Below are 57671 nucleotides of genomic sequence, written 5' to 3' on the forward strand. Positions count from 1 at the left end.
AGTTTACTTTGACGCATTCATTGACCTTGCTACAATTCATATCTGGATTAACAAAATATTATTAGTGGGATAGGTTCTTGTAGAATTACCTGTTGACCCTCAGCACCCCGCGCCGCCTGACCCCAAACCCCATCAAAGTAGTAGCGTCCCCGCTTGAAAAACTCAGGGTTATTGATAACTGCTTCCACGTCTTCTACTGTGAAAACTGGGTCACGCGATCGCCCTTGCTCAAAAACAAAGTCATTGTAGCGCCGCAGTTCATGCTTGTGACAAATAATTAGTTAATGTACAACATGCAAGAGGTCTAGTCTTGGCATTACTGAAAACATCAAATTCCATGACTTTTACCGATTACCCAATTACGCCGGAAAAACCGGGCTAAAGCTGATTCTTCTAAAGATAAATAAATTGGCCGTCCGTGGGGACAGGTGCGAGGGTTGCGAGTGCGTTGCCAATTATCTAAAAGTGTCTGCATTTCTTGTTGATTCATCGGTGTACCGTTACGAATGGCACTGCGACAGGCGACAGCTACTTGGGCTGTTTGTAAATCGCCTCCCCAACTAAGTTCTAAAATTGCTTCTGCACAGTCGTCTCGCTGCTGCAAAGGTGCGGGGATATTACGGACAGCCCAAAGTTGTTCGCCAAAAGGTTCTATTTCTAAACCGATGCGTTGCAATTGCAATACTTGCGCTGGCGATAATTGATAAAGAATTATTGGCGGTTCGACGGGTAGAAGTTGCCAATCATCGCATAATTGCTCATATAAAACTCGCTCATGGGCAATGTGCTGTTCTACTAACCACATCCCACCTGAATGTTCCGCCACAATATAAGTGTTGCTAACTTGAGCGACAGCTTTTAAAGAGTTAGGAGAGACGCGATTAATCGCGTCTGTACAAGGTTTGGGATTTTGAGGATTGAAATTGTAACCACCTTTAGCTTCTGCGGCTTTGAGTAATTTACTAACTCGTGTTGTATGGACAGCTTCTTTGAGATTGTTAGAAGAAATGCTGAGTGCTTGGTTAATAGCTTGGGTAATTTGCTCTTGCCAATAAATGATTTCGTTGAGATAAATTTCTGTTTTTGCTGGATTGCGATTCCAGTTAATTTGATCGGGGGAAATGGCAAGATGTAAGAAACAAATTGGATAGCGATCGCGTGGTAATGTTCTATGAAATGCTGATAATATCGTTTGTTCTAGTTCCGGGGTCTTCACCATCCTGCCGTTAATTGCTACACGTACCCAATCTGGACGATGACGATGACAGCGATCGGGTAATCCTACCACTAAATTGAGTGAGGAGTGAGGAGAGACGCGATTCATCGCGTCTGTACAAGAGTTGGCAGGGTTGGGTATTTCGAGTTTGACTTCTTGCAAGTCACCTTGTCGCACTTGGGGTAAAATCTGCGGTAGTAGTTGCCCAGTTGTTCTAGCCGGAGAGATGGTGAACCATTGACGGTCATTTTGCCAAATCTGCCAGGTGACTTGGGGATGACACAGGGCGACTTGGTGAATTGTGGCTTGCACGGCTTTCATTTGCTGTGCTGTTGTGGGTAATCCCTGACGACGAGATGAGCAATTACCAAAAAGATGAGAAACTGTAACTACTGTACCAGGTGCGATCGCAGTTGCTTCAACTTGTACAACTTTCCCACCATCGCCATAAATTATCCGCCATCCTAAATTTCCCCCCAGAGGACGACTCAAAATTTCCAACTCTGCCAGAGTCGTTAAACTGTGCAACGCCTCACCACGAAACCCTAAACTGTTAATTTTCCACAAATCGGCACTAGAGCGAATTTTACTAGTGCTGTGGGCTGTAGCTGCTTGTTGCAAATCATCTAGGTTCATTCCACAACCATTATCTGCCACACGAATTCGCCATTGCTGTGGCCACAGAGAAATTACAATTCGCGTTGCACCTGCGTCTAGGGAATTTTCTACCAATTCCCGCACCACAGAAGCTAAAGAGTCGATTACCTCACCAGCTGTAATGAGATATACGACTTCTGTTGGTAGAGCTTGAATAGTAGATGCCATAAATTATAGTTTATAGCTTCTGGGGGCACGCTATATACGACTTATAGCAAGAATCCTTTCTCAGCAACAAAATAACCACAAATAAACACTGATAAATTATCTGTGTGCATCTGTGGTTTAATTTATAAAACATTAATTTTGCAGGATATCTATTGTGTATTACAACTTTTTCTCTCGCATCAGAAAAAATTAGTAATTGCAACATTAATTAACATTAAATCACCTTACTTTATGAATATCTTTAGGCGATTCGTTAATTAGTATCTCTCATAGACAAAATTTTCGGTGGTTCAGGTTTGAGTAAACCGTTCAACAGTGATGCAGGACGTTGACTGTAAGGCCAAGCAAAAGCATGACGGAAAGCTGCATCTTGACAAGCTTGTAGTTGTTCAAAACTAATAATGTTGTAAGTCAAGAGATTCTCATACTCAAACGGTAGACGCACATTGTGCAATCCAGCATTATCAGTACAGATAGCGATATCAACTCCAGCATCAAGACAACGGTCAAAAACTAATTTGAGTTGACGTATATCTTGCAAGGTTCCAGTTTTTAGGTAAGTTGTTGGGCAAACCTCCAAACATTGTCCGCGTCTAGCCACATCATTAAGTAGCTCTGGATATAGTAGGGGAATTTGAATGCCGTGACCAATCCGCATCAAATATGGTAACAGTTCTGGATAACAACCAGCGGTGGTTTCATATAGATGTCCCGTGGTGTTAACACCCTGCGATCGCGCATAATCATATAAGCTAATCCATTCTTCTAAGCGATCGGCGTAATAACTATCACCTCCTGCTACATCTACTGCACAGACATACTGTTTATTTTGCGCCGCCAAATCCACAATCGCCTTGTTCACCTCATAAGGTAGGCGTGTGTGCATACAGAGAATTTGGCTAGTAACAATCGGATATTCGGGCTGGTGGCTGGCAAGCCCTACTACTCGCACAATTTCTGCCATCTTATCAATTCTTTCGGATTGACTCAGATATTCAGGTGTCCGCAAATAAGGAGTGTAGCGCAGTTCCAGGTAAGCCAAATTTTCAAATATGTAAGCACCCCGCACCAAGCGATAGATAAAGTAAGGCAAAGTCTCCACAGTTTGCACGCTTTCTACCAAGGTGTGTAATTCTAGATACTCATCTAGAGTGTTACGTGGGCGGGTATAAAAATCTTCAAAATCTGAATAGTCAGCAAAGCGGGAAATTAACTCCGAAGAATGTCGCTCGAAATATCGCCATAAAACTCGTGGTACGACCGAGCCGCCTAGATGTCTATGTAATTCAGCGTATAAAGCCATAGTGGTATTTTTAGGTAAAAATTTCAATGATTGTAACAAAAACATCGCGAGAAAAATCTGTCATCAAAAAAATTTAGCTCCAACTTCTTTGGAGTAGAGGTTTCCCTCCATCTGAATTTCAACAAATACTCCGACCAAGAAACTGGGCAAACGATTTGGTGGCTTGCAATTAGATAGGGTTGAGAGCAACAGATAAATTTCTGTCTCCTACCTTTTGCACTAGTATTTGCAGTATGAATAAACTTGACATTACCAATATTAAATTGATAGCATTGATATCCTTAATTTTTGTGCTACACTAAAAGAACATTGCTATTGTCAAACGAGTCATATATAGCAATATATTTTTCCTTTAACAAAGCAAATTCCTGGCAAGGTTGGTATTAATTGAAAATTCAAGCGTTGGAAGTCAAGGCTGGCGATCGGATTATTGCTTACTGCAACAATAAAATGCAAACCTGCAAGGTAAAACGCATTTTAGATCCAGGTCAAGCTAATATCACACTATCAGTATTTACCTCTGAGAATTATCGCGGTTGCTCAGTTTCATCTATAGTCCGCTTCCAAAGCAACGCTTTAGTTGATTTGGTAAGTTAAAAATCAAGTAAATATTCAATCTCAAAAATATTCCTAGCTATTGTCCAGCCTCCAACTGGACAAAATTTTTGTTAAAGGTGTGATGCCTACGCACATACAAATCTGTTAATTATGGCTGGATGATTTTCGCAACCTTACACTACCTAGTGGCTTGTCCCATTAAATATAATGAGTTTGTACTAAGCACTTCAGTACTTAAAAATCCAGGACTAAATAAAGTCCTTACTACAAACTCATTCACCCATCATAACTAATAGGACAGACCACTAGCATAGAGAACAGTAATTGATAAAATTCTGAGATAAAAATCTAATTTATGGCTTTTGTTAGTTCTTTTTCACATCACGAGCCATGTTTAGGTAGTAGTCGTCAAGTTTGGCATTAGAACGACGGCGGTTAGTGGCAGGAATTTTAGCAATGTTATCCCGATTCGTTTCAATTGGCTGTTTAGCTGAAGCTTGTTTTACGTCTTGCGCCCCATCGGATTCCAAGAAATAACCAGACTGAGAGAATCCGAAAAGCTTGCCAAAAAAACCAAATAAATTTCCGAAAAAATTAGAAATACTTTGGAATAAAATACCAAACAAGCCTTCAATACGAAGGAACAAGTTCCGAATAATTTGGGTTAGACGAAGCATAACAGCACCTTTAATGATTGCCTATTACCATTGTGACTCAATTCGGATTCGGGAATTGCTGATATGGCAAAAATCTACCAGTAGGTAGGTATAGCTCAACTAGGAATTACTCTTGATATGGCAATTTCCGATCGCTGTGTCCGATCAATTCCCACAACCCCTACTTTTCCTGAACCAGCAAAACCGACTTCACAGGACGCTTGATAGAATTTCCCTCCAAATCAACCTTCCCGTAAAAGGTTTTCCCATTGTAATAAAGCGAAGATGAACTTCCCCCATCCAGATTCATCGCTTGATCGGCACCAAGAGTTTTCATCAAGTCAGCTAATACTGGCAAAGATATTCCAGAGTTTGCCGAAGCTGAGGGTTTTTGAGCCACCATAACTAAAATAACGCTGCCATCACGGGTGATACCTACAGCAGTTCTGGCATTGGGTTGATTGCTGCCAAGGGCATCTCGTTTATTAGCGTTGTCCACAAAACCCTCTTTTTCCAAGGTGAGTTCCGGTAATAGGCGTGGGCCAGCACCTATAGCATCAACTAACTGACAACCTGCTGGTGGTGACTGACTGTGTAGAGCAATGGAATAGCGGGTAGTTTGCCCACATGAGTAGCGACGGAATTCTGTGCGATTGAATATTTGACCCAAATAAGATTTTAAGTTGGGATTGTTCACCAGGCGCTCGTTTTCCTTGGGATCGGCTATCAACTTTCCTTGTCGGACAACATAAGATGTAGTTTTTTGGTTGGCTGGGTCAAAAAAGCCTGCGTTCAAAATAGCCACAGCTTGATGCTTTTGGGCAAATTCCTCTACAGTGCCTACCTTCTGTGATAGTGCAGGAGTCACCAAAAATTTGCTATTAGCTGGAATCAACACGATGTGAGCGATGCTTTGGGGCAAAGTGCGCTCTAAGTAGCGGATAGTTTTTGGTGGTGAAGCCGCAATAGTAGGTATTGAAGGTGTTGAAAAACGCAAATTCAACCACAACACCATTGCCAAACTAATTAATATCAAAGCCAGTAGTTTGATTTTTCTCACATTTAAACTCACTTGCGGTTAGATCAAAACAGTTGATTTAGTCGATTTAATTAAAATACTTTAAGCTGAAAAATAAGCAATTAACTTTAATTATTCCCGATTAGCCCATTTTTTAGGGATTTATGAAAAGTAGATAGTCAAAAGTATACCAAAGGGCATATTCCCAAAAAGACTCAATTAGGTATACGTTCGCAATTATGGCTACTGAACCCATAATTACAAACGAAGGAGTCGATGATATACCTATACTTCTAACTCAAATAGAGCGTATGGACGTACAACTGAATTGCAAATTAGCAAACCAGTATCTTGCAATTGTCCACAGAGGTATCTGCGGCTTTGATAGTTGCTTAAGTTCGAATAAATTTAAATTTTTAACTGCTTATGCGTCCTCGTCAAAAAATTATCGAGATGTTCTCAACCTTCGTTGAGTTGGAAGGAGACAGATTCAGCAAATGGTTGATTGATATCAAACTGCATCGAAATATTCAAAATTGCTTGGAGTCTTCACCATTCGTCCCTAACTCAGAAAATTTTTGGGCGTTACATTGGTACAAGTGCTGGCGAGAGCAATCTAATAGCCTTGCTAGAATGCATTTATCTGCTTATTTACAGGAACCAAATTATTGGGCTGCTAAAAAAACAATTGCCAAGTTTACAAATAGTCAACATAGCCTCGCAGATTATTTTCAAATGGCAAATGCTGAAATTGAAACAATTCTCAAAAATTTTAATCTAGAAAAATGCTCTAGCTTAAAAACCTATGCTAGTATGGCAGTTCCCAGTCGGCTAAAAGATATTTTACGCCAACGCAAAGAAGCTGATATTTGCACAAATTGGGCATTGTTACGCAAAGTAAGCAAAAAGCAGTTATTAGAAGCTCTTGCTCAAGCTGGATTATCACCGATTCTAATTGCCCAATATCGACTCGCCTGGACTTGTTTCAAAGAACTGTATGTTCAAAACCAACCAGGTGGCACAAAGTCATTACCAGAACCAGAACCCCAACTTTGGGAAGCTATTGTCAACCTCTACAACCGCGAACGCCAAAATCAGTTAACTCAACCTACTCCACAATGCACGAGAGAGAAAATGGAACAGTGGCTAACCCAGACATCTGTGTACGTGCGTGGTTATCTGTATCCACCTGTTAGTTCTCTAAATGCAGTGATATCAGAAGATGACTCCACAACAACTTTTGATTTGCCAGATCCATCTTCTGACTCATTAATTGCAGAGATGATAGCCCAAGAGGATGTTCAAAACCAACAAAATCAACAATCTCAGATTGAAGGTTTTTTGTTACAAAAATTACAAACTCTTGAGGTAAAAACTCAGGAAATACTTAAACTTTACTACCAACAGGGGTTAACTCAGCCACAGATTGTAGAACACCTACAAATTAGTCAGCCTACTGTTTCTCGCCGACTGCTCAAAGCCAGAAAATCAATGCTTTCAGCATTGATCCAATGGAGTCAAGATACGCTTAATATTTCTGTTACTTCCAACCTAGTTAATGATATGAGTACCGCTTTGGAAGAATGGTTGAAAGTTAAGTATGGGGAATCTCGCTGAGATTATGAAGGATGAGGTAGTAAAAATGACTTCCGCTTTTACAGATCCGCAAGAACTATTGTTAGAAATATCACCATCATTACAAATAAGTTCTTGGCAAGAAAGCCAAATGTACGCCACACCTAGCAGTCGCTGGCGTGCTTACATAAATCAAATTTGCCTTCATGGGTTTTTGAATTGGGTAAAAGCTGAATATGTTCCAGAAGCAAGTATCTGGCACAGTTCCCCTGGTATTCCTGCTTTTTGGGAATTTGTCAATGGCACAGCAATTTTGTTAAACCAAAAGCGAGTCGTTTTAATTCCCAGCGAGGCAATTGATGATAGTGAGTTAGAAGTTCCTCAAGAATGGGTAGACATTCCTAGTTGGGCAGCAGACTATTATTTAGCAGTGCAAGTCACACCAGATGGCGAGTGGGTAAGAATTTGGGGCTACATAACCCATCAAAAACTTAAATTACTAGCAGACTATGATCGAGTAGATAGGACTTATTGTATAGATGCAGGGCACTTAATTAAAGACCTTAATGCTTTTTGGATGACCTACCAATTTTGTGGAACAGAGGAGATGAAAGCTGCGATCGCTCCACTACCAGAATTATCGAGTGTTGAAGCAGAAAATCTTGTGCAACGGTTAGGTAATCCCTCTGTAACATTTTCTAGACTTGCAGTGCCATTTACAACTTGGGGAGTGCTACTAGAGAATGAGCAGTGGCGACAGCGTTTGTACCAAGAAAGGCTACAATTTCTACAACAGGCTGCGCCTACGCAATTTTCACAAGTACAAGTGAATCTCAGTCGTTGGCTGGAGAAGATTTACGATGCTTCTTGGCAAGCTATAGAGACTTTTTTTGAGCCAAACTCCAGTAGCCTAGCTTTTAATTTCCGCACTTCTTCCGGGTTAAATGCTACCGCTATCAAACGCGCCAAACTGATTGACTGGGGAATAGAAATAGAGGCTCAAAAAGTTGTTTTATTAGTTGCCTTAATACCAGAAGCTAACCAACAAGTTAGGATTCGCGTGCAGCTACATCCAGCTTGTAATCAACCTTCCCTACCTGCTAATATCAAGCTAGTTTTACTTTCAGATCGAGGGGAAATACTTCAACAAGTACAAGCAAGAACTCAAGATATTTATGTGCAGTTGAAACTCTTTGATGGGGAAGTGGGAGAATGTTTCAGCATCCAGATCGATCTGAATAATTATCAAATAACAGAAAACTTCATAATTTAGTTATTAGGAGCCAGCAGTGTCAAATTGGTGTTGATTGGGAGCATCCTTAACTGAACTGTACTGAGATATAAGTAGTCCGTCCTTTGCTTTTACCCGTAGTTTATTCGATAAAAAAAGGCGATTTGAGGGCTGAAATGCTTAAGCAAAGAGCGCTGCCTACGGCGGTAAACTACGCACTATTTTTTCGATACCTTCAAAAGTTTTTAATGCCTCTGGTGATGTATTTTTATACAAGATTGATGCGATCTCTTTTGCGGCGGCTGTATAATGACTACACTTTCCTTTGGAATTTTTGCATAAGTAGAATGCTCTTTGTTGATTAGTCATTAGTTAATCACGAATGGCAAAGTCCACTTAACTTATGAGTAAGCTAGTTGTCTTCAGCTTCTTGGGAGGAGATTTAAATCAAGGATTTCCTGTTGTCACGGCTCAACTTTGGTGTCATAACCAATTTGTACCCGTGAAATTAACAGGGAGTCTACCGCCAGCCCCAGAACTAAGCGAACTTTACCGCAGATGGCAGTTACTCTACGCAGCAGTTCATCAACGCCTGGATCGTAACAATCAACGGATAAAAGTACATTCGCAAGACATAACCAATATTTCTGTCAATGACTTCGATGAAGTGTGTCAACAGCTACAAGCCAATATCAATGCTTGGTTAAAATTTGAATCATTTCAGAATATTGAACGGCAGTTACGAACTCTACTCAGTCGTAATGATGAAATTAGAGTAATTATTGAAACAAATATAGTTCTACTGCATCGCTTGCCTTGGCATCTGTGGCTTTTTTTTGAAGATTACCCGAAAGCGGAATTAGCTTTGAGCAATCATGAGTATGAATCTCCTCAGCTATTACAAAAATCTCCTACAGGTCAAGTCAAAATTTTAGCAATTTTAGGCAATAGAGTTGGTATTGATATTGAAAAAGACGCCTCTTTGTTACAAGGTTTAACAGATGCCAAAACCACATTTCTTATAGAACCAACACGGCAAACACTTGATGAGTATTTATGGAAACAGGATTGGGATATTCTATTTTTTGCCGGACATAGCAATAGTCTTGCTGACGGAGAGATTGGGGAAATCTGCATCAATCAAACAGAAAGTTTAACAATTTTGCAGTTGAAAAATGGACTTAAGGCAGCAATTAGACGCGGTTTGAAACTAGCAATTTTCAATTCTTGTGACGGAATTGGTTTAGGACGAAATTTAGCTGATTTAAACATTCCCCAAATGATTGTCATGCGGGAAGGAGTGCCAGATTTAATCGCACAGGAATTTTTAAAAAACTTCCTTACTGCCTTTGCAGATAGCAAACCATTTTACTTGGCTGTGCGAGAAGCGCGAGAAAGACTTCAAGGACTGGAAAATGAATTTCCTTGTGCCAGTTGGTTGCCAGTTATCTGTCAAAATCCTATAACTGTTCCTACTACGTGGCAAGAACTGCGTGGCAATTTTGATAATACTAAATTTGTGAGTAAAGTTTCGAAAAAAGGTAAAATTGCGACATCAAAATCTAAATTTTGGAATGTACTACTTAGTACTTTTCTGGTGGCTGTTTCAACGGTAGGTTTGAGATACTTGGGAGTCTTTGAGAAAATCGAACTGCAAACTTTCGATCGAATGCTACGGCTGGGACTCAAGGAAGATCCAGATCCAAGGTTGATAATTGTAGAAATTACTGAAAAAGATATTCAATCACGACAAGACATGACCAAAGGACTAAAATCCATTTCGGATAGTACGTTAGCTAAATTGCTCGACAAATTACAAAAGTATCAACCGCGAGTTGTTGGACTGGATATTTATAGAGACTTCGCTGACCCCCCAAACAAATCAAATCTAATACAACTTCCGACTGAACTTAATAAAGAGAACGTTGTTGTTGTCTGCAAAAGCCGCGATAGTAAATACGATCCCCAAGGTGTTAAACCTCCGAAAGACGTACCTGTAGAACGTCAGGGTTTTACTGATGCAATTAAAGACCCAGATGGTATCGTCCGTCGGCAAATTTTGATGATGGCACAAGAGCCTTCTTCGACTTGTACAACGCCTTATTCGCTCTCGTTGCAATTAGTTACTCGTTACTTATCTTATGAAAATATTAAACCTAAATTCAATGAAGATTATGTACAGTTTGGCTCTAAAGTATTTAAACGCTTAAAACCTAGTCGCAGTGGTGCCTATCAACAAGGAGTTGATTTAGGCGGAAATCAAATACTTGTCAATTACCGTAATACAGATTATCAGAGAGTTTCCCTTGATGATGTATTGAGTAATAAATTCGATCGTAAATCATTTAAAGATAAGGTAGTTATCGTTGGAGTGACAGCTAATACAGTCAGCGATACTTGGTCAACTCCCTACAGTACTGCACAACAAGATTACCAAGAAATATCAGGGGTATTTATACAAGCACAAATGGTTAGCCAAGTTTTGAGTGCAGTTTTAGACAAACGTCCAATTCTTTGGGTTTTGCCTTACTGGGGCGATATTCTTTGGATATGCGGTTGGTCTGTAGCTGGGAGTCTGATTATTTGGTGGGTGCGATCGCTCTTAGATAAGAGATGCGCTATCTTTGTGACAGTTGTCATATTATATGGAGTTTGTGCGATCGCTCTTTTAAAACAAGGGCTATGGTTGCCATTTATTCCTTCTGCCTTTGCCGTGGTTGCAGGCGGTGTTGTTGTAGTGTTGATTCAACGCCGTCAGGAATTTTTCACTATTTCACAACCCTTAGTTGAATAAAATTTTCCTTTATAACTGAAAAACAACGTCAATTTGGCGATTGACGATCTCAAAAATCTGTCATTAACCTCGCCTTGCGAAGCACAAATTGTAGTACAGTTTCTTCGCGGGTAATAATATCAACTCTGCCATCCATACCCAATTGAATTTGACATTTCTTTGTACTGCGACCTAAAGCAAGGTTCTCTGGTTCAATTGTGACTTCGTAAAAAGCACCTACAGCAGTTGCTTTTGGAATAGAGTTCGTATCAGCATCAGCATCGTTTTTTTGCGACCTAACAGCATCCGGGGAAATCGCTTTGACAACGCCATTGAGAGTACCGTAATCAGGATAAGGACAAGCACTAACTCGCATTTGCACCTTTTGACCGACTTTTATCTTACCTTTTTCCTCAGAACCGACAGCTGCTTTGATAACTAAAGGTGCATGACTAGGAACAATTTGGACAACTTCCTCCCCAGCCCGGAGAGTTTGACCGGGGTTTCTCAAATTGAGCTTGGAAATAATCCCGTCTGCTGTAGCGGTAATAGTAGTTTGCTTTAGGTCAATTTCAGCTTGCTTGAATTCGCTAGTATCGCGCTCTAATTGTTTTTCCGTTTCAATTTTCTGTTTGAGAAGTACTTGAAGTTCTCTTTCTAAGGATGCTTTATTCACTTCCCCAGAGGCTTTTTCTTGAGCAATAAGCTCAGTCGCCATTGCTACCTCTGCATTGCTGGGATTGAGAACTGCTTGAGCGCGATCGCTTTCAGATCGAATTTGACTATCTATTGCATTAATTTGCGGAACGGTTTGAATTAGTTGTAACCTAGCTTGTTGAATATTGGTTTGCAACTCGTTTTTTTAGTTTGCAGTCAAGAGTAATCAATAGTGGCAATTGTATCTCCTTTTTAAGGTCTCATTACTTGCTGCGGACTTTAATCAGAAGCGCTTCCAAACTAGCAAGTTGAATGTCTCCGTTTAGAGGTTCTCCATTCATCGCAAGCATAGGAGTACTATCAACTCCAATCTGTTGTGCCAATTCAATATCTTTCTTAATAGCAGCAATAGCAGCACTGCTGTTACGATCCTGGTTAAACCGCTTCAGATCCAATTTCAGGGTTTTGGCAGTTGTAACATAGAGAGATTCGCTTAACTTGTCTTGGTTTTGAAAAAGCGCATCATGGAACTCCCAGAATTTTCCTTGTTGACTCGCTGCCCAAGACGCTTTTGCAGCGGACATGGCTTCTGGGTGAATTGAGGTCAAAGGCAGATGCTTGTACACCAACGTGACTTTATCTTGATGTATTGCCATAAATTGCTTAACTGTTTGATGCGCCTTTACACAATAAGGACATTGAAAGTCAGAGAAATTTATCAGCACAATTTTTTGCTCATGAGCACCAGTAGCTGGGGATTCGCCAATCACTGATTTAGGATTAGCTTTCATTTTTTGTAAAAAAGCCATTTGTATTTTCTGTTGTTGTTCCTGTTTTTTCAGTTGGTATGCAGAAACAGACTCCAAAACCACTTCTGGATGCTTGCGAATGACTTGCAAAACCTTGGCTTCCAATTGTGAATCTACTGGTTGATAACTTTCAGATGGCGTAGGCATTGAATAGTTCTTCCATCCTAAACCTAACAGAATTAACCCAACAACAGAAACTAGAAAAATCAATGACAACGCTCCTGAAAATCGCGATGATTGATGTTTTAAATCCTTGATGAAATTCATTAACATAATTTTCCCTTTGAATATTTGAGTAAAGTTGAAGAGTGTATTTTTTGAGTCGATTGCTTAAAAAAATCCATAACCGCCCCAAGCGGGTGGTTATGGATTTATCAGAGGTTAGGAAGTATTCTCAACTACCTCAATAGTGCAATGTTAGCTAAAACACTTTTGGGTTAAAGCTTTACTTACTTACACAACTACAAACAGAATTTTTGCCTGGGACGTTTGTATACCAGTTCCCGTCCCATTTCAAACCGACTGAACTACAAACTTGAGGGCATACTTGTTTTGCGTGTTCATTGCTCCAGATAGGGCCCGCACTAACATCTCCAGCTAAAGCCAGGTTAGCAAAGCCAAAAATAGCAGAACCACCAATAACTGTTGCGCTGAGTGTTAGTAAGAATTTCTTTTTCATGAGGGAACTAGAAGTATTAGACATGACTTTCTCCTTGAAACTGTTAAATGATATTCAGAGGTTTTTTAGCTTTGCCTCCTGATTCTTAATTGGTAGCAGTGAGTTAATTTTATTCACTGTTAGGAATCAGAGGTTTTTTAGCTTTTCCTCCTGATTCTTAATTGGTAGCAGTGAGTTGATTTTATTCACTGTTAGGAATCAGAGGTTTTTTAGCTTTTCCTCCTGATTCTTAATTGGTAGCAGTGAGTTGATTTTATTCACTGTTAGGAATCAGAGGTTTTTTAGCTTTTCCTCCTGATTCTTAATTGGTAGCAGTGAGTTGATTTTATTCACGGCTGAGAATCAGAAATTTTTTAGCTTTGCCTCCTGATTCTTAATTGGTAGCAGTGAGTTGATTTTATTCACGGCTGAGAATCAGAAATTTTTTAGCTTTGCCTCCTGATTCTTAATTGGTAGCAGTGAGTTGATTTTATTCACGGCTGAGAATCAGAAATTTTTTAGCTTTGCCTCCTGATTCTTAATTGGTAGCAGTGAGTTGATTTTATTCACGGCTGAGAATCAGAGGTTTTTCGCTTTGCCTTCTGATTCTTAATTGGTAGCAGTGAGTTAATTTTATTCACGGCTGAGAATCAGAAGTTTTTTCGCTTTGCCTTCTGATTTTTAATTGGTAGCAGTGAGATTGGTTTATTCATCAGGGCAAACGCGCGTAATTTGTGAAAGCCTTGCTGCATAGGGATCTTGTTGAAAAAATAGCCTCAACTATCAAACGCTCAAACCCTTGCTATTGAAGGATTCTTATACTTTAAATGCGTTTGATCTAGTTTATTTACTTGATTTAGTAACGCCAAATTGCTAATATCCTCTCTTATGCATAAGTTGATTAACCTGATACTTACACTCTGGATTGAGGCTTCCAAGCTAAATTTTCTTTTCTATAGGAGAGTGCAATGTCTGCTAGAAGTGCGCCTTTGGACTGGTTACAAGGTCTAGGAATTGCCATTGGAAGTGGGTTCATCGCCTTTTATGCAAATATCTCAGTTGCCCAAATCACCCCAGACGGCACTCTGCCAAATAATTCCAATGTGAAATTAGAGGGCAATACCAGGATTATTGAGGGTGGAACCACAAGAGGGGATAATCTGTTTCACAGCTTTGGGGAGTTCTCTGTTCCTAATGGCAGTACTGCTTTCTTCAATAATGCACTGGATATTCAGAACATCCTGACACGAGTAACAGGTAAGTTAAATTCTAATATTGATGGTTTCATCAAATCTAACGGCAGAGCCAATCTGTTTCTAATTAATCCCAATGGGATTATTTTTGGTAAAAATGCTAGTTTGAAGATCGGGGGTTCGTTTGTCGCCACAACAGCCAATGCCATTGGGTTTGGCAATTTGGGATTTTTCAGCGCCTCGAATCCAGAAGCACCTTCACCCTTGTTAACAGTAAATCCAAATGCCTTATTATTCAATCAAATTGCGGCTTCCCCGATTCAAAATAGTTCAATTGGTTTACGAGTTCCAGATGGAAAGAGTTTGCTGCTAGTAGGCGGCAATGTCAACATGGATGGTGGGATACTGAATGCTTATGGTGGTCGAGTCGAGTTGGGAGGATTGACATCAAGCGGAACTGTAGCGCTTCAGATAGATGATAACAACTTTCGCTTGGGCTTTCCTGCTGAAAGTACGCGATCGGATGTTTCTTTAGCTAATAATTCTGGTGTACATGTAGAAGCTGATGGTGGGAGTATTGCAGTTAACGCCCGAAATTTAGAGATGACGGGAAGGAGTTTTTTTCAGGCTGGTATAGGGCAAGGTTTGGGGTCAGCTAGCAGTCAGGCGGGAGATATTACAATTAACGCTACTGAGTCAATTAACCTGAGGAGTGGAAGCCAAATTGGAAATTTAGTGCAACCTCAAGCAGTAGGTAAGGGTGGTAATATCAACATCACCACTAGGTCGCTTTCTTTAATAAATGGCGCTCGACTCGATGCTAGCACCTTAAGTAAAGCGGATGCAGGTAATGTGAATATCGATGCCCATGATACCGTCTCCTTTAATGGAGTAAGTAAGGATGGTATTACCAGTGGAGTCTTCAGCCTAGTCAATGAAGGCGCTTCTGGCAAGGGTGGTGATATAAAAATCACTACTGGGTCGCTTTCTTTGACAAATGGCGCTCGACTCAATAATAGCACCTTTGGTAAAGGGGATGCAGGTAATATGAATATCAATGCCCGCGATCTCGTGTTGCTTGATGGTTTTGCTAGAGAAAAAATCAGTGCCATAGTGAGCAGTGCGGGAACGGAAGAAGCTCAGGGCAATGCAGGTGATATCAACATCACCACTAGGACACTTTCTCTAACAAATGGGGCACAAATTCTTGACATCAGTACGGGTAAGGGAAATGCTGGCAATGTCATGATTCAAGCAAGAGATGCCGTCTCCTTAAATGGTAGTTTTAAGGATCAGAGCAGCGCTATATTTACTGATGTATTGAGCCAAGGCGCTTCTGGCAAGGGTGGTGATATCAACATCACGACTGCATCCCTTTCTCTTCAGAATGGTACTCAACTAGTTACCACCACCGCAGGAATAGGAAATGCAGGTAATGTGAAAATAAATGCTCACGATAATGTCTTTATCAATGGGGTAGGTAGTAATGGACTGTCCAGTGCTATCTTTAGCAATGTGCTAATGCCTGAGGCAAAAGGCAATGGTGGCAACATCGACATCAGCACTAGGGCGCTGTTAGTAACAAATGGTGCTGTTATGTCTACTAGCACCAGAGGAAAAGGCGATGGAGGTAACATCATCGTTAATGCCAATACTTTAGAAGCATTTAACGGTGGACAATTGATTACTTACAGCACAAGCAATGGTAAGGCTGGTAACATAACCTTGAATGTGACTGACCAAATCATCTTTTCTGGCAGCGATCCCAAATATAATAGTCGTCTTGCCCAATTCAGTAAGGATAAATTTGAGCTTCCAGAGCCTGCAAGTGGTGCGTTTGCCAGTACGGTAGAGAATTCCACTGGTCAGGGGGGAAAGATTACGATTACTACTGGGCAGTTGAATGTCCAAGATAGTGGTAAAGTAACTGTAAACAGTGCAGGAAGTGGCAATGCTGGTAATGTAAATATCTTTGCTCGCTCCATCCGTTTGGACAATGGCATCGTAAGCGCTAACACGCGCAGCATCAACACTGACCCCAATCAACTACAGGCAACTATCACCCTGCAAGTGAAAGATTTATTATTACTAGGTCGTGGCAGCAATATCACGACTAACGCCATAGGAGAAAATGTCATCGGTGGCGATATTAACATCAATACCAATATTCTTGCCGCCTTTGAAAACAGCGATATCACTGCCAACTCTGATGACTTTCATGGCGGTAATGTCAGAATCAATACTAAAGGTATCTTTGGCATTCAGTTTCGGGATATAGCTTCCCTAAACACAAATGACATCACCGCTACCGGAGCAACTCGCGAGTTGAGCGGTAATGTGCAAATCACTACACCTGATGTAGACCCCACTCGCGGCTTAGTCGAACTCCCAGTTAATCTAGTTGATGCTTCTAGGCAAATTTCCAATGCCTGCACACCTGGAACTCGGCAATTCCAAAATACATTTGTGGCAACAGGACGCGGCGGACTACCCATGAGTCCCACTGAACTATTACAAGATTCAAGTACTGTGTCTGCGTGGGTGAGATTAAGGCCAAACGCAGAAAAGGCAAACACAACGCCTGTGCCACAACCAACAGCAGTTTCAACTACTCCCATTGCTGCTACAACTCCAATTGTGGAAGCTTCTGGCTGGGTAATCGATCGCAATGGAAACATAGAACTAGTAGCACAAGTTCCTCAACTCAACCCCCACAGCCCTTGGCAAACACCTGCTTCCTGTCCTGTATCTCAGGGAGGTGTGAAATATGGCAAAACTTCAGCTGCCAAAGCGAGTAATTAGATTTGCGGTAACTCCCGTAGTCCTATTTACCCTTGCTGTTTTCCTGACTATTATCCCTAGTACATTTGCTAAACAAATCCAGACAAATTCACCAAACGGGTTTCACATTCAAACCAATAAACCCCCAGCCACAACACCACAGCAACTTCTTGAGCAAGGAGAAGCACTTTATCAAACTGGGCGCTTTACTGAAGCAGTAAATGTTCTACAACAAGCTGTCCGTATCTATCAACGAGAAAGCAATAACCTCGCACAAGCCGCAGCGCTGACTAACCTCTGCCTTGTATACCAGCAACTCGGCTCCTGGAAAGAAGCTTATGCAACTATTGACAATAGCTTAAATTTGCTTGGCTGGGATGAGATAAATCAAAAGTTAAATGTCAATAATCCCAAATCTGAATTGTTAGAAATTCTGGCACAAACTCTAAATATTCAGGGCGAATTGCAATTAGCAGATGGACAAACTGATGCATCTGTGAAAACATCACAACAAGCAGAGCAAATCTGGAAGAAATTAGATGACAATGCTGGAGTAACACGCAGCCGGATTAACCAAGCACAAGCCCTACGAGTTGCTGGTTTTTACCGCCGTAGCTTAGATATATTGAATGAAGTATCCCAACAATTAATTTCCCAACCTGACTCACCTGTAAAAGTAACAGCTTTGCGATCGCTTGGCAATGTCTTACAACAATTAGGCGAACTTGAGTTATCCCAGAAAAACTTACAACAAAGCTTAGAAATCGCTCAACGTCTGCAACTGCCTCTAGAAATTAGTTTGACGGAATTTAGCCTCGGTAATACTGCTAGGTCGCTAAGTAATATTAAAGATGCGATCGCTCATTATGAAAATGCTGCCAAAATTGGACCAAACCCTCTCACCAAGGTTCAAGCCCTGATTAATCAGCTGAGTTTGCTTGTCGAAAACGAACGCATCACTGAAGCAAAATCATTAATACCCACAATCCAATCTCAAGTCCCGAATCTGCCTACCAATCAAGCTGGTATTTATGCACGGATCAATTTTGCTCAGACTTTGGCCACAATTGGTAACAAAAAAGATATTGCAGAGATTCTGGCAACTAGCGTTCAGCAAGCCAAAATAATCGGCGATGAACGTGCCCAATCTTATGCACTGGGCAGCTTGGGAGAAGTTTACGAGCAGAACCAACAATTGCAAGAAGCACAGGATTTGACGCAGCAAGCCTTATTTATGGCTGAAAAAATTAATGCCTCAGATATAGCTTATCGCCTTGAGTGGCAGTTAGGACGTTTGCTCAAAGCACAGGGAAATATCCCAGCAGCCATATCTGCTTATGATGCCGCTGTAACAACTCTTCAGTCTCTTCGCAGCGATTTAGTTGGAGTTAATCGAGACGTGCAGTTGAATTTCCGCGATCGCATAGAACCCCTTTATCGGCAGTCTGTAGAGTTGATTTTACAAGAGAAAGGACAAGAAAAACCAGATTTAGATAAAGCACGTCAGCGAATAGAAGCCTTGCAAATCGCAGAACTAGACAATTTTTTTCGAGAAGCTTGCTTGAGCAACCAATTTGTGGTTTTGGACAAAGTAGTAGACCGCGACAACCCGAATACTGCTATTTTTTACCCGATTATCCTAGATAACTATTTAGAAATTATCATCAAACTTCCCAAACAACCGTTGATTCATAAAACTTTTCAAGTCAACCGTCAGCAAGTAGAACAAGTTATTACAAAAATACGAAAGACAATAGTCCAACCCGATGCCGATCATAAATTTAAAGCAGTTTCTCAACAGCTTTATAACTGGTTAATTAAACCAGTTGAAACAGACCTTAAAAATAGTAAAGTTAATACTCTAGTCTTTATTCCAGACGGGTTATTGCGAAATATACCGATGTCTGCATTATATGATGGCAGAGGGTATTTAGTCCAAAAATACTCTGTAGTTATTAGCCCCGGACTGCAACTATTTACTCCCAAACCTCTAGGACAGAAAAAATTAAATGCCCTTGCTGGAGGACTATCGCAACCACCCAAAAATGAAAAGTTTGCACCACTTCCCAACGTTAAAGTTGAACTGAAATTAATTCAGGAAGCAGGCGTATCGACAACTACATTATTAGATAAAAATTTTACTAGTACAAATTTAGCAAAAACTATCAACGCTCAAGCTTTTAGAGTTGTTCACTTGGCAACTCACGGGCAATTTAGCTCTAAAGCAAAAGACACTTTTATCTTAGCAGCTGATGGACGCATCAATGTGAGCGAATTAGATAGCTTGCTCAAAAGTAGAGAGCAAAAACGAACAGAGCCAGTTGAATTACTTGTTTTGAGTGCTTGCGAAACAGCCGCAGGAGATAACCGAGCTGCCTTGGGATTAGCAGGAGTTGCCCTGCGTGCTGGTGCGCGGAGTACTTTAGCCTCTTTATGGCAAATTGGCGATGACTCTACAGCTTTATTTATTGAGGAATTTTACCGCCAGTTAATGAGTGATAAAACTACGGCAGAAGCTTTACGCTTTGCTCAATTAAAATTACTTGAAGCTCCTGAATATAACCGTCCGATGTACTGGGCACCCTACGTTATAGTTGGTAATTGGTTGTAGAAATCTAGGCTTATAGATACTTTACCGGATATGAAATTATTAGCGGGTTGGTAATTTTATTAGAGGCATCGTAGAAATATTATCCAAATAGATGGATTGCAATAAACTTTGCCAATCTTTTTCAATATATGCATCATTAGAATTATAAATGCGTATTTGGGCTAGCATATTTAAAGCGTCAAACCAAATTCCTTTTTCAGCATAGATTATAATTTTTTCCCGAGGCTCATTTGCGGCTTCTAATTGTTGCATAACACGCTCATCTAAATTGATTCTTTTAATGTCCCCTTCTACATATACAGGAATGCTTGCTGTATCTTGGCTACAACGTACTTTTAAATACCATCGATATGTCTTATCTACTTCTAATGAAGCAGTACTAGGGAGAGAAATACCAATTATACTTGGCTTCGAAGGTAGGGCGATCGCATTTCTATAAACATCATTTTCGGCGCTATCCTGTAAGCTAAATTCAGCGCTTGAGTTAGACAAATCCTTAGTGTAGGGGATGTAAAACCAAAACGTAGGTCGTTCTAAAGTGGTTAGTCCCTCTACAGTCCCGACAATTGAATTGTTTGTCTGTTTGCCAACCTTTTGTTTCTCTTGAAATGGTACTAAAGCAGTGAGTGGGGTTGAAACCGCAGGGCAATTATCTCGACTACCCATTCCTGCTCTACGCCCAGATACAGGACTTAATGGAGCAGGTGCTTTTGGCAAAATAAAAACTGGTCGAGAAGTAGGTTGTTGAGGTGAAACAGGTGTTTTAACTGGTTGTGCAGGCTGTTTATTAGTAACTGGTTGTTTAGTTTGATCTATTACTTGTGGTGAATATTGGGTAGTGCTGCTCAAAATCAGAGCAGTTGTTAAGATCCATTTCATTGACTTAACAGGTACGATTTTTGCTTGTTGCTATCGTCATCATAAAGGTTAACGTAGCAATTGGTTAAATCGATCGTTACTATTTTTGAGTGAATTGCCAGATTTCGACTTAATTACTTCTGGTTCGCCCATTTTTTAGGGAGTTAGAAAAAATAGATAGTCAAAAGTATACCAAAAGGCATATTCTTAAAAAGACTCGATTAGGTATATGTTCGCGATTATGGCTACTGAACCCATAATTACAAACGAACGAGTCGATGATATAAACTGTTAAGCATATAAGAAAGCACATTGAGATCGCAGGGGGCAGGGAGCAAGGGAGAGGGTTTGCAGCTTTTAGTTACCATGAAAATGATGCAATTTAAATGACGATTATCTTATCTAAACTTCTAACTTAAATAGAGCGTTAATCCAACTGCGATCGCACCTTAAATTAAACCTCTGTATGAAAACTTGTATACAAATTTTCTGGTAGATATATTTAGCCATCTTTTATAACTGATTCCAATTGTTGAGGCAGCGAATGTGTGTCTCTAGATGTTGAGGCAGGCAAGTAGACTGTAAATTGAGTACCTCTGCCTATTTGACTGTAAACATTGGCAAAACCACCGTGATTTTTAATGATACCCAACGCCGTAGAAAGTCCTAAACCTGTACCTTTGCCTACCTCTTTGGTGGTGAAAAATGGTTCAAAAATCCGTTGCTGGACTTCTGACGACATCCCCATACCAGTATCCGTCACCACGATCGCAATATAAGAACCAACTTTCGCATCAATATTTATCTGGGCAGAATGTTCGCCAATCACCAGATTTTCCGCCGCAATCCTGAGAATACCGCCATTGGGCATAGCGTCGCGGGCGTTGATTACCAAGTTTATCAATACCTGATGTAGTTGAGTTATGTCTCCACGAACGTACCAGAGATTTTTAGGGATATCTATCTGGCAACTAATGGATTTGGGGAATGTTTGAGCGATAATTTGCTCAATCTCTGCCATCAAAGGCTGAATTTGTACAATTGTCCGTTTGCTTTCAATACCCCGTGCAAAAGATAACACTTGTTTAAGCAAATTAGCGCCGCATTTGACATTATTTTCTAAAGTTTGCAGTATTTGCTGACTCTGGGAATCGGGCAATTTCTTCTGCAACAGTTGAACTGACATTAAAATTGGCGATAGTATGTTGTTGAGGTCGTGAGCAATACCGCCAGCTAGAGTGCCGATACTCTCCAAACGTTGCGATCGCAGAAGTTGAGCTTCTAGTTGTTTCTGCTGAGTAATCTCAGTGTTCACACTCAAAATGGATTTGGGTTGTTCATTATCATCTCGGATCAGTGTCCACCGACTTTCAACAATAATTACTTTGCCTTCCCTTGTCAGTTGATGCAACTCACCCCGCCACTCACCTGTATTCACCACCCTTAAGTAAGCATCTTCTAGCTGTGGTGAAATCTCTTTATATAAAAGTTGTAAAACATTCTTACCCACAGCTTCCTCAGCCTTCCAGCCGTATAAACTCTGGGCACCTTTATTCCAAAATAGGATTTGGTTGTGGATATTTCGCACCAGAATTGCATCAGTTGACACATCCAATAGCGCCGCTTGTTCACGAATTTTCTGTTCTGCCTGTTTTTGCTGGGTTATATCTCGCGTCACTGCTAAATGGATGAACGTGCCATCAGATTCGTTACGTAGTGGTACAGCATGAGTTTCTATGTAGCGGCGAGTGCCTTTAAATCCCACTATTTCAAACTCCAAAGTACCCTTGTTACCTTGGCAGACACTTTCATGCAAGTCGGCAAAGGCTGCTTTGTAGTCTGGCGCAACCACAGTATCAACTGGTTTACCAATCAAAATATCAGCACTTTCCACTTCCATCATTGCCACCCCTTCTGCATTAATTTCTAAAAGGGTGCCATCCCTGGCAATTAACTGGATGCATTCTGGTTCTGCATCTATCATGGCTCGTAAACGATTTTCGCTTTGGCGTAGGGCCAATTCTGTCTGCTGAAGTTGCCTGATATAACGCCACAACAAATCATACAGCAGCGCCACCAGCACCAAATCCACAATCGCAGCGATAAAAAATGTCACCATTGCCTTTTGGGAATTTGCTTGTGACTGCTGCATTTCCTGCTGTAATAAATTTTTCCTCGCTTTCAAAGAGTCGTTAATCAGTTGTTGAATCTCTTTGCCAACTTGCTTGTCATTATCAGATAAGATTTGCTGCCGAACTGCTTCTAATCCCTGGTTTCTTCTGAGGTAAATTCCTTGTTGGAGAATATTGAGTCTCTTGATAATTTTCGGCTCTAGTAAAGCAATCCACTGCTGCTTTTGACAGTTATTAACAGTTAAATTCTTGAAAATCTGAATATTGCTATTTGTTTGTTGATAAGCTGCAAGATAAGTTTGTAAATCATCTGCATCTGCTGTAATTAAATAACTACGTTGTGCAGTTTCAGTATCTTTGAGTCTAGATTGGATATTTTCAATTTGGGTAATAACTTTATAGGAGTATGTTAGCCATTGCTGGTTGTGAATCAGCTTCACAGTGTTGCTATACGAAACTACAGCATTAGTAAATACAACTGCCAATGCTAGGACGAATATTGCTTTCAGCTTTTGGACTCGATACCATTTTTTGCTCATGCGATCGCCCCTTCTGCCGCAGATACCCTCCATCAGTTAAGATTAAGGATTAAAAACAAATACTGAGAATATTTTAAGGATTTTGATAACACGGGTAGCAAAATACAATCTGTTATAGTTGTAAATATCTGGATTTTTAAGGATGATGATTTATACATGATACTCACAAAGAAATCCGCTAAATTTTAATATAAATTCATTTTGAGCCGTAGTATCGCCAATACAATTCGGATCGGGTAATTTGCCTATCCATAATATTTGCAGAGACGTTGCAATGCAACGTCTCTGATTTGGAATTTTAATTAACCCCACACTATCCGTAAATCCAAAACAAAACCAGGTAATATATCTTCTCCAGACAGGCTAGTGGGAGACTCTAATACTTCTTTTGGTTGTCCTTGTCTATAAATTTCGACGCAACGTGTTTTTCGATCGATTAGCCAACCAAGTCGCACTTTTGCATCCATATATTCGCCCATCTTGGCTTGCGTCTCGCTCAAGCTATCAGATGGAGACATTAGCTCTAAAACAAAATCAGGAGCTATGGGAGGAAATTTATCGCGCTGTTCGCTGCTGAGTGCATTCCATCTTTCTAACTGTATCCAGGATACATCGGGGGAACGGTCTGGGCCGTTGGGAAGTTTAAAGCAAGTGGAAGAGTCGAATACTTCTCCAAGTTGGGTTTGTTCATTCCACAAGACAAATCGAGTAGTAAGTTTGGCATTGCATTTTCCAGTTTCTCCCCCTGTTGGTGGCATTACAATTAATTCTCCCTTGGCGTTGCGCTCAAATTTGACATCAGGATTATCCCGACACAATTGGTAAAATTGGTCACTGGTAAGTTTGATAACGTTATTAAAGTTGATGGTAATCGCTGTCATAACAGGGTGACATCATAGATCCACAATGGAATTTGCTGTTGAGGCGCACGTCTGTACGCTCTTACTACAATTATCTTGACATGATTCAAGCTATATGTTAATAATAATAGTTTGTGGAAACTTTACTTCTTAATATAAGCTCTTGGCTAACGTCATTGTCATAGGTGCCCAATGGGGCGATGAAGGAAAAGGTAAAATAACTGACTTACTCAGCCGTTCCGCAGATGTTGTGGTGCGTTACCAAGGGGGTGTCAATGCTGGACACACGATTGTAGTTAAAGGTCAGACCTTTAAACTGCACTTGATTCCCTCTGGGATTTTGTATCCAAATACCGATTGCATTATCGGCTGTGGAACAGTCATCGATCCACAGATTTTGATCGCAGAACTCGACCAACTAAAAGAGTTAAATATTTCCACTGACCACCTGCTGATATCTGAGACAGCCCACGTAACAATGCCTTATCATCGATTGATTGACCAGGCATCTGAAGAACGACGGGGAAGCCATAAGATCGGCACAACAGGTCGGGGCATTGGGCCGACTTATGCTGACAAATCTGAACGTACAGGTATTCGGGTTTTAGACTTGATGGACCCGGATGGGCTGCGCGAGCAGCTGGAGTGGACGATTAATTATAAAAACGTCATTTTAGAAAAGCTTTACAACTTGCCGCCTCTAGATCCACAAGAGGTGATTGAGCAGTATTTGGGGTATGCAGAACGCTTGCGGCCTCACGTTGTTGATACATCGTTGAAAATATCCGATGCGATTCAACGACGGCGTAATATTTTGTTTGAAGGCGCACAAGGTACGCTCCTAGACTTAGATCACGGAACTTATCCTTATGTTACCTCCTCTAACCCTGTTGCGGGTGGAGCTTGTGTTGGTACTGGGGTAGGGCCGACAATGATTGACCGGGTAATTGGGGTGTCAAAAGCCTATACAACCCGTGTCGGAGAGGGGCCATTTCCCACCGAATTAGATGGCGAGTTGGGAGAATTATTGTGCGATCGCGGTGCCGAATTTGGCACAACCACCGGACGCAAACGGCGCTGTGGCTGGTTTGATGCCGTCATCGGTCGCTATGCCGTGAGGATTAACGGCATGGATTGTATGGCGCTCACCAAACTGGATGTTCTTGATGAATTAGAGGAAATCCAAGTTTGTGTTGCTTATGACATAGATGGTCAACGCAGCGAACACTTCCCCACAAGTTCTCGTCTATTTGCTAGATGTCGCCCCATCTACAAAACCTTACCAGGGTGGCAAGTGTCAACAACTCACTGCCGCACCCTAGAAGACTTGCCACAACGAGCATTGGATTATCTCAAATTCTTAGCCGAATTGATGGAAGTCCCGATCGCGATCGTCTCATTAGGAGCCAGCCGCGATCAAACCATAATCGTAGAAGACCCAATCCACGGGCCCAAACGCGCTTTATTGCACCCTGACGGGACACCTGCTACCCTACTTAGTGCGTAAATTTAGTCATTAGTCATTTGTCATTGGTCATTAGCAAATGATTAATGACAAAGGACAAAGGACAACTGACAACTGACAAAGGACAACTTTTATGGCTATTACAGTCGAATCTCAAAAACGTCCAGAAGGCAGCAAGCCAAGAGCTTTGCGCCGCGCTGGATTGATACCTGCCAATTTGTATGGTCATAAGGGTACAGAATCCATTTCTTTGACCATTGAAGCCAAAACTGTTGAGCGTTTGCTCAAAAGAGCTTCCGTCAACAACACCTTGATTGAGTTGAATATTGCTGATGCACCTTGGCGCGGTAAAACCTTGCTGCGGGAACTTCAGATCCATCCAGCCAAAGGTACGCCTTATCACCTCAGCTTTTTCGCGGTTGCTGGCCACGGAGACACCACTGTAGAAGTACGGCTGCGTTTTGTCGGAACTGCTGTTGGTGTTAAACAAGAGGGTGGCGTGTTAGACACTGTAATCTCGGAATTACAAGTGAGTTGTGCGCCAGAAAACATCCCAGATGTGATCGAAATCGATGTTTCTAATCTGCAAATTGGAGACAGCTTGAGTATTAGTGATATAGCCTTTCCTGAAGGTGTAACACCTCTAGCTGAATCAGAACGACTTGTTGTGAGCGTTTTGCCACCACAAATTAGCGCTGAAGATGCTGGGATAGAAACTGAAACTGAAGCAGCTCCCTAGGCTAGGTAAACTGTGTAATAATTTTTGATGATATCCAGGGGGGAACTCCTGGTTTTTTTGTATTTGAACCGCAGAGGCGCAGAGAGCGCAGAGGACAGAGATGACAGAAGCGACTCTTCCAGCTTTAATTCAGCAAATGTTGCAGCCGGGATTTTATCCCCATCCGGTAACAGAACCTATTCAACTAATTCAAACTCACGTTTCTTATGTGCTGTTAACTGGGGATTACGCTTATAAGCTGAAAAAACCTGTGAATTTTGGCTTTTTGGACTTTTCTACCTTAGATAAGCGGCAGCATTTTTGTCAGGAAGAGTTACGGTTAAATCAGCGGGGTGCTGGTGAATTGTATTTAGAAGTTTTGCCCATAACTCTGGTGGGAGAGCAATACCAGTTAGGGGAAACGGCCGAGGCTGTAGAATATGTGCTGAAGATGCGTCAATTTCCTCAAGAGTCGCTATTAAGCACACTTTTTGAAGCAGGTAAGTTAAATGAGACGCGTCTAGATGAGTTAGGACGGGTTGTGGCTCAATACCATGCCAAAGCACAGACGAATGATTACATTCGCACTTTTGGCGAAGTGCCAAATGTTCGGGCTGCTTTTGATGAGAATTCTCAGCAAACTGAGAAGTATATTGGTGGCCCTCAGACTCAGGCGCAATTTACAGAAACCAAGCAATATACAGATAACTTTTTTGCTGAACGTCCAGAATTATTTGCTAGCAGAATTGACAACGACTATATTCGTGAATGTCACGGGGATTTACACCTAAGAAATATTGCCCTGTGGCACGATAAAATCTTATTGTTCGATTGCATTGAATTTAATGAGCCGTTTCGCTTTGTCGATGTGATGTACGATGTGGCGTTTACGGTGATGGATTTGGAAGCTCGTCAGCGTAAAGACTTAGGTAATGCATTTTTGAATGCCTATATAGAGCAAACTGGAGACTGGGAAGGCTTACAGGTGTTGCCCTTGTATTTAAGTCGTCAGGCTTATGTTCGGGCGAAGGTGACATCATTTTTGCTAGACGATCCGAGTGTACCTGCGACGGTAAAGGAAGAAGCGACAAAAACCGCCGCTGATTATTACAAACAGGCTTGGGAATACACTAAACCAAACTTGGGACAACTAATTTTGATGTCGGGGTTGTCGGGTTCTGGTAAAAGTACCACAGCCAGGTCTTTAGCCCGTCAACACGGAGCGATTCACCTGCGTTCAGATGCAGTGCGGAAGCATTTAGGGGGAATTTCTTTGTGGGAACGGGGTGGCGATGATTTGTATACTCCTGAGATGACCGAGAAAACTTACACACGGCTGTTGGAATTGGGAATTATCCTGGCTAAACAAGGTTTTTCGGTGATTTTGGATGCCAAGTATGATAAACAACAGTTACGGCAAGAAGCGATCGCCCAAGCTACAAAACATCAACTTCCCCTTCAGATTATCCAATGCACAGCACCGTTGGAAGTTCTAAAAGAGCGTTTGAACAATCGCACTGGTGATATTGCTGATGCCACCGCCGATTTATTAGCCTCACAAATCAAACATGCTGAACCTTTTACTGAAGAGGAACAACCTTATGTAAAGATTTGGGATACAACTCAGCCACAACAGGCACAATTAAAATAATTCGTAATTCGTAATTCGTAATTCGTAATTCGTAATTGAGTTGAAAATTAACAATTACGAATTAGTAATTAGTAATTAGTTAAATAAGTTTTTTATTTTATGGCAGACAAAAAGAACGACCTTTTCAGTATTTCTCCCAGCTTCTTGTCTCAACTATTATTTGGGGCATTTTTAACATTTATATTAATAATGACTGGCTCCGCACCAGCCCTGAGTATCTTCTTAGGAATCATGGGCGGTTTCATCTTAAGCTGGATCACCAATGTAACTGATAATAGCCCCCAGGCTTCATCTGTCGCCTCATCTGATGGTGTCGATACAGGATTGAAATACTGGTTATTTTTCATGCTGGGCTTTGTATATTTGGGCTATCCCGCACCCACGAGTATCTTACTAGGTGGATTAGGGGCTTTAGCTGGAGGCTGGATTACTGCTTGGTGGGGAAGTAAGGAAGAAACTAGAACTCAGTTGCAAGTTGAAGAATCAGAAGAGACGGAAGTTGAACCAACGAATGAAAGGATCAACAAACGGCAAATCAGAAAAGCCGGTCGCCGTTACCGTCGCGCTCCTGGAAGTAGTTTCAATTTCAAGTTTTGGGAAAGGTAGTAATTTGGGAATAGCGCATTGGGCATTGGGCATTGGGCATTGAAAAGAGGCAGAGGTGCGGGGGGCAGGGGGGAAAAACTTACTGCAACTTCTCCTCTGCTCCCTGCTTCCATGATTCTTCCCCACTCCCTCATCTCCTATTTCCCATGCCCCATGCGCTATTCTCCATGCCCTAATAAATATGTTTTTATATCTATCCAAATTACTGCCATTATTTTTTTATCCACTAGGATTAGCCTGTGTAAGCTTGGTAGTAGCATTAGTGACTTTGTGGAAACGACCCCGGATTGCTGCGATCGCAATTGCTTTTTCCCTAACTTTATTGCTATTTTGTAGCAATGCTTGGATCGCTAAATCATTAGTGCGATCGCTAGAATGGCAAAATCTTCCACCCGCTCAAATACCTAATGCAGAAGCGATTGTGGTTTTGGGTGGCGCAACAAAATCAGCTTTTCCTCCCAGACCTACCGTCGATTTAAGTGAAGCAGGCGATCGCGTCATCTACGCCGCACAACTCTATCGCCAGAAAAAAGCGCCTATAATCATTCTGAGCGGGGGGCGCATTGATTGGCGTGGAAGTGGTTCTCCAGAATCAGCAGATATGGCCACAATACTCACATCTATTGGTATTCCGGCTGAGGCGATTGTTCAAGAACCTGACTCTCTCAATACTTATCAAAATGCTGTAAATGTCCGCAAAATTTTGGAGTCTCGTGGCATTCGTCAGGTATTATTAGTAACTTCGGCAATGCATATACCGCGATCGCTTCAAATTTTCCAGCGTCAAGGAATCAATGCTATTCCTGCACCCACAGACTTTCTAGTTAGTGAGGGTGAGTTGCAAGAACTCGGTAGTACTCCCAAAGCTGCTATACTAAATTTATTACCTGATACTGAAAACTTACACCAATTTACCATCGCTTTAAAAGAGTATATTGGTTCTTTAGTTTATCACTTACGTGGTTGGCTTTAATCAAGTTAGCAGTTGTTAGAAAGTTAAGGTTATGAGTTATGAGTTATTAATTAGGAAGTGCGGTAATTACCTGAATTCAAAACAGACGCGATCAATCACGTCTCTACTACTCTGAATTTTATGTCAAAAAATTTACCTTATATTATTCCAGTTGCTCAACCCCAAGTTGAGGAAACTTTTGCCTCTTACCAAACAACCCATCAGTTTTACTACGAAGTTCGGTCACGGTCAGAGTTTCAGCGTTATTGTGATTGGTATTATACAACCGCAGAACAAAACCGCCAAGAGCTTAAAAGAATGCGCGGCGAACTGAATATTTTTCAGTGGTTTCGCCGCCGATAAGTGATTTAGATGATTTCTAACTCATTTTCACGTAAATGGGCTTTAAACTTTTTACTAAACTGCACTACAATCGGCAGATTAGCGCTTACTGGTCTGTCTCGCCATTGGGTGGCAATAGCTACTACATCGCCTTCTGTGCCTTTGATGTCAAAAGGCTGATTCCGATGTTCAGGATGATGATACACCACTACCGAATCTTTAACGCGGACGCGATCGCCAACTTTCATAACAACATTTACACCTAGCATTTTCTTTTCCACAAGTATCTGCTACAAAATATATGATTAAATCGCTTAGAATTTGATTTAATCAGCTATTTCTTGACGCTTCATCGGGGTGCAACGGCTTAACCCTCTGCGTCCAGGCACGTCTTAGCAATCCGCGCGTACTTTTTTAAGTTTTTTGCCACCTTAATAAGTATCGCCCATAGCCTTTCTCTTTAACCCAAAAGCAGGGAAATGAAAGAAAATCAGGCGATATCGGATGTGCTTAGTACTTTGACAATATATCCAACCCTTTTATCTTGACTCTAGGATGTTCCCCAGGTCAACTCTCTCACGAATTTTAGTGTATGGCAGATGCTTGGTTATTGCGATCGCTCGTTTGTATACAATAGAATTTGACCTCTCTTGTTTTACTGGAGTTTAGACTAAGCCATGCAAAACGACTCAGCAGGGCTGAGTCTAAACTCCAGTACGGCGGGCTACGCCTACGCTCTCAGTATTGAGAGATTGTCCGGAGCATTACCCATACATATTGTTGAGTCATCCTCCTTCATAACTACGTCTTTAATCCAATGGAGGCGATTTTCAATACTCCAATAACCGCGAATACCACCTTGCACCCCTAAGACAGGTGTGGTTCAAATACATCAAAACTGCTGTAAACGCTAGGATTAAAATTTCTGGTTTACAGTGGAATGTTAAGAGTGTCAACCAAATTGTTTCTGTTCGTTGTTGCCAAAACCGGATGCTCCCTACTCACACCCCCTATTTTTCTTGAAAATATCTGAAGATATATGAAATTTAGAACCTTCAAATATCCTTTCGCACTCATCCTAGTCAGCTTCGGTTTTTTGCAGATAGCTGATGCTCAAACTCCTGTAGCGGAAATCTCCAAGCTATCTCAAGAAGTTTCTGTACTTCGGAAACAGGGCCCAAAAGGGTTACAAGTATTTCTTAAATCCCATGCTAATACGTTAAATACCGCTTCTTCAGGAGCAGTTCTACCTTCCCCTGCACTTCGGGTAGCTTTAGACGAACTTTGTCAACAACGGGACTGTTACGCCTCTCGTTTGTATTGGTACACTGATATAGAACAAGCCAAAGCTGCTGCTAGAAGCAGTGGTAAACCCATTCTATCTCTGCGGTTATTGGGTAGGCTAGATCAAGATTTGAGTTGTGCTAATAGTAGATTCTTCAGGGTAGCGCTGTATCCGAATGTTGAAATTTCTAAGCTGCTTCAAGACCGCTTTATTTTGCATTGGCAATCAGTGCGCCCTGTACCCAAAGTAACTATTGATTTTGGCGACGGACGCAAGTTGGAGCGAACGATTACAGGCAATAGCATTCATTATATATTGGATGCATCGGGTCGGCCAATCGATGCTATTCCAGGGTTATATAGTCCCAAAGCATTTTTGCAACAGCTACAGCAGGCTGAATTAGCAGTAAAAAATTACAGTAAACTTACACCAAGCGATCGCGAGTCTTATTTAAGAAAATACCACAGCGATCGCTTAAATTCTATCCAAGCCCAATGGGTTGCAGATTTATCTCGCCTGGGTATCCAGTCTCCCCCTAAGTTGGTAGAAATTCCCAGCAATCGCAGTCAACTACCGACAGCAGAAATAGCAAGCTCTCTAGCAGTTTCTAAAATGAGAGTTGAAACGCCAATGCTAACTGCTCTCCAGTCTAGTGCTGAACGCAATCAAAACGCCTTAGCTGAAATTACTGACCAGAAAGTTTGGGACAAAATTGCTCAACTCTATGCCGCCGATGTCAAGCTAGATCGAAACAGTATTTCTCTAATCAGAGCTAAAAAGTCTCAGTCTGTCAACACTCAAGAAGATAATTTGCCGATAATAGTGAAAAATTTTGAAGCCACAATGGCTCTAGATACAGTCAGAAATGAATATATGCTGCACAGCCAAATTCATCAATGGTTTATGCAAGGTAAGCAAACCAGGAGCGTGGAAGCGCTCAATGAACAAGTATACGGACAACTATTTTTAACTCCTAGTTCTGACCCTTGGTTAGGGCTTTTCCCCAGCGACAGCTACAGCGCCATTGATAATGATGGCATTCGTTAGGGGACTTGCAAAAAATAAATTATCTCAAATTATTTCTAGATTTGTAGGAGCGCAAGCCCTTGCGCCCCTACTCATAACCTGATGTAAGTAAAAAGGAGTGATGAGATTTTATAGCACTGACACCTTACCCATCACTCCTTATAACTTGCGCGTTGATTAGCTGTTACGCATTGTTAAATTACACCAGCTTACTACTTCATTTATCCTCTAACTAAAGAGGCGGATAATTATTAAGTTAATACGTGCTTCTCTATACAAATATTTTTAACTTATTAATATCTATCTTTGCAATTATTAGATATATTAGTCCCACTATTGCTTGTTCTCACTAGTTTTAATCTTTACCTGTGCCAGATATTTCCATAATGAATTTGAAAATCGAAAGGCTTAGATTCCCAACTTCTCAAAGAAGTGGGGAATTTTATTAATAGACAACGTATTCAGAATCACAAACAAACTTAACTTAGATTCTATGTCTTTAGTAGTAGTTGCTTGATTCTTGTGATGGAAGTTGGCGACAGTCTTATCAGTTATTCTTAAGGAAAATGGAAACAATTATCATTAGCACTAAATCATTCATTGGGGGAATGACAAAGCGGGTTCAATAATAATAGTCATAAATTAAGGTTGAGATGTAGGGTTTTGCGAGTCTGCTATCTTATCTAATTTCTTTGCTAGTCAGCATTTTGACTGGCTTATCAGTTTAGTCAAAAATTAGCATAATCTTAGATGGGGAGATTTGGCACTCGTATTTAGCTGAGTTTACCGAATTTTACCACCAAAGGTAGAAGTAATACTTAGCAAAACCCCGTAAAATTTATTCTTTGATTTTTTGTTAAAAAACATCCGAGTGGCGCAAGTTCTTAATGGACACTTTGTAACTTGCTAAATTCAATTTACTTTTGAGTATCCAGGTTGAATGCGACACGTGTCATTTCAAAACTGGTTTGTTTATAGCGCCTGTAGGATATAAATTGTCGAAAACCTAAAATAAATGTAATTTGACAAGTTCAATTGAATAAAAATTGCAGTTTACAACCAGTTAAATTTATCACTCAGCCAAATTACGAGTGCTGCAATTTTTTCAAGGATTTACTTGGTATATTTTTTTGCTCAACCTCTGCAAGCAAGTAGCAGGAATTTAAGGTGAATATAGAAAAATTTATCCAGCGCGCAGAAGTATTGCACAAGCGTTTAGCAGATTTATACCAAACTGCTAGTGTATTACCTTGGATTTCCCCAGATTTGCTGCCGCAAGCTTTTAAGGAACTTTATAACACCTCGAAAATAGTACAGTTAGCGGCAGAGGAACTTTATCAGCAAAACGAGGAACTAGTAAAAACACGAAATTGGCTAGAAGCAGAACGCAAACACTATCAAGATTTATTCGACTTTGCGCCCGACGGCTATTTAGTGACTAATACAGAAGGAATCATTCAAGAAGCTAACTTGACCGTAGCTAAGTTACTCAATGTTTCAAAGCAATTTCTAGTGGGCAAATCAATGATTAGCTTCGTCCCTCTAGAAGAACGTCAGCACCTTCGCAGCGAAATCATTCAGCTATCACAATCAAACAGAGCTAGAGAGCTATTGATACGCTTGCAACAACGTCATGGTGAAATTTTTGATGCAGCTTTGACAGTGGCAGTTACCCGCAATCCGCAGGGGAAGGCAACGTCTCTACGCTGGATAGTACGTAATATCACTGAACGTAAACGAGTAGAATCAGCAGTAGTCAAGAATGACAGCGACCTCTTCAATAATCGTCCCGTAGATAAATATTCTAAAGGAGAAACTATTCCCCTCAACCCATTAGTAATTTTGTATGTTTCTCAGGGTTTAGTCAAACTCAGTACCTACTGTGAAACGGGTGAAGAAGTGCTGATAGGATTGGCAACGGCAGGAATGGTTTTTGGCTCTAGTTTGACATCTTTAAACATTTACCAAGCAACAGTTCTCGCTGATGTTGAGTTGGTGTCAATTTACGCGGCAGAGATGGCAGCTTCTCCAACACTGAGCCATACGCTTTTACCAAAAATTAATCAGCGGTTACAGCAAACAGAATCTTTTTTAGTCATTTGTGGAAGACGGCGGGTACAAGAACGCTTGCACCACCTATTACAACTTTTGAAACGAGAAGTGGGTGAAACTGTACCAGAGGGAACTCGTTTAAGTGTTCGCTTTACTCACGAAGATTTTGCTAGCGCCTGCTGCACCACTAGGGTAACAATTACAAGATTGATGGGCAAATTACAAGAAGAAGGTATAATCAGTTTTGACTTAAAAAAACACATTATCTTGAGAGATTTTGATTAATTAATTCGCTGTGGATTTATTTTACTTTTGTTAAGTAAAGATAAGTTGCCAGCCAATCAGGAAAATTGCTATATCTGCAAAAACATGGCTGATGTATCCAGGCCAGATTGAGGAATAATTTAAGTAGCACCATGACCAAACTGCCCCTGCTAGAAACACCCCCAATGAGCATAATATTGTCGCCCGCCAGTCGAAGTAAGCTGTCAAACCAACAACGTGATGAATCGTAAAAAAAAGTGCAGACAGTATTACAGCTAAAGGACTTGATACCAAAATTTCACATTTACGATAGACAAACCAACGCCAGACAAATTCCTCAAGTAAAGAGTTAACAAATATCCAATACACTGAACCTACTAAGTAAATCACAAAACTGTTTAATCCAACTTGCGTTGCTCGATCGCGAACATATTCAACATCTATCCATTTTGCTCCCAGCAGCCAATAAACAATCAAGATGATGCCTAGCATCAATAGCCCTAATCCGACTCCAGCCAATAAATCGCGTCTTTTAGGATATTCAACTTTTAAATTCTCTTTATCGACAAATAACAACCAAATAATGGGTAGTACCAACAACCAGATTTTAGATAATAAAGCTACTAAATGTCCTTGAAAGCCAGGGAGTATATATAGTTGAGTTGTAATACCAATGCTCGGAACTGACACAAGTAACAACAGAGCTAGTAGTGCATTTTGATTTTGGTTAGCTTTTAACATGGGTAGATTTTATTGTATTTCGATGGTTTTAACTTTTAAACCACATCTAGTTTTAAATCCATAGTTTTTATATCAAGTTAAGATGATTACTTGTAATAAAATCTATATTAACGAGGTTTACTCTCAATACTGTTCGGTTAAGCAAGAGACGCGATGAATCGCCGTCTCTACAATAATTAGTCTTTTGAGAGACGACGATTTGCGTCTTTGCGAACTAGAATTTTCATCAAAAAACCTTAACAAAACCGTATTGGGTTTACTATTAATTTTTATATGCAAACTATAAAACATGAGTATCATAATTAGACTTGAATAAAGTGACACTTTGTATATTGCCACATAAATTTAATAATAAAACTTGTATGAATTTGTGTGTAATATTCCTGCGATCGCAGCATTTTGATAATTATTTACTGTGCTGATATACTTACACATAATTAAAATTCACAGTGTCTTGCAACGTTGTGAAGGTCTGGGATTTGAGGCGAACATCGATACCCATTGTGCTAAGTAAAACTTTGTGTAAAAATGTAGCGTTTTTAAATTTACAGAGACGTAACGCTATGCAAACAGGTAATTCAAAATGTACCCAAAATAATGTATATGTGATTGAGGGCGTATTGCTAAAATCGCGATGTCTAGTACAGCACGGTGGAAGTAAACCACCCCTTCGGGTGACGCTCTCTACGAGACGTTAAAAGCGAACGCAGGCTCGCTAACGCTGCGCTAACGGCAGTTCCTCATGGGGGGAACCCCCTTGGCGCTAGCCTCTCCCTTTGGGAGAAGACCGGACTGCCTCACCATTTAAAATCTATGAAACGCTTACGCTGTATTCATTTTTAATTTTTAATTCCGCCTTGCGGTACTAGGTTGGGCTACGCCTACGCAGCATTCAAAGCAGCTATGCACACATTTGGCACAAAAATTCCATCATTGGGCTATATTTTAGCACTGGATTTAGGTACGACAGGCAACCGCGCCTTTGTATTTAACGCAGACGGCAAGATTGTTGGGCAAGCATATAAAGAATTAACTCAGTATTATCCTCAGCCAGGATGGTTAGAACATGACCCTCAACAAATCTGGCAGGATACCTGTTGGGTGATGCAAACCGCAATTGCAAATGCCCAGATTACGCCATCAGCGATCGCAGCTTTGGGACTAACTGTACAGCGCGAAACCTGCTTGATTTGGGACAAAACTACTGGTAAACCACTCCATAGAGCAATCGTTTGGCAAGATCGCCGCACTGCTCCCCTTTGCCACCAGTTACAAGAACAAGGCTACGCTGATGAAATTTACGATCGCACCGGATTAATTATCGATGCCTATTTTTCTGCTACCAAACTTAGATGGCTATTAGATAATTTTCCAGATGTTGACCAGAACAATGTCTTAGTAGGCACTATTGATACCTGGGTGCTGTGGAATCTCACTGGTGGGAAAGTTCATGCTACTGACCACAGTAACGCCAGCCGGACAATGCTAATGAATCTCAAAACCTGTGAATGGGATGAGGATTTACTTAAACTATTTCAAATCCCGGCTCATATTTTGCCCCAGATTCAGCCGAGTTTAGGAGTATTTGGAGTTACTGATGCGACTTTATTGGGTGCGGAAATTCCCATCACTGCCATCTTGGGAGATCAGCAAGCGGCTTTATTTGGTCATGGCTGCGATCGCCCCGGTTTGATGAAATGCACTTACGGTACTGGTAGCTTTTTGGTTGCTCACACAGGTAATCAAATTGTGCGCTCGCACCATCAACTCATTTCGACAGTGGCATGGACACAAGCAAATTCAAAAGATACTTTAGATGTCGGCTATGCCTTAGAAGGCAGTATGTTTACCAGTGGTGCTTGTATTCAATGGTTGCGCGATCGCCTGAAGCTGATTAAAACTGCTGCTGAAACTGAAGCGATGGCCAATCAGGTAAAAGATAATGGCGGAGTCTACTTTGTGCCAGCATTTAGTGGACTGGGCGCGCCCTACTGGGATATGAGCGCGAGGGGAGCCTTTTTCGGCATTACCGCCAGTGTACAACCAGAGCATCTAGTTCGCGCTGTGTTGGAAGCGATCGCTTATCAAGTTCTGGAGGTGGTGCAGGCGATAAATGCATCTAGCGGTACTCCAGTTGGGCGATTAACCGTAGATGGTGGTGCTTGCGAGAATAATTTTTTGATGCAGTTTCAAGCTGATGTCTTAGGTATTCCAGTTGAACGTCCGATAATGCGGGATACCACCGTTCAGGGTGCAGCATTTGCGGCAGGTTTAGCTGTAGGATTTTGGGAGAGCTATGAAGCACTGGTGGAACAACGGCAAATTGAGCGTGTGTTTGAACCAAGGAACAATTTCCCCTTGTCCAACTTTGGTACTTGGCAAAAGGCAGTGAAACGTACTCTGGCTTGGGAGGAGTAGCTGATGCAATTTCTGAAACTAGAGGGACAAACAGTCACAATTGATTTAATGGATTATTCTCTTCCTCCTATCGAACCAATCCTGAGCTTTTTCGTGTGGATGGTGAAAGCAGGTTAATCTCATTCAAAAATCGATCGTTAAAATAACTCTTACTTTGTCAAAATATCACTCTCATATAATAGAAAGCGCATGACTACTAAACCGAAGATTTTCATTGATGGGGAATCGGGAACCACAGGCTTACAAATTTACTCACGCCTGAACCAGCGTGATGACATCGAGTTAGTTAGCATTGAAGCATCTAAACGTAAAGATGCAACTGAGCGAACTAAACTAATCAATGCTGTTGATGTTATCATTCTCTGCCTACCTGATGATGCAGCCCGCGAAGCTGTTAGCTTAGTCAGTAATACTAGGGTTAAGATCCTTGATGCTAGCACTGCCCATCGCACCGCTAAAGACTGGGTATATGGCTTCCCTGAACTAAATCCAGGACAACGAGAGAAAATCGCCAGCGCCCAGTTTGTCAGCAATCCGGGCTGTTATCCCACAGGATTTTTAGCTTGTATTCGTCCGTTGATTGCTAAAGGACTCCTGAACAGTAACTTTCCCATCACCGTTAATGCAGTATCAGGTTACTCTGGTGGCGGAAAGAATCTTATAAAACAGTATCATAGCTTCCACGAACAGCAAGCCGGGGCAGAACCACTCTACCCTTATGGCATCTACGGTTTGCAGTTTGGGCATAAGCACGTCAAAGAAATGCAACATTATTCAGGGTTAGCATCGCCGCCGCTATTCGTACCCGCAGTGGGAGATTTTGAGCAGGGGATGCTAGTACAGATACCTTTGCCACTGGGAAGTTTAGATAATCCACCATCAGGTAAGGTTATCTATGAAGCGATCGCTGACTACTACCAAAGTGAAAAGTTTGTGCAGGTTGCTCCATTCCAAGATTCTACACTGCTCAGAGACGGAACATTTCTGGATGCGATCGCACTGAATAATACCAATATTGTTCAGGTTTTTGTATTCGCCAATGACACCACTAAAGAAGCGTTGCTAGTTGCTCGTCTTGACAATCTGGGTAAAGGCGCATCAGGAGCCGCAGTCCAAAACCTAAATATCATGCTAGGTTTTCCAGAAGAGTTGGGATTGTCATGAAAGCGAGTTAAGCGGTGAGGAGTGGGGAGTAGGGAGTAGGGGAGCAGAGGAGCAGAGGAGCAGAGGAGAAGTTGCAGTAAGTTTTTCCTCTGTGCCTCATGTGCCCAATGCCCATTATCTTGATTTTTATTTCAGTTCGTCAAGCAATTGAATTACATTATGCTCAAATGCTTTGTTTCGCTCTTTAACTGATTCAATTAACGGTTTATCAAAAAGATTAATAACATATTTAGCTAGCTGAATACCTAAAGGTCTTAAATGTCCAGCTGCTACAGTTTTCCGAAAATCTTGAGGTGGCTTTTGCAGAATATTAGTAAACCATTCACAGGTTGATTTAGCAATATTGTCTGATTTAAAACAGACTAAACCCATAATATTAAATAGCCCACTATCCTTAATTAAATACTGAGTTTCTTCAACAGTTGGTTTCACACCCCAACCAAGATTATCGATGATATCCGCTAAAAATTTAGGACGAATTGCGCTCCCTGTGTCAGCAATAGCAGGTGCTAATAGGATAGAAACCTGTCCTTTAATGAAGACACTGTTAATATTGATATTCTTATGCACATAAGTGTAAATTATTTTTTTAACTTCATACGTTTTTCGCGTTAGTTCATCAAAGAGAATGTTAATGTCTGCAATAATATTTTCTATCTGTGACTCATCGGAAGTTTTAGATAGTAGCTTCCGAATAAACTGCTCTCTATCTTGACGCTCTGGAGGTAGAGCAGTAAATCCTTCTAACAGCGAGATATATTTACAGCCAAGGCTATGTCCAATCCAAGAAAAGTTTTTATCATCTAGATAGGCTTCATAATCATATCCTGCAACACTTGCCATTTTCACAAGCTCTGGCAGAATTTCATACTGTTCTCTCATGAGAAAACCAGCTTCTACATAATGGTTAAAAGTAAAATTAAACGGCAAAAGAATAATTGTATATCCCTGCTCAAATAGAGATTGAAGCAGATAACGATAAAAAAGCATAGGGCCAAATGTACCAAAGAAAGCCCCGGCAATAAATTGAATTACCCCTTTAGGCCTTGGATGTAGAGCAACCCAACTGTGAGAAACTGGTTTAAATCTCAGTTTTAGATTCATATTTACCATGACTTATTTGTAGGTATATGCTGAATCTCCAAACTGAAATTATTGCTTTTCGGATTATTCAAAAGATATTTTTACAAAACTGCGATCGCTTTGTTAACGAATAGCCGGAACTCTCCTAATGGCCTTAATTCCACTAGTTAGCCGTGGTTAAAGCTATTTCACCTTAGCGCGGAAGCGGACAAAACCATAAGAATTAGCTGGTGTGCCAGATCCAGTCGCTGCGGGTAGATTGGGAAAACTGGGGACTGTAATATTGACCACTACTGCTCCATTGGTGTTATTACCGCAGTATGATGGTGTGCCTGAGTCATTAGCTGTATAAAAATGCCCGCGATCGCTATCTCTAACATTCGTCAGATAAAGCGTAGGTGTAGTAGAACCAATAGCTAGAGCAATTCCTTTATCTGCTCCTGGTAAACCACCATCATTAGGAGTCATACCATTAAAAGCAGTAGGAATCAAACTAACATTAGTCGGAACTAAGTCACAGAATTTCACATTAGTTGCATTACCAAGACCATTGGAAAGGAAATATATAGTGTATTCCAATTCATCTCCCGGTTTGACAGTCCCAGCATTAATTAATCCTCGCAAGTAGCCAACAGGCCATTTAGGATCGCTATCATCAGTAGCATAAGGTTCTGGTACATAGTTAATGGCATTAGTAGCAACGTCACTGCGACCATCCACAATATCAGTTAAATCTTGGTTATTGAGGCGGGTAATGCGTTTAATTAACAGCAATTTAGGGTTAGAGTTAATAACATTTAATACTGTAAACAAAGTAGGGTCATCATCTGCTGTACTGACAGGATTATTGCCAGTATCTACACCATTATCAGTAATTTGCAAGAATGAATTACCGAGAGTAGGTGGATTATTAGTAGCACCAGCAGAGTCTGCATCTGTGAACACTGTACCAACAGTTCCTGTAGGATTATCAGGTGTGTTAAAAGTAGCATTTGCTTGGTTACTAATTGAATTACCGCCATTGGCATTATTAATTGTGGCAGTAATTTTAATGGTAATCGTATCACCTACACGGAGAATTCCAGAATTTGTCACAGCAACAACACCAGCGCCGTTGTAACTGGGATTGAGTGTGATGTTATTCCCTAAAGTTTCAGCAGTAATTGCTGCACTCACAAAGGTTAACTGTGAGGGTAATGAGTCGTTAATGGCAAAGTTAATTGCATTGCTATTACCTGGATTCAGGTTAGAGTAAGTGATGGTATATTCGATGCGATCGCCTATAGTCACTGTTCCACTACTATCATTGTCTGCGAGGAAGCGAACAGATTTGGTTCCTATAACATTTGCTTGAGTGTTAGTAGTAATTACCAAGGGAGTGGTGATTGCTTGACTTGGGAAATATGTCCAAGTATCTATTCCCTTAAAGTCACCATAATTACTATTAAATTCATGCTCTCCTAACGCACTATTGATCCCTCTAGCAGCATTACGTGGGCTAGTAGCTCCCGTACCATCTAAGTTTATCGCCGTGCCGTTAGCAGTAGTATAATTGTTGTCGTTGTAATAAATGGTAGTCGATCCAATCTGCTGTCCATTTTGATCTACAAGATTAGGAAAAGCAGCAGGAGAGTTTTCCATTGTGATTTTAAACCCCAGCGGATTATTTTCAGCATCCAACATGGGAAAGTGATATTCTCCCGAACGTGTTATGATTATGGCATTGTATGGTGCATTTCCTGATAGAGGTTGGAGATTTACCCCACTTGCATCCTTTCCATTCCAAAGCACCACATTTGAGCCGACAGACAGCACATTTTGTAGTACTCTATCGCTACTAGGGTCAAAAATGCCATCATTGTTGGTGTCAATAATTATTTGATAGCTACCAGTTGAGATAGCGCTGAAGCTAAAATTGCCTCCCACACCCACAGAAGTTTGGTTCCCACTACCTCCATTACCCCCAGTGAATTTGAACGAAGTTGGTACTGTGGGAATCGTCGCTGCAATAGGAATACTCAAAGCATTGAGGGTTGCGGTGTCGGGTCGATTGAAGAAAACTAAGTGGGTAATATCTGTTGAGGTATCAGCAACACTTGGGTCTTGGACTCCCACATTGCCGCTAAAGATCAAATTATTATTAGTAGCGCCACCAGCAGAATGGTAGACAGTGCTGTTATTTGTTTTATCAAGATATCCCCGGTTATTAGCAAAAAAGATGAAGCCAAAGGGATCGACTCCATTCATGTCAGTTTCGTAACGATACCCATCTTTGGTTTGAATATAAAGCTTAGAATTTAGTGCTACGGGAGTACCACCACTGGCATTTGCCCCCATATTCATAGCAATATAGTTAGTAAATACTCGCCCTTTTTTGGCAACACCGTTACTATCTCGAACTGTGATATCCCAAGCAGCTACTCCTGAAAATTGAGTATTACCTGTAGGAAATGCCGCCGTTGCAGCTGTTGGCGGCGGATTGCTTGCACCAGCTGTATTCGGAGAACGAAATTCAACTTCGTAAATACCTGTTTCTGTAGCAACGAAACTACAAGGGGAATAGCCACCAGTATTAGGTAAAGGGCCGGCCGTTTCTTTAGCAACGGTATTAATAAAACCAAAACCAGTCGCTAGAACATCACAAGAGCCATTTTGAGTACCAAAGGGACTGCGATAAACGATATCTTGTGGGTCTGAGAAACTAGTAGGCACACTAGAGCCAAGATTAACTGTTTCTCCCACTTCCACATAAACTTTGAGTGTGGTCTTCCGAACAATACCTGCCAGTAGTAAATCTGACCATTCCAGATAAGGTCTGTATCCGCCATCAGAAACTAACTCTTTGCTACCTTCAGCCCAGCTAGGTTGGATACTATTCCCTAAAATACATAAAAAAAAGCCCAAGCTACTGAGCCATAGTTTTTGGTGGCTACTTGTTAATGGCTTTTTGATAGTTTTTTTTACTAGGTTGTCCACAATCAGAGAAAATTTATCATTTTCATCAATATTTACTGTGGCGATCGCTCTTAATTTCTTAAATAAAGATTTCATTATTTAGTTCCAATAAAAATACATAATATGTGAGTAATGATATTGAGTTTATAAATATACAAATACCAGAACGAAAATTGAAACGTTTTTGCACTAGATTCAAAGCGAATAATAAAATCGTTACGACAATAGTATTCCCATGAGGAAAGGTTAAATTCGTATATAGAGGTTGCAATGAACATCTCTACATCAAATAACCCTTTTATATTTCACGCTTTTGCATCCCCCTCATTGCAGCCTTGAGTTTACCCACCAAAGTTTTCATCGCCGATTCCTGTGGCTGGCGCGCTATAGGTTTTTGTTGTCCAAAGCCGTCAAACAATTCGTTGAGCTTAACCGTAAAGCCTAAATACGCACCTCCCGCAGAACGTGTTCCTGAGAAATCTCGGTCATCAACTTTCCCAAAGACGTATCCAGCTGAGACGCGCAGGTTAGGCGTGAGGTAGTAGCCTGTTTCAAGAACAAAGCCTGTCTCACTGTAGCTAGACTGACTAATTACACGAGCCTCACCCACCAAATCCCAGCTATATCCCAAACGATAGGTAGCGCGTACTTGGGCCAGATTTACTGTGCTAGTACCGGCTAAATCGTTAGCTATGTAAGAGGTACTGTTACGCAACGCATACTTCCCGTAGAATTCCCATTGCCAATTAGGAGCATAAATCGCTTCTAAAGCAAAGGTATGGTCTTGGGAACCCGTACCACTTCCTAACAGGATGGTGTCAGGGATGGTTGATGGATTTTGGCGATATTCATAACGCAATAAAGCATTAAATTTATCGCTATTGGGATCGCGGTAGGCTAAACCCAGTTTTAAGTTAGCAGTATCTCCCAATCCTGAAAGCTTTTGATTAGAAGAACCGGCTTGTTGATAACGTACCAAAGCGGTGAGAGCCGGAGAAATTTTACCCGCAGCACCTGCGGTAATTACTGTATTGTTACCACCAGAAGAGGAACGATGTTCATAACGGACGCTGGCTTGAAATTGCGGATTATCACTGTATTCCAGCCCTACACTGTAGCTATCGCCACCATCAAATCCGATCGCAGATGCTGCTTGACCAAAGGCGTATGGTTGGGCATATTGTTGACCCGCCAAAGTACGTCCAAAGAAGTTGCCAAATACGTGTTCGTAAGCAACGTTTAGCCGTAATCCCGAAGCAATAGTCCAGCGGTTATTTATGCCAATTGCACCTTGAGTAGTCATTTCGTTAGCACCACCCAAAATTGAGTAACGACCAGTCAAGGTAGTATCCGAACCGAGTTTGTGTTCGCCGTTGACACTCAAGCTGGTGATGGAATTACCCGAATATTGACCGCTACTGTAATACTGTTGGGCTAAACTAACATTGACACCAGGAATTACCGCCCAATTTAACCCCAAAATGGTACGGTCTGGATAAACAGTATCTTTTTGGGAAGATAAACTGAGTTCATTTTGCGCCTGGAAGGTCAGGTTTTTAGCTAGAGGAACTGAAAAACGCGATCGCAGTTGATCGGAATTACTACTCAAGCTACTGTCGGGGATGCGGTCTTCCAAACGACGATGAATCCAATCCAGATCGATAGTGGCGCTACCCAGACGTTGTTGAATCCCAGCAGAAATCGTCGTCAGGGAATTATTAACCTTGCTACCAGGTATCGCCTCATAACGCGGTGCAAAAAGTTCTTCAAAAGTGTCTAGGGGTTGGGGAGCAATCCCAAAATTGTCTTCGTGGTCGTATTGCGCTCTGACGTTGGTAGTTGAGGTGAGTTTAGCTGTAACCTGCGCTCCATAACGGGTTTGTCCTGGGACAAAGCTGATAGTGGCATTATTGGCAAAACCCGTATCAGCAAATCGATAATAGGCACGACCTTGAATCCCATTAGCAATCTTTCCTTCAGCTTCTAAACGGTAGGCATCACCTCTAACTTTTCCCACAACATCAGAATCATTAGTGGAATGGGCATATTCTGCGATTAACTTACCGTTGTCACCCAAAGCAATCAGCGCATCTGCACCGTAAAGTTGAAAGTCGCGTACCCCATGATTTTCTTGAACGTAAGTTGCTCCTATCCAACTTTCGGAGTTAAGTTTGCGGGAAAGATTATATTGCAAACGACCAGCATAGATGCTCCCGTCAGAGTCTTCGCTGTCATATTGATAGCTAACAACAATCCGACGTACCAACACTTGTCCGGTTTGATCGATATCGGTACGAAGAATCGGTTCGCGGAATAATAAAGTACCGCGATCGTAGTCGATTTCGTAGTCTGGGCCTCGGTTAAGTTGTTTGCGTTCTAATACAGTTCCAGGACGATTGAGTTCTTCTAACTCGATAAAAACATTTTCACTACCTGCTTGTAATAGTCTGCGAGAGAGGAAGTAATAACCACTAGTACCATCGGGAGCAATAGTATCCCGTTGAAACCCCTCTAAGTGGTCGCCATAGAAACCTGTAATTTGTAGATTTCCTAAGTTGTAGTTAGCTTTAAAACCGTGGAGTTGACGGGTGATAGAAGTAAATTGCTGCGATCGCCGCGCAAATTCTTCTGTGTTATAGTCACCCCACATCGCATAATCAGGATCGGAGCCGGGGATACGAGCTGAACGCTCAAAACGCAAAAATACACTATCAATGGAAGGAGCAACTACATCAACTTTTGAGCTATCGCCGTAGACAGGATAATTTTGCTCGCTGAATTGGTAAGTTCTAAACAGGCGATTATCGCAGTTGCAATCTTCATTGAGGCTACGAGAACTGTTGTATGCTCCTGTAAACAACCATTCTCCGATCGCACCAGTGGCAAATATCGCTGAATGGAAATCTAATTGGGTTCCGTTGTTTTTGTCAGGAGGGAGGAAATCACGGAAACTGCCGTAATAATTTGTACCTCTAGCCCCCAATCGTAAATCTATGACTCCAGTAACTAAACTTGGACGTAGTGCCGTTTCAAATTGCAATTGGGTGAAGGCTTCTAAATCATTTGCGATCGCGCGAATTGTGACAGTTTCCGCTTTCAGTTGTGATCGCAACGCCGCTGTAAATTGCCCTGCTTTCGCCTCCACTTGAAATCCCGGTTCATTGGGTTTGAAGTCTTTCCCAACCAATTCCCCAGCAGTGGGTATGAGGGTGACAACAGCATCACGATTCGAGCGATTGCCAGTTGCATCGATGAGTTGACCACGGATTGTCGCCGTAGAACGTCCATCTGCTGGGATACGAGACTCTACTGTTTCTAAAGTTAATTGCTGCGGCGCTCCCCGTACTGCTACTTGCACTGTTACAGAGGGTTCTGTTCCTCCAACAACCTGTGCAGAGATGGTGTTTGTACCTTCTTTTAACGAGACACCATACCATGTCTGCGTTACTAAATTGGTGGTCGCATCAGTTTCCGTCTGTCCCACTAAAGAAGGGTCTACCAACGCGCCATTTACCCGCAATTCCACTTGACTACCAGCGGTAAACTGCACAATCACCGTGCTAGCTTGTACGTCTACAACACTGTCAGCCGTCGGAGTCAGGATTTTTATTGTTGTAGAGATAGGAACAGTAGGAGACACGGGGAGATTTTCATTTACCTCTTGTCCCTTTGTCCCCGCGTCCTCTACTCCTGCAATTTTGCGTAATCCTCTAGGCAAACCTACAGAAGTTGCTGGTTGAAATGGTTGTATTTCTGTTGGAGAAGCATGAAACAGGGTCTCAGTATCTTTGCGTTCGTCGTTCTTATCCTCTATTCCTACTATTTTGCGTGAATCTCTGGGCAAATCAGCAAAAGTTTCTGGTTGAAGCGGTTGTATTTCCGTTTCACTTAGCTGGACATGTGGAATTTCAGGAACCGATGCTGAAGAAGTTGAGGCAAATTCGAGAGGTGGAGAATTCAAACCCTCTCCTATTCTAGGGGAGTGGTTTTCTACATCTGGTGAAAAGTCAGGATCTTCGACACTCTTTTCTGCTTGCGAATGGTAATCAGGGAAAAGGAGGTTTTCACTAGTGATTTCTGCTTTGACAATTTTAGGGTACAAAACAAGGCAGAGAGCTACTGGCATCACCCCCATCAATCTCAGGTTAAATATAGTTACACAGTGCAGTCTGAGTTTCATTTGTTGACTGGCTCCTGAAATGTTGGGGTTACAGCGAAGTTCATGCGTACTAAGCCACCAGGCTCTAAATGCACCAAGCGAGATTGGCTATTTCGTTCGCGGAATTTTTCGTTATGAGCTAGGGTGTAACCCGCTACACTGCTGAGGTCTAGTACACCTGTGTGGTATCCAGGTAAGGCATTAGCTAGAGAGAACAAACCATTAGGATCTGTAGTGATGCGGTTTCCATCCTCTAGAAAAATCACCGCATTTGGTATCCCAGGCTCACCACGCTGTTGTTCACCGTCAAAGTTTTTATCAACAAACACCCGGCCGATAATCGTGCCACAGTCAGAAACGATTCCTGGACGAATTTTCAATTGGTGCGTTGCTGGACCATCCTTAGTACTAAAACGGTTATCAGCTCGTTGAGCATTAACGATCGCAGTGTTACGACCATTACCACGCAATGCATCAGCTGTTAGTTGAGCAGCGTAGGCAATATTCAAGACTTTCGCTGTGGGAATTGTTACGTCTGTGCGGAATGTCACTGTATTACCATTGCGTTCTGAAGCGATCGCGACTGGTTGACCATCCAACTCTCCCTGCACCGATTTCGGCAAAAACTGGAATCCTAAAGGTAGGTTGTCGGTGACAAATATATTACTCAAACCAGCATCAGCAAGATTTTTTACCGACAGGCGGTAGATTACCGTATCTCCAGGTTCAGCAGTAGCGCGATCGCCTGTTTTGATAATCTGTAACTGATTGGCTTGACACAAATTTGTGGTGAATTCAAAGGCTAATAAATCCAGTCCCACCGTTTCTGCATTGGGAACTAAAACAACTGTTTGCTCTAATCTGGTTTCACCTGTAAGACTGATTGGTTGACCATCCAAAGAACTAGCGACATATCGCACAACACCATTGCCTTGTGTTCCATTGCTAGCAAGGATTTCAATCTTGACCCGCCGCTGTTTGTAAATAGAATTTGGTGGTGGATTAACTACAAAAATGTAGGTTCTACCTGGATCGGTTTGACCCTTATTGGGATCGAGTAGGAAATTGTAAACACCCGCAGGGTTATTCGTAACAAAGTAGGGATTACTATTCTCGGTATTTGGAGATTTCCCACCAGGAACGTTGTTATTAGGAATATCTGGTAACTCTGTTCGGGTCAAAGCAACCAAACTGCCCAATTCTGTCCCCGTTGGGTCGCTAGAGTTCGGTTCGTATACCCCAACTGAAAAACCTGTATAGTCAGGTAAAATTGTCCCAGCGCAACCTAAAATCCGCCCTAATGGATCGAGTAATGGGCTAGGGCTAACATTGATTTGCTCAGAACTTCCTTGATATTGATAATTGCTAGCAGAATCTGTATAAGTATAAGTAGCTTGATTTATTAATGGCAAAGACGCAACCAGATTGTTAGTTTGTTGCGCGATCGCTGGCATAGATATAGTAGTATGCAAAAAACTTCCCAGAAGAACAGTAGCTGTTAACCGTCGCCACCAGCTACCGCTAGAAGTAATTTGCTTTTGGTTTTGAGGACGGCTCACTAAACACATCTCCTGTGAAATGTCAAGCTTGTTGTTAATAAAAGCACTTCTTTATTTGTGGAAATCTAGTTAAGCCAAAACCCTTTAAAAATCTCGTTTCCAGATGGAATCTGAAAATATTCTTGATTGCAGCTCTTTTTAGAGTCAGCAAGGCAGCGTGTTAATCAGCGAACTTGGGTTTGATAAGTTGCCTTGACTGTTGTCTTCGCCGCAAGTAACGGAATCTGCAAACGGATATGGGTGTAAGCGGTGGCTGGGGCTGGTTTGGTTTCCACTTTGCCGCCAGGAAGAGTAACTTTAACCGTAGGATTTTCGACAAAGCTACGCCCGCCATCAATGCTATAAACAACTTTGGCATTTTTGGCGACGTTGACAGAATTCAGTACGTAGACCATTCCTTTGGGAATAGGTTGATTAAAAGTCAAATTCTTCACTGGGCGATCGCTCTGATTTTCGCCACTCAAGGTATATCGCAATACATCTCCGGGTCGCACTACAACTTGACCTTTCAAAGGTTCCCATTTCTGGCTTTGCTTACCCTGCCGATCCTGTGCCACCACCTGCTTTTCTGCTTCTAAACGCAATTGAATTTGCCCTTGAGTTTTGATATTCTGAGCAACAGCACTTTCTGAGTGCCATACATTTGCGATTCCCGGAATTTGACCGAGAAATGGAACTGTAGCAATGAGAGCGAATGCTCCTAAACCTGCAAGAGAAACACGCTTCATATAAATAAATAACCTCAAAAAAATTCCAGAATGTGAATTATTGACTTATCTTTCCCAGCTTTTGCTAAGAAAAAATCACTTTTCTATTTGCTTGCTATTTGGGGTTGGGGATAAGGTCAAATGGTTCGCAGACTCTTCTGTAGCAGAGTCTGCAAACTTCAAAGTCCCCAATTCCAAAGAATTAGTTCACTTTGCGTTGGAAGGTAAATGTTCTTTGAATACCTGGTGCGATCGTGTCAGTTACAGTATCCACATACTTAGTAACATCAGCGTTTGTCGTAGTCCCAGTTTGGTCGATGCCAGAGTTAGTAGCTGGATTACCACTGAAGAATTGGATGGTTGCACTCCCGGAATCCTTAGCTGAACCAACAATGTTGCTAGTATCAATTTGACCGTTGGTATCGTTGTCTAGCGCCCAGTTATTGGGGCTTTGCGTACCATCTTCAGTAATCACAACTTTGTTAGCATTCAAAATCACATTACCGGTTCCAGATTGAGGATCGGAAATATTTGTGTATTGAATTTGGTACTCAATAATGTTTCCTGGTGCAGGCTTCTTCGCATTGATACTGAATGTGCCATCATTTCCCTGGACTACAGGCCCAGTTCCTTGTAAAACTCGCGACACTTTCAGCAGTTTCAGGAAGCCAGTATACACGCGATCGATAGTGATGTTAGATGAATCAAAGGTATTATCGTTTCCAGTATCCTTGATTCCATCAGCATTGGTATCTGTCGTGTAGTTGTCAATCGAAGCAGTGATGGGTACTGGGAAGCCTCTATTAATATCAGTAGATAACTGCGTTCCCGGAGGTAAATCAACTTCTACACCATAGTTGATACTTGCACCAGGAGCAACGTTGGGTATTGTAATTGCTGTACCAGCTATTGTAAACACTCCCGTTGCACTATTGTAGGTATAGACAGCAGACTGACTACCGTAGGTAATAGTCACCTTCGTATTATTCGGTAAATCTCCTATAGTTGTTGGTGCAGTTGGCTCTATCTTCAAAACACCTGAGTCAGTACCACTATTCTTAATAGTGTTGGTAAAGCCAACTGATTGTGGGTCAAGTGTACTACCAGGTGCTGTACCAGCAGGAACCAGAGAAGATTTGTTGGTGAAGTCATCGTTAGTCAGACCTGATGGCCCAGTAGCATCTGGGGCATTTTGCGGCCCGTTGAGTAACGCTGAAGCAACAGGTGCTTGCACCGTGAAGACGTTCGCCTCACCGCCTGTACCAGTACCACTGTTGTTATTACCCGTGTCAGTTCCAGTTTCTGGAGTTGCTGGATTGTTAATATAGCCATCATCAACGTTGGCGGGCGGTAGAGTATCGGGAACACCATCACCATTGGTATCTGTACCTGTAGGAGGTGTCATACTGCCTGGGGAACCGTCGTAATTGCTGGGATTTTGGTCGCCGGATTCGTCGTAGACTGGGAAATTGCTAGTAGGCGTTTGACCAAACAATTGAGCGATATTAGCGACAGTTAAAGGTGAAGATGCAGTTGATTCAACAGCTAGCTGAATCGAGAAGCCATTTACAGTTGTACCAGGAGCAATGGAAGTAATAGTAGCTGGATTATTGATAAAACCAACTCGTGTTACACCTGCGAGTGTATCAGCACCTTTTAAGGGAAAAGTTTTCCAATTGGCTGTATTAGCATCAGTTGTAACTAAATCTGTGGTATAAACTGCTTGCCAACCAGGAGGCGGAGTTGGTGCTACTGCCAAATCTGTACCCGCAGGAATCGCATCAGAAACCAAGATATGGGTGCTAGCAACACCATCAACATTGATGCTTGTACCCGTCAAAGCTGCTGGTGTAATTCCCTGTCCTGTGGGATCGTTGGACTCAACTCGTAAACTCAAATCGTAGGTCAACTTGTCATCTGTAATTGCACTGGTGCCAGCATTGTTATAGCCACTGCGAATCTTGAGAATAGTGGCTAAAGCATAGGTCTTAACCGTTAGACCAACCTTAATTTGCTCTGTGGCGCTAGCTTCCCGCGTACCATTAACTGGTGCGCCAGATACTTCACCAGCACTACCATCGGGGTTATCTACGGTGAATATGTCACCACCATCAGGACTCCGCAGTTGGTTTTGAGCATCACCAGGAGTATTACCAAGAGTAACGGTAATGACATCATTAGTTTGAGCGCCAGCTTGTACAGTTACTGGCACACGCACCAACACAGTACCGCTAACTGGAACTGAGGGTGTGTCTACGCCGCCTTGGGGGACGTTTATCCAAGTTTGACCACCGTCAGTGCTATATTGCAGGCTATTAACTATACCACCATTTGGTAATGTGCCAGAAACTGTACCAGGCCCAGTTGTTGTCGCTTGGTTGGGAATGTGGAATTTGGTAGGGTCATTACCTACGTTGGTCAAGGTGTAGGTGTAGATTAGTAAGTCGCCAACTGCAACATTACCGCCATTGTTATCTGTTACACCAGACGCTGTGACGGTGATTCCAGCAACCTCTGCTACGCTAACAACGACAGTGTTAGAAGTGGCATTTATAGTTGTCCCAGGACTGTTGGGATCTTCGTAGGTTGCTGTTGCAGTGTTACTGATAGATGTACCCGCAGTAGTTCCGTCAGCTAATACAGGTGCGAGAAATTGGAAAAGGCTACCTGTTAATAATGCTGTTGCTACTAGAAATTGGTAAAATTTACGCTGCTTATTTACAGATTGATTTCGATTTACCATAGAGCTAGTTTGTTTGCTGAACTTGTATCTTGGATTTTGAGACAGGATAAAGTTCGGTAATTCCTAAAAGGGAATTGCCGATTATGGCTGCCCAAAACGTTGAAGTTTTGGGAATGCATATTTAAGGAGTTAAATTATTGACACTCCTTGGAAATTATATTGAGACAATAACCAGAATGAACTTGTCTAGTTGTTTTACGCTTACCGTTGAGAATCAAAGCTGGCAATCGCAAATATGTGTAATTTATTACTGTATTTGGCTGAATTAGAGATTTAAATAGCAATGTAGCTTTTAAAGCAAAAAAAAACTTCCGTATAAATAAGTAACTTCTCTAGCTGTGAATGACTACATCAAAGCTGAAAAATTAACTTTATTTTGGCAACACACATAACAATTTTAGTGGTTTAATCAGATGCGAAAAACACTAAAACTTATATATAAAGATGTTTATGAGTCTTTGTTGTCAGAAATATATAAGTCATTTAGATCAAAAAAATTGAACGTTAAATAAGCGATCTAGATTGCTTAAATGGGATAGCAATTTCAATAAATGCAAGTTTATCATAAAAAAATGCTATTTAATCATATTTGTTTTCCGTGTTAATGCTGAATAAGGGAAGCTATTTTATTTTTCCATAACATTCAAGATATGCGTGTAAATACTAAAAACAGAGATTACTAGTATTAAAGTTTTACAAGAATCATTCCTCTCAATACTAAACATACCCGACTAAAAATGTCGGGTATGTTTGACTGGTATTTTTGCTCGTGTTAGTATCAGTCCACAAGTGACAGACAAACAGGGAAAGCTAGTTTATGACTCAGGCAATCAAAACCCAGACCCAAACCCAAACCAGCACTGCCTACTTTCAAGCCTTGAAGTGTAAGGAATGTGGTGCGGAATATGAACTCAAAGCCAGTAATGTTTGTGAGTTATGTTTTGGCCCGTTAGAAGTCAAATATGACTACAATGCCCTACGTCTGACTGTCACTCGTGAAACAATTCAAGCTGGGCCGAATTCAATTTGGCGCTACCGTCCCTTTTTGCCTGTCGCAACTGACAATGTTATAGATGTGGGAACTGGTATGACTCCCCTAGTTCGTTCCCACCGTCTTGCTCGTCGCCTTGGTCTAAATAAGCTTTATATAAAAAATGATGCTGTGAATATGCCCACCTTAAGCTTTAAGGATCGGGTGGTGTCAGTCGCTCTATCCAGAGCGCGGGAGTTAGGTTTCACTACTGTTTCTTGCGCTAGCACTGGTAATTTAGCAAATTCTACAGCTGCGATCGCAGCTCATGCCGGTTTAGACTGCTGTGTGTTCATCCCCGCAGATTTAGAAGCCGGTAAAATTATCGGTAGCTTGATCTACAGTCCCACCCTCATGGCCGTCAAAGGCAACTACGATCAAGTCAATCGTCTCTGTTCGGAAGTTGCTAATACACACGGTTGGGGTTTTGTCAACATTAACCTGCGTCCTTATTACTCTGAAGGTTCTAAGACGCTAGGTTTTGAAGTTGCGGAACAACTAGGCTGGGAACTACCGGATCATGTTGTTGCTCCCTTGGCTTCTGGTTCGCTCTTTACAAAAATTTATAAAGGGTTCCAAGAATTTATCGAAGTTGGTTTGGTAGAAAACAAGAGCGTCCGTTTCAGCGGCGCTCAAGCTGAAGGTTGTTCGCCTATCGCCCAAGCCTTTAAAGAAGGACGCGACTTTATTAAGCCAGTAAAACCGAATACAATAGCGAAATCGCTAGCGATCGGCAATCCAGCAGACGGTATTTATGCTGTGGAGCTAGCTCAGAAGACTGGTGGTAACATTGAATCAGTCAATGATGCCGAAATTATTGATGGCATCAAGTTGCTGGCAGAAACAGAAGGCATCTTCACAGAAACGGCTGGTGGTACAACCGTGGCCGTGCTGAAAAAACTGGTAGAAGCTGGCAAAATTGATCCAGATGAAACTACCGTGATTTACATCACAGGCAATGGTTTGAAAACCCAAGAAGCCATCCAAGGCTACGTTGGTGAACCCTTGACTATTGATGCTAAACTGGATAGTTTTGAACGCGCCTTGGAGCGATCGCGTACTCTTGATCGCTTGGAATGGCAACAAGTTCTCGTTTAGTTAGGAGTTAGGAGTTATGAGTTTTTTATATTCATAACTCTTTACTCTGAACTTTATTTTTTAACTCTCCACTCTTCACTTTTTACTTCTATGGCTGTAAAAGTTTTAGTTCCTACGACTCTTCAAAGTTTTACTAATAATCAAGCTACTTTAGAATCCAGTGGTAGCACTATTGCTGAATTGTTAGATTCCTTAGAACAAAGCTTTCCCGGTATTAAATCTCGATTGTGCGATGAACAAGGTAAGCTACGTCGGTTTGTAAATTTTTACGTCGATAGTGAAGATATCCGCTATTTAGATGGTATAAACACAGCCTTGAAAGATGGCGATGAAGTCAGTATTGTTCCTGCTGTTGCTGGTGGTTAATCTTAAAAACATCTACCTAGATTTAGCAAATGAACGTATGTAGGCTTGCCACAAATGGCAGGCTTATTTTTATTGGTTTCAAATTCAGTATATCGAAAACTTTTGTAAATGATTTTAACAGCAACTAGAAAAGAATTCCTGGGAATTTTTAGCTTTTGACTGACTTACTCTAAAACTCAAAATAGGAGGAGACTGTAGAGAGATCGTTTAAATTCACATTAGATTCTCAACAATCCTCCAGCGTAGTAGTTCACGACCACTGGAATTCCTATTATCAACTCGAAGGGGTCAATCACGCCTTGTATAACACTCCAAGGCTTCGAGAACTCAAAGCCTTGGAGGAAATTGAGCAAGAATCTTGGCTAAGTCAATGAAAAAGTTTTTGCTCTTTAGCTTGCAGTTATAAACATAAAATCATCGAAATGCTGGTATTGATAGTTCATTGGTAAGTATTTGGCAATTTGGCAGTTTTTTATTATCATATTTTGATATGTTGAAGAAATTGCCAAGATGTTTTTACTTTTTATACAAAGGATGGGCTAAAGCCCATCTTTTTTATTGCTAATTAATTGGCACTTTAGTGTTAGATTACAATTGATTTTATATATAGCGATCATAAATCATTTGTCAGAAAAAATTCTGAAAATCCGATAAATACGTAATTTAAATTCCTGTCTTTTCTCACGTTTAAATCCAGATTGCTATCTGAGTCTCAATCCGGTTCGGGTAAGTTTTTTTGATAAAAGTTTAGACTGCAAAGATGCGATAAATAGAACAATATTGATATGAATCCTATATACTAGATTGGGAAAATATCAGGTTTTAGGGTATTTGCACACATCCTATAGGAGGATGCCCGATGAATATAATAATTAGTAAATTAATTTGGGATGTTGTTATGCACTGGATTTATATAGGTTTGGTAGTGAGCCAAACCTTTTTTATATCTATTCAAAATATGGCATTGGGCATTAAAGGAGATATGTTGATTATTATACCAACTTTCTAAAGTTTCCCAATAAATCAATCTCCGCTTCTCCCAAAGTTCTGAGTGCTGGCTTGCAACGCATCCTGTGGGAAGTTGCAGAATCTTCTTATGATGTGAAACTAAAATTAAAAACTAAAAGTACTACGCAGAATGCCGATAGTAACTGAGTCACTATCTGGTGTGTTACCAGGCTGGATAAGATGAATTATCCCTGGTGTAATACTAATATTATCTGTTAGCTGAAAACGATAAAATGCCTCAATTTGAGTGGTCGTACCTGGTTGTCCACCTGCACGTCCTAAACCTGTATTGATAAAATCAGGGACATTATTTCCTACAGGTAAGTCGCTACTAGTAATTTTAGGAGGTTGACCGACATAAATTCCTCCTAAATTTCCTTTAGCAAATAAATCAGGGAAATTCAGAAACACCATATAATTTGTCGTTTCTACACTTCCCGATTGCCCAGGAATATAAGATTTAGTATAACCACCCCACGCACCTGCACTAATGCGGGGAGAAATTTGCCAAGTGAGAGTCGCACCCACGGCGTTGGTTTGTAGCGGTGCTGATTTTCCAGTAGTAGTATTAACTGTAGTTAAGCATTCATCACCAACAAAGGTTAGCAAACAACCATCTGAAGCGTAATTGTTAACGTAATACAAACTTAAATCTAGAGTATCGGTTGGTGTCAGCAGTAATTGCACGCCTGTAATGGTAGTTCCATCAAATAAACCGCTACCTTTACCGGGATTTCCTGGTTGATAACTACTATAAATTGCTTGTAAACTAGCGCGTTTAGCAAATTGCCAATCAATAGCTATACCACCGTGACCATATCCCATATTTAAAATTGGGTTTCTTTGGGCAAAATAAGATAATGGCCCTGTTGCAGCACTTTCTACCCGATTGGGGCCTCGGAAAGCAGCTGGCATACTTACGCCTTCTGTTCCTACCATTACTGCTAATTTATTTGTCACCAGCCAATGAAAATTTAGGTCACTTACAATCAAGCTATCTGTAGGAAATTCGTAGCCAAGAAAAACATCATTCCGAGAAACACTATTGGTAAATCTAGGCGAAGTTTTTCCTTTACCATCTAAAAGACCTGTAAACAAGTAACTACCGGGAGTGATTTGACTAGTTAAATACAACTGCGCCAGGGAAATAACATTAATATTTGTCCCTGCATCATCTGTATCCTTTTGTCCATCTCTAGGATTAACATCACCACGATTGTTAGTTCGTCCTTGAATGCCAACTATCAGTAGTCCACTGAGTTTAGTTGTTGTTGAGAATTGGTTGGCTTCAATTTCAGCAGTTTTGGCTTCTAAATTATCGACACGACCCCGCAAAGTTGCTAATTCAGGAGCAAATTCTGACTGTAATTTTTGTAAGATTGCTAAATCTTCACGAGTGACTAAATCGCTGGTGGCTGTAGTGATTAATTCGTTGACTCTATCTAAACAAGCATTCACACCCGCAGCAAATTCATACCGAGTTAAGGCACGATTACCGCGATAGTTGTTATCTGGATAGCCAGCTATACAACCATAACGTTCTACCAAAGATTGCAAGGCTTGGAATGCCCAATCGTTGGGTTGTACATCCTTGAGTTGAGATACCGATGTAACTTGGGACATCGGTTCTTCTGGGGAGAGGGAGGAGGATAGGGGAATAATGTTATCGCCCTTAACTTCTATTTCCTGGGTAGTTTCTGGATTGATGTACTCTTGTGATAATGCTTTTTGTGCAACTCCATTTACTCCCGCAATTAGTAACCATGCCAGCATCCAGGTTCTGCGATGACTGGGGCTAATAAGTCTACCTTTCAATTTTTTACACTCTTGCTCACATACTTAAGTGAAGAGTGTATTCGCGATCATCGAGCGTTCACATGGGGACATTTACGGATTTTGCCCCAAACTAGACTTAATGCTTCTGGGCAACTTTTGAAAGGGCGAGTATAACAGGGTATTGGGGAGTGGGGACTGGGGACTAGGAAAGAGTTTTCTCAATCCCTAATCTTCAATTCTCTAACCCCGA

The 57671-nt window shown here is 41.3% G+C and carries 40 protein-coding genes and 1 pseudogene; 19 read left to right on the forward strand and 22 right to left on the reverse strand.

Features of this window, described 5'->3' with window-relative positions:
• Positions 1-47 precede the first annotated feature (47 nt).
• The 3 genes from HWQ43_RS19430 to HWQ43_RS19440 form a co-directional block, all read right to left on the reverse strand.
• A complete protein-coding gene (locus HWQ43_RS19430) occupies positions 48-188 on the reverse strand; it encodes a hypothetical protein (RefSeq protein ID WP_292737068.1) in 141 nt (46 codons plus the stop codon).
• 140 nt (positions 189-328) lie between these two features.
• Entirely contained in the window at positions 329-2041 is a 1713-nt protein-coding gene (mutL, locus tag HWQ43_RS19435; protein ID WP_292737070.1) for a DNA mismatch repair endonuclease MutL, read from the reverse strand.
• Positions 2042-2294: 253 nt separating this feature from the next.
• Positions 2295-3344, reverse strand: a complete 1050-nt coding sequence (locus HWQ43_RS19440) for an adenosine deaminase (protein ID WP_292737073.1) — start codon at positions 3342-3344, stop codon at positions 2295-2297.
• 387 nt (positions 3345-3731) lie between these two features.
• Between HWQ43_RS19440 and HWQ43_RS19445 the strand changes: the two genes are divergently transcribed.
• On the forward strand, positions 3732-3941 hold the full coding sequence (locus tag HWQ43_RS19445) for a hypothetical protein (protein WP_094352741.1): 210 nt from the start codon (positions 3732-3734) through the stop codon (positions 3939-3941).
• Positions 3942-4267: 326 nt separating this feature from the next.
• Here HWQ43_RS19445 and HWQ43_RS19450 read toward each other — a convergent pair whose 3' ends face one another.
• Both HWQ43_RS19450 and HWQ43_RS19455 read right to left on the reverse strand, forming a co-directional pair.
• The gene (locus tag HWQ43_RS19450; protein ID WP_292737077.1) at positions 4268-4579 is read right to left on the reverse strand and encodes a threonine dehydratase; all 312 of its coding nucleotides are present in this window, start codon (positions 4577-4579) and stop codon (positions 4268-4270) included.
• 160 nt (positions 4580-4739) lie between these two features.
• Positions 4740-5618 (reverse strand): phosphodiester glycosidase family protein, encoded by an 879-nt coding sequence (locus HWQ43_RS19455; RefSeq protein WP_292737079.1) that lies wholly within the window; start codon positions 5616-5618, stop codon positions 4740-4742.
• A 384-nt stretch (positions 5619-6002) separates the two neighbouring features.
• Here HWQ43_RS19455 and HWQ43_RS19460 point away from each other — a divergent pair, with 384 nt between their 5' ends.
• A complete protein-coding gene (locus HWQ43_RS19460) occupies positions 6003-7193 on the forward strand; it encodes a sigma-70 family RNA polymerase sigma factor (protein WP_292737081.1) in 1191 nt (396 codons plus the stop codon).
• Between the two features lie 25 nt (positions 7194-7218).
• Positions 7219-8424, forward strand: coding sequence for a DUF1822 family protein (locus HWQ43_RS19465; RefSeq protein ID WP_292737083.1), 1206 nt, complete (start codon positions 7219-7221; stop codon positions 8422-8424).
• A 156-nt stretch (positions 8425-8580) separates the two neighbouring features.
• Here HWQ43_RS19465 and HWQ43_RS19470 read toward each other — a convergent pair whose 3' ends face one another.
• On the reverse strand, positions 8581-8751 hold the full coding sequence (locus HWQ43_RS19470) for a hypothetical protein (protein WP_292737085.1): 171 nt from the start codon (positions 8749-8751) through the stop codon (positions 8581-8583).
• Positions 8752-8785: 34 nt separating this feature from the next.
• Between HWQ43_RS19470 and HWQ43_RS19475 the strand changes: the two genes are divergently transcribed.
• A complete protein-coding gene (locus tag HWQ43_RS19475; RefSeq protein WP_292737087.1) occupies positions 8786-11176 on the forward strand; it encodes a CHASE2 domain-containing protein in 2391 nt (796 codons plus the stop codon).
• A 49-nt stretch (positions 11177-11225) separates the two neighbouring features.
• On the opposite strand, the gene HWQ43_RS19480 is transcribed toward HWQ43_RS19475, so the two are convergent.
• The 3 genes from HWQ43_RS19480 to HWQ43_RS19490 form a co-directional block, all read right to left on the reverse strand.
• A complete protein-coding gene (locus HWQ43_RS19480) occupies positions 11226-12008 on the reverse strand; it encodes an HlyD family efflux transporter periplasmic adaptor subunit (RefSeq protein ID WP_292737089.1) in 783 nt (260 codons plus the stop codon).
• 67 nt (positions 12009-12075) lie between these two features.
• Positions 12076-12888, reverse strand: a complete 813-nt coding sequence (locus HWQ43_RS19485; RefSeq protein WP_292737091.1) for a DsbA family protein — start codon at positions 12886-12888, stop codon at positions 12076-12078.
• Between the two features lie 178 nt (positions 12889-13066).
• Positions 13067-13324, reverse strand: a complete 258-nt coding sequence (locus HWQ43_RS19490; protein WP_292737093.1) for a mannan-binding lectin — start codon at positions 13322-13324, stop codon at positions 13067-13069.
• Positions 13325-14247: 923 nt separating this feature from the next.
• Here HWQ43_RS19490 and HWQ43_RS19495 point away from each other — a divergent pair.
• Both HWQ43_RS19495 and HWQ43_RS19500 read left to right on the forward strand, forming a co-directional pair.
• On the forward strand, positions 14248-17274 hold the full coding sequence (locus tag HWQ43_RS19495; RefSeq protein WP_292737095.1) for an S-layer family protein: 3027 nt from the start codon (positions 14248-14250) through the stop codon (positions 17272-17274).
• Positions 17240-19864: a CHAT domain-containing protein gene (locus HWQ43_RS19500; protein WP_292737097.1), complete on the forward strand. Its 2625-nt coding sequence runs from the start codon at positions 17240-17242 to the stop codon at positions 19862-19864. Before HWQ43_RS19495 ends, HWQ43_RS19500 begins: the two co-directional genes overlap by 35 nt.
• A gap of 39 nt (positions 19865-19903) precedes the next feature.
• On the opposite strand, the gene HWQ43_RS19505 is transcribed toward HWQ43_RS19500, so the two are convergent.
• The 3 genes from HWQ43_RS19505 to HWQ43_RS19515 all read right to left on the reverse strand — a co-directional run bounded on the left by HWQ43_RS19505 (position 19904) and on the right by HWQ43_RS19515 (position 24274).
• Positions 19904-20743 carry a DUF928 domain-containing protein gene (locus HWQ43_RS19505; protein ID WP_292737099.1) on the reverse strand — a complete coding sequence of 280 codons (840 nt, stop codon included), beginning with the start codon at positions 20741-20743 and terminating at the stop codon, positions 19904-19906.
• 481 nt (positions 20744-21224) lie between these two features.
• Positions 21225-23393, reverse strand: coding sequence for a PAS domain S-box protein (locus HWQ43_RS19510; protein WP_292737101.1), 2169 nt, complete (start codon positions 23391-23393; stop codon positions 21225-21227).
• A gap of 302 nt (positions 23394-23695) precedes the next feature.
• Entirely contained in the window at positions 23696-24274 is a 579-nt protein-coding gene (locus tag HWQ43_RS19515) for a Uma2 family endonuclease (protein WP_292737104.1), read from the reverse strand.
• A 142-nt stretch (positions 24275-24416) separates the two neighbouring features.
• Here HWQ43_RS19515 and HWQ43_RS19520 point away from each other — a divergent pair, with 142 nt between their 5' ends.
• The 6 genes from HWQ43_RS19520 (at position 24417) to HWQ43_RS19545 (ending at position 30008) form a co-directional block, all read left to right on the forward strand.
• Positions 24417-25760, forward strand: coding sequence for an adenylosuccinate synthase (locus HWQ43_RS19520; protein WP_292737106.1), 1344 nt, complete (start codon positions 24417-24419; stop codon positions 25758-25760).
• A 91-nt stretch (positions 25761-25851) separates the two neighbouring features.
• The gene (locus tag HWQ43_RS19525; protein WP_292737108.1) at positions 25852-26457 is read left to right on the forward strand and encodes a 50S ribosomal protein L25/general stress protein Ctc; all 606 of its coding nucleotides are present in this window, start codon (positions 25852-25854) and stop codon (positions 26455-26457) included.
• A 100-nt stretch (positions 26458-26557) separates the two neighbouring features.
• Positions 26558-28087, forward strand: coding sequence for an AAA family ATPase (locus tag HWQ43_RS19530; protein ID WP_292737110.1), 1530 nt, complete (start codon positions 26558-26560; stop codon positions 28085-28087).
• A 99-nt stretch (positions 28088-28186) separates the two neighbouring features.
• Positions 28187-28693, forward strand: coding sequence for a hypothetical protein (locus HWQ43_RS19535; protein ID WP_292737112.1), 507 nt, complete (start codon positions 28187-28189; stop codon positions 28691-28693).
• Positions 28694-28874: 181 nt separating this feature from the next.
• Entirely contained in the window at positions 28875-29666 is a 792-nt protein-coding gene (locus HWQ43_RS19540) for a YdcF family protein (protein ID WP_292737113.1), read from the forward strand.
• 120 nt (positions 29667-29786) lie between these two features.
• Complete coding sequence (locus HWQ43_RS19545; RefSeq protein WP_292737115.1) at positions 29787-30008, forward strand: hypothetical protein; 222 nt, start codon at positions 29787-29789, stop codon at positions 30006-30008.
• Between the two features lie 5 nt (positions 30009-30013).
• On the opposite strand, the gene HWQ43_RS19550 is transcribed toward HWQ43_RS19545, so the two are convergent.
• Together HWQ43_RS19550 and HWQ43_RS19555 are read right to left on the reverse strand one after the other, a co-directional pair.
• Positions 30014-30256 carry a ferredoxin-thioredoxin reductase variable chain gene (locus HWQ43_RS19550; protein WP_334701219.1) on the reverse strand — a complete coding sequence of 81 codons (243 nt, stop codon included), beginning with the start codon at positions 30254-30256 and terminating at the stop codon, positions 30014-30016.
• Positions 30257-30723: 467 nt separating this feature from the next.
• Positions 30724-30840 (reverse strand): annotated as a pseudogene (locus HWQ43_RS19555) (ISAs1 family transposase); the annotation flags it as partial.
• A gap of 186 nt (positions 30841-31026) precedes the next feature.
• Here HWQ43_RS19555 and HWQ43_RS19560 point away from each other — a divergent pair.
• Together HWQ43_RS19560 and HWQ43_RS19565 are read left to right on the forward strand one after the other, a co-directional pair.
• Positions 31027-32319: a hypothetical protein gene (locus HWQ43_RS19560; protein WP_292737117.1), complete on the forward strand. Its 1293-nt coding sequence runs from the start codon at positions 31027-31029 to the stop codon at positions 32317-32319.
• A 1146-nt stretch (positions 32320-33465) separates the two neighbouring features.
• Positions 33466-34635 (forward strand): PAS domain S-box protein, encoded by a 1170-nt coding sequence (locus HWQ43_RS19565; RefSeq protein WP_292737120.1) that lies wholly within the window; start codon positions 33466-33468, stop codon positions 34633-34635.
• A 30-nt stretch (positions 34636-34665) separates the two neighbouring features.
• On the opposite strand, the gene HWQ43_RS19570 is transcribed toward HWQ43_RS19565, so the two are convergent.
• Positions 34666-35355, reverse strand: coding sequence for a CPBP family intramembrane glutamic endopeptidase (locus tag HWQ43_RS19570; protein ID WP_292737122.1), 690 nt, complete (start codon positions 35353-35355; stop codon positions 34666-34668).
• 903 nt (positions 35356-36258) lie between these two features.
• Between HWQ43_RS19570 and glpK the strand changes: the two genes are divergently transcribed.
• Together glpK and argC are read left to right on the forward strand one after the other, a co-directional pair.
• Positions 36259-37773 carry a glycerol kinase GlpK gene (gene glpK, locus HWQ43_RS19575; protein WP_292737124.1) on the forward strand — a complete coding sequence of 505 codons (1515 nt, stop codon included), beginning with the start codon at positions 36259-36261 and terminating at the stop codon, positions 37771-37773.
• Between the two features lie 189 nt (positions 37774-37962).
• Positions 37963-38937: an N-acetyl-gamma-glutamyl-phosphate reductase gene (gene argC, locus HWQ43_RS19580; RefSeq protein ID WP_292737126.1), complete on the forward strand. Its 975-nt coding sequence runs from the start codon at positions 37963-37965 to the stop codon at positions 38935-38937.
• A gap of 126 nt (positions 38938-39063) precedes the next feature.
• Here argC and HWQ43_RS19585 read toward each other — a convergent pair whose 3' ends face one another.
• The 6 genes from HWQ43_RS19585 to HWQ43_RS19610 form a co-directional block, all read right to left on the reverse strand.
• On the reverse strand, positions 39064-40050 hold the full coding sequence (locus HWQ43_RS19585) for a DUF1350 family protein (protein WP_366932859.1): 987 nt from the start codon (positions 40048-40050) through the stop codon (positions 39064-39066).
• A gap of 153 nt (positions 40051-40203) precedes the next feature.
• Complete coding sequence (locus HWQ43_RS19590; protein WP_292737128.1) at positions 40204-43071, reverse strand: isopeptide-forming domain-containing fimbrial protein; 2868 nt, start codon at positions 43069-43071, stop codon at positions 40204-40206.
• 202 nt (positions 43072-43273) lie between these two features.
• Complete coding sequence (locus tag HWQ43_RS19595; RefSeq protein WP_292737130.1) at positions 43274-47155, reverse strand: TonB-dependent receptor; 3882 nt, start codon at positions 47153-47155, stop codon at positions 43274-43276.
• Positions 47152-48702 (reverse strand): hypothetical protein, encoded by a 1551-nt coding sequence (locus HWQ43_RS19600; protein WP_292737133.1) that lies wholly within the window; start codon positions 48700-48702, stop codon positions 47152-47154. Before HWQ43_RS19600 ends, HWQ43_RS19595 begins: the two co-directional genes overlap by 4 nt.
• A 155-nt stretch (positions 48703-48857) precedes the next feature.
• Positions 48858-49421, reverse strand: coding sequence for a hypothetical protein (locus HWQ43_RS19605; protein WP_292737135.1), 564 nt, complete (start codon positions 49419-49421; stop codon positions 48858-48860).
• A 181-nt stretch (positions 49422-49602) separates the two neighbouring features.
• Entirely contained in the window at positions 49603-52143 is a 2541-nt protein-coding gene (locus tag HWQ43_RS19610) for a hypothetical protein (RefSeq protein ID WP_292737137.1), read from the reverse strand.
• An 817-nt stretch (positions 52144-52960) separates the two neighbouring features.
• On the opposite strand from HWQ43_RS19610, the gene thrC reads away from it, so the two are divergent.
• The 3 genes from thrC to HWQ43_RS19625 all read left to right on the forward strand — a co-directional run bounded on the left by thrC (position 52961) and on the right by HWQ43_RS19625 (position 55646).
• Complete coding sequence (gene thrC, locus HWQ43_RS19615; RefSeq protein ID WP_292737139.1) at positions 52961-54271, forward strand: threonine synthase; 1311 nt, start codon at positions 52961-52963, stop codon at positions 54269-54271.
• Positions 54272-54361: 90 nt separating this feature from the next.
• Complete coding sequence (locus HWQ43_RS19620) at positions 54362-54637, forward strand: ubiquitin-like small modifier protein 1 (protein ID WP_292737141.1); 276 nt, start codon at positions 54362-54364, stop codon at positions 54635-54637.
• 859 nt (positions 54638-55496) lie between these two features.
• Positions 55497-55646: a hypothetical protein gene (locus tag HWQ43_RS19625; RefSeq protein WP_292737143.1), complete on the forward strand. Its 150-nt coding sequence runs from the start codon at positions 55497-55499 to the stop codon at positions 55644-55646.
• Positions 55647-55750: 104 nt separating this feature from the next.
• Here the strand turns inward: HWQ43_RS19625 and HWQ43_RS19630 are convergent, their stop codons facing one another.
• Positions 55751-57418 (reverse strand): iron uptake porin, encoded by a 1668-nt coding sequence (locus HWQ43_RS19630; protein ID WP_292737241.1) that lies wholly within the window; start codon positions 57416-57418, stop codon positions 55751-55753.
• Positions 57419-57671: the final 253 nt, after the last annotated feature.

The organism is Nostoc sp. JL31 (assembly GCF_017114965.1).
GTDB lineage: Bacteria > Cyanobacteriota > Cyanobacteriia > Cyanobacteriales > Nostocaceae > Nostoc > Nostoc punctiforme_A.

What these genes read in the sequence shown, in the direction of transcription:
- mutL (WP_292737070.1), bottom strand. Translation starts at nt 2,041, where the DNA reads ATGGCATCTACTATTCAAGCTCTACCAACAGAAGTCGTATATCTCATT.
- HWQ43_RS19440 (WP_292737073.1), bottom strand. Translation starts at nt 3,344, where the DNA reads ATGGCTTTATACGCTGAATTACATAGACATCTAGGCGGCTCGGTCGTA.
- HWQ43_RS19450 (WP_292737077.1), bottom strand. Translation starts at nt 4,579, where the DNA reads ATGCTTCGTCTAACCCAAATTATTCGGAACTTGTTCCTTCGTATTGAA.
- HWQ43_RS19460 (WP_292737081.1), top strand. Translation starts at nt 6,003, where the DNA reads ATGCGTCCTCGTCAAAAAATTATCGAGATGTTCTCAACCTTCGTTGAG.
- HWQ43_RS19465 (WP_292737083.1), top strand. Translation starts at nt 7,219, where the DNA reads ATGACTTCCGCTTTTACAGATCCGCAAGAACTATTGTTAGAAATATCA.
- HWQ43_RS19470 (WP_292737085.1), bottom strand. Translation starts at nt 8,751, where the DNA reads ATGACTAATCAACAAAGAGCATTCTACTTATGCAAAAATTCCAAAGGA.
- HWQ43_RS19475 (WP_292737087.1), top strand. Translation starts at nt 8,786, where the DNA reads ATGAGTAAGCTAGTTGTCTTCAGCTTCTTGGGAGGAGATTTAAATCAA.
- HWQ43_RS19485 (WP_292737091.1), bottom strand. Translation starts at nt 12,888, where the DNA reads ATGAATTTCATCAAGGATTTAAAACATCAATCATCGCGATTTTCAGGA.
- HWQ43_RS19490 (WP_292737093.1), bottom strand. Translation starts at nt 13,324, where the DNA reads ATGTCTAATACTTCTAGTTCCCTCATGAAAAAGAAATTCTTACTAACA.
- HWQ43_RS19495 (WP_292737095.1), top strand. Translation starts at nt 14,248, where the DNA reads ATGTCTGCTAGAAGTGCGCCTTTGGACTGGTTACAAGGTCTAGGAATT.
- HWQ43_RS19500 (WP_292737097.1), top strand. Translation starts at nt 17,240, where the DNA reads ATGGCAAAACTTCAGCTGCCAAAGCGAGTAATTAGATTTGCGGTAACT.
- HWQ43_RS19505 (WP_292737099.1), bottom strand. Translation starts at nt 20,743, where the DNA reads ATGAAATGGATCTTAACAACTGCTCTGATTTTGAGCAGCACTACCCAA.
- HWQ43_RS19510 (WP_292737101.1), bottom strand. Translation starts at nt 23,393, where the DNA reads ATGAGCAAAAAATGGTATCGAGTCCAAAAGCTGAAAGCAATATTCGTC.
- HWQ43_RS19515 (WP_292737104.1), bottom strand. Translation starts at nt 24,274, where the DNA reads ATGACAGCGATTACCATCAACTTTAATAACGTTATCAAACTTACCAGT.
- HWQ43_RS19525 (WP_292737108.1), top strand. Translation starts at nt 25,852, where the DNA reads ATGGCTATTACAGTCGAATCTCAAAAACGTCCAGAAGGCAGCAAGCCA.
- HWQ43_RS19530 (WP_292737110.1), top strand. Translation starts at nt 26,558, where the DNA reads ATGACAGAAGCGACTCTTCCAGCTTTAATTCAGCAAATGTTGCAGCCG.
- HWQ43_RS19535 (WP_292737112.1), top strand. Translation starts at nt 28,187, where the DNA reads ATGGCAGACAAAAAGAACGACCTTTTCAGTATTTCTCCCAGCTTCTTG.
- HWQ43_RS19540 (WP_292737113.1), top strand. Translation starts at nt 28,875, where the DNA reads ATGTTTTTATATCTATCCAAATTACTGCCATTATTTTTTTATCCACTA.
- HWQ43_RS19545 (WP_292737115.1), top strand. Translation starts at nt 29,787, where the DNA reads ATGTCAAAAAATTTACCTTATATTATTCCAGTTGCTCAACCCCAAGTT.
- HWQ43_RS19550 (WP_334701219.1), bottom strand. Translation starts at nt 30,256, where the DNA reads ATGCTAGGTGTAAATGTTGTTATGAAAGTTGGCGATCGCGTCCGCGTT.
- HWQ43_RS19560 (WP_292737117.1), top strand. Translation starts at nt 31,027, where the DNA reads ATGAAATTTAGAACCTTCAAATATCCTTTCGCACTCATCCTAGTCAGC.
- HWQ43_RS19570 (WP_292737122.1), bottom strand. Translation starts at nt 35,355, where the DNA reads ATGTTAAAAGCTAACCAAAATCAAAATGCACTACTAGCTCTGTTGTTA.
- glpK (WP_292737124.1), top strand. Translation starts at nt 36,259, where the DNA reads ATGCACACATTTGGCACAAAAATTCCATCATTGGGCTATATTTTAGCA.
- argC (WP_292737126.1), top strand. Translation starts at nt 37,963, where the DNA reads ATGACTACTAAACCGAAGATTTTCATTGATGGGGAATCGGGAACCACA.
- HWQ43_RS19585 (WP_366932859.1), bottom strand. Translation starts at nt 40,050, where the DNA reads ATGGTAAATATGAATCTAAAACTGAGATTTAAACCAGTTTCTCACAGT.
- HWQ43_RS19590 (WP_292737128.1), bottom strand. Translation starts at nt 43,071, where the DNA reads ATGAAATCTTTATTTAAGAAATTAAGAGCGATCGCCACAGTAAATATT.
- HWQ43_RS19595 (WP_292737130.1), bottom strand. Translation starts at nt 47,155, where the DNA reads ATGAAACTCAGACTGCACTGTGTAACTATATTTAACCTGAGATTGATG.
- HWQ43_RS19600 (WP_292737133.1), bottom strand. Translation starts at nt 48,702, where the DNA reads ATGTGTTTAGTGAGCCGTCCTCAAAACCAAAAGCAAATTACTTCTAGC.
- HWQ43_RS19605 (WP_292737135.1), bottom strand. Translation starts at nt 49,421, where the DNA reads ATGAAGCGTGTTTCTCTTGCAGGTTTAGGAGCATTCGCTCTCATTGCT.
- HWQ43_RS19610 (WP_292737137.1), bottom strand. Translation starts at nt 52,143, where the DNA reads ATGGTAAATCGAAATCAATCTGTAAATAAGCAGCGTAAATTTTACCAA.
- thrC (WP_292737139.1), top strand. Translation starts at nt 52,961, where the DNA reads ATGACTCAGGCAATCAAAACCCAGACCCAAACCCAAACCAGCACTGCC.
- HWQ43_RS19620 (WP_292737141.1), top strand. Translation starts at nt 54,362, where the DNA reads ATGGCTGTAAAAGTTTTAGTTCCTACGACTCTTCAAAGTTTTACTAAT.
- HWQ43_RS19625 (WP_292737143.1), top strand. Translation starts at nt 55,497, where the DNA reads ATGAATATAATAATTAGTAAATTAATTTGGGATGTTGTTATGCACTGG.
- HWQ43_RS19630 (WP_292737241.1), bottom strand. Translation starts at nt 57,418, where the DNA reads ATGCTGGCATGGTTACTAATTGCGGGAGTAAATGGAGTTGCACAAAAA.